Annotated in this window: 54 protein-coding genes (1 of these 54 only partly in view); 35 read left to right on the top strand and 19 right to left on the bottom strand. The window is 65.3% G+C overall.

Annotated features, from left to right (window positions below):
* The 5 genes from rplI to WEG36_11245 all read left to right on the top strand — a co-directional run.
* Positions 1-12: the 3' end of a 50S ribosomal protein L9 gene (gene rplI / locus WEG36_11265; GenBank protein MEX1258186.1), read on the top strand. Its footprint begins 444 nt before the window's first position; the window shows 12 of its 456 coding nt (coding positions 445-456); its start codon lies off the left edge, out of view; the stop codon is at positions 10-12.
* Positions 13-46: 34 nt separating this feature from the next.
* On the top strand, positions 47-418 hold the full coding sequence (gene rsfS, locus WEG36_11260) for a ribosome silencing factor (protein MEX1258185.1): 372 nt from the start codon (positions 47-49) through the stop codon (positions 416-418).
* A gap of 98 nt (positions 419-516) precedes the next feature.
* Complete coding sequence (locus WEG36_11255; GenBank protein ID MEX1258184.1) at positions 517-1,458, top strand: hypothetical protein; 942 nt, start codon at positions 517-519, stop codon at positions 1,456-1,458.
* Positions 1,455-4,979, top strand: coding sequence for a chromosome segregation protein SMC (gene smc / locus WEG36_11250; protein MEX1258183.1), 3,525 nt, complete (start codon positions 1,455-1,457; stop codon positions 4,977-4,979). The genes WEG36_11255 and smc overlap by 4 nt, the downstream gene beginning before the upstream one ends.
* 47 nt (positions 4,980-5,026) lie before the next feature.
* A complete protein-coding gene (locus tag WEG36_11245) occupies positions 5,027-5,791 on the top strand; it encodes a ribonuclease Z (protein ID MEX1258182.1) in 765 nt (254 codons plus the stop codon).
* Between the two features lie 19 nt (positions 5,792-5,810).
* Here WEG36_11245 and WEG36_11240 read toward each other — a convergent pair whose 3' ends face one another.
* Positions 5,811-6,866 (bottom strand): adenosine deaminase family protein, encoded by a 1,056-nt coding sequence (locus WEG36_11240; protein ID MEX1258181.1) that lies wholly within the window; start codon positions 6,864-6,866, stop codon positions 5,811-5,813.
* Between the two features lie 101 nt (positions 6,867-6,967).
* On the opposite strand from WEG36_11240, the gene WEG36_11235 reads away from it, so the two are divergent.
* From WEG36_11235 to dnaJ, 10 genes are all read left to right on the top strand, one after another.
* The gene (locus WEG36_11235) at positions 6,968-7,348 is read left to right on the top strand and encodes a YraN family protein (GenBank protein ID MEX1258180.1); all 381 of its coding nucleotides are present in this window, start codon (positions 6,968-6,970) and stop codon (positions 7,346-7,348) included.
* A 243-nt stretch (positions 7,349-7,591) separates the two neighbouring features.
* Entirely contained in the window at positions 7,592-9,103 is a 1,512-nt protein-coding gene (dnaX, locus tag WEG36_11230; GenBank protein MEX1258179.1) for a DNA polymerase III subunit gamma/tau, read from the top strand.
* A gap of 120 nt (positions 9,104-9,223) precedes the next feature.
* Positions 9,224-9,538 carry a YbaB/EbfC family nucleoid-associated protein gene (locus WEG36_11225; GenBank protein MEX1258178.1) on the top strand — a complete coding sequence of 105 codons (315 nt, stop codon included), beginning with the start codon at positions 9,224-9,226 and terminating at the stop codon, positions 9,536-9,538.
* Between the two features lie 14 nt (positions 9,539-9,552).
* On the top strand, positions 9,553-10,146 hold the full coding sequence (gene recR / locus WEG36_11220) for a recombination mediator RecR (GenBank protein MEX1258177.1): 594 nt from the start codon (positions 9,553-9,555) through the stop codon (positions 10,144-10,146).
* 46 nt (positions 10,147-10,192) lie between these two features.
* Entirely contained in the window at positions 10,193-10,519 is a 327-nt protein-coding gene (locus WEG36_11215) for a hypothetical protein (protein MEX1258176.1), read from the top strand.
* Positions 10,520-10,691: 172 nt separating this feature from the next.
* On the top strand, positions 10,692-11,270 hold the full coding sequence (locus WEG36_11210) for an ADP-ribosylation factor-like protein (GenBank protein ID MEX1258175.1): 579 nt from the start codon (positions 10,692-10,694) through the stop codon (positions 11,268-11,270).
* A 21-nt stretch (positions 11,271-11,291) separates the two neighbouring features.
* Complete coding sequence (locus WEG36_11205; protein MEX1258174.1) at positions 11,292-11,951, top strand: CDP-alcohol phosphatidyltransferase family protein; 660 nt, start codon at positions 11,292-11,294, stop codon at positions 11,949-11,951.
* A gap of 44 nt (positions 11,952-11,995) precedes the next feature.
* Positions 11,996-12,469, top strand: coding sequence for a nicotinamide-nucleotide amidohydrolase family protein (locus WEG36_11200; GenBank protein ID MEX1258173.1), 474 nt, complete (start codon positions 11,996-11,998; stop codon positions 12,467-12,469).
* A gap of 106 nt (positions 12,470-12,575) precedes the next feature.
* Positions 12,576-13,115 carry a nucleotide exchange factor GrpE gene (locus tag WEG36_11195; protein ID MEX1258172.1) on the top strand — a complete coding sequence of 180 codons (540 nt, stop codon included), beginning with the start codon at positions 12,576-12,578 and terminating at the stop codon, positions 13,113-13,115.
* Positions 13,116-13,152: 37 nt separating this feature from the next.
* Positions 13,153-14,274, top strand: coding sequence for a molecular chaperone DnaJ (dnaJ, locus tag WEG36_11190; protein MEX1258171.1), 1,122 nt, complete (start codon positions 13,153-13,155; stop codon positions 14,272-14,274).
* Positions 14,275-14,337: 63 nt separating this feature from the next.
* On the opposite strand, the gene mnmA is transcribed toward dnaJ, so the two are convergent.
* Both mnmA and WEG36_11180 read right to left on the bottom strand, forming a co-directional pair.
* On the bottom strand, positions 14,338-15,468 hold the full coding sequence (mnmA, locus tag WEG36_11185; protein MEX1258170.1) for a tRNA 2-thiouridine(34) synthase MnmA: 1,131 nt from the start codon (positions 15,466-15,468) through the stop codon (positions 14,338-14,340).
* 1 nt (position 15,469) lies between these two features.
* Positions 15,470-16,633 carry a cysteine desulfurase family protein gene (locus WEG36_11180; protein ID MEX1258169.1) on the bottom strand — a complete coding sequence of 388 codons (1,164 nt, stop codon included), beginning with the start codon at positions 16,631-16,633 and terminating at the stop codon, positions 15,470-15,472.
* An 80-nt stretch (positions 16,634-16,713) separates the two neighbouring features.
* Here WEG36_11180 and WEG36_11175 point away from each other — a divergent pair, with 80 nt between their 5' ends.
* Positions 16,714-17,049: a hypothetical protein gene (locus WEG36_11175; protein MEX1258168.1), complete on the top strand. Its 336-nt coding sequence runs from the start codon at positions 16,714-16,716 to the stop codon at positions 17,047-17,049.
* Positions 17,050-17,085: 36 nt separating this feature from the next.
* Here the strand turns inward: WEG36_11175 and bshB1 are convergent, their stop codons facing one another.
* From bshB1 to WEG36_11150, 5 genes are all read right to left on the bottom strand, one after another.
* Positions 17,086-17,808, bottom strand: coding sequence for a bacillithiol biosynthesis deacetylase BshB1 (bshB1, locus tag WEG36_11170; protein MEX1258167.1), 723 nt, complete (start codon positions 17,806-17,808; stop codon positions 17,086-17,088).
* Between the two features lie 10 nt (positions 17,809-17,818).
* On the bottom strand, positions 17,819-19,132 hold the full coding sequence (locus WEG36_11165; protein ID MEX1258166.1) for an ABC transporter permease: 1,314 nt from the start codon (positions 19,130-19,132) through the stop codon (positions 17,819-17,821).
* Positions 19,125-20,366 carry an ABC transporter permease gene (locus WEG36_11160; protein ID MEX1258165.1) on the bottom strand — a complete coding sequence of 414 codons (1,242 nt, stop codon included), beginning with the start codon at positions 20,364-20,366 and terminating at the stop codon, positions 19,125-19,127. Before WEG36_11160 ends, WEG36_11165 begins: the two co-directional genes overlap by 8 nt.
* A gap of 25 nt (positions 20,367-20,391) precedes the next feature.
* Complete coding sequence (locus WEG36_11155) at positions 20,392-21,666, bottom strand: efflux RND transporter periplasmic adaptor subunit (GenBank protein ID MEX1258164.1); 1,275 nt, start codon at positions 21,664-21,666, stop codon at positions 20,392-20,394.
* Between the two features lie 226 nt (positions 21,667-21,892).
* Positions 21,893-22,591: a DUF6134 family protein gene (locus WEG36_11150; protein ID MEX1258163.1), complete on the bottom strand. Its 699-nt coding sequence runs from the start codon at positions 22,589-22,591 to the stop codon at positions 21,893-21,895.
* Positions 22,592-22,795: 204 nt separating this feature from the next.
* Here WEG36_11150 and WEG36_11145 point away from each other — a divergent pair, with 204 nt between their 5' ends.
* From WEG36_11145 to WEG36_11135, 3 genes are all read left to right on the top strand, one after another.
* A complete protein-coding gene (locus WEG36_11145; protein ID MEX1258162.1) occupies positions 22,796-26,881 on the top strand; it encodes an ATP-binding protein in 4,086 nt (1,361 codons plus the stop codon).
* Between the two features lie 2 nt (positions 26,882-26,883).
* Entirely contained in the window at positions 26,884-27,579 is a 696-nt protein-coding gene (locus WEG36_11140; GenBank protein MEX1258161.1) for a hypothetical protein, read from the top strand.
* Positions 27,580-27,706: 127 nt separating this feature from the next.
* Positions 27,707-29,209 (top strand): pyridoxal-dependent decarboxylase, encoded by a 1,503-nt coding sequence (locus WEG36_11135; protein ID MEX1258160.1) that lies wholly within the window; start codon positions 27,707-27,709, stop codon positions 29,207-29,209.
* On the opposite strand, the gene WEG36_11130 is transcribed toward WEG36_11135, so the two are convergent.
* The 3 genes from WEG36_11130 to WEG36_11120 are packed head-to-tail and all read right to left on the bottom strand — an operon-like array spanning position 29,196 to position 32,028.
* Entirely contained in the window at positions 29,196-30,584 is a 1,389-nt protein-coding gene (locus WEG36_11130; protein ID MEX1258159.1) for an NAD(P)(+) transhydrogenase (Re/Si-specific) subunit beta, read from the bottom strand. The two genes, WEG36_11135 and WEG36_11130, sit on opposite strands and share 14 nt — an antisense overlap.
* A gap of 16 nt (positions 30,585-30,600) precedes the next feature.
* Positions 30,601-30,879, bottom strand: coding sequence for an NAD(P) transhydrogenase subunit alpha (locus WEG36_11125; GenBank protein ID MEX1258158.1), 279 nt, complete (start codon positions 30,877-30,879; stop codon positions 30,601-30,603).
* A 3-nt stretch (positions 30,880-30,882) separates the two neighbouring features.
* On the bottom strand, positions 30,883-32,028 hold the full coding sequence (locus tag WEG36_11120; protein ID MEX1258157.1) for an NAD(P) transhydrogenase subunit alpha: 1,146 nt from the start codon (positions 32,026-32,028) through the stop codon (positions 30,883-30,885).
* Positions 32,029-32,292: 264 nt separating this feature from the next.
* On the opposite strand from WEG36_11120, the gene WEG36_11115 reads away from it, so the two are divergent.
* The gene (locus tag WEG36_11115; protein MEX1258156.1) at positions 32,293-33,351 is read left to right on the top strand and encodes a YifB family Mg chelatase-like AAA ATPase; all 1,059 of its coding nucleotides are present in this window, start codon (positions 32,293-32,295) and stop codon (positions 33,349-33,351) included.
* On the opposite strand, the gene WEG36_11110 is transcribed toward WEG36_11115, so the two are convergent.
* From WEG36_11110 to WEG36_11090, 5 genes are all read right to left on the bottom strand, one after another.
* A complete protein-coding gene (locus WEG36_11110) occupies positions 33,323-34,852 on the bottom strand; it encodes a recombinase family protein (GenBank protein MEX1258155.1) in 1,530 nt (509 codons plus the stop codon). The genes WEG36_11115 and WEG36_11110 overlap by 29 nt on opposite strands.
* Positions 34,849-37,824, bottom strand: coding sequence for a type IV secretion system DNA-binding domain-containing protein (locus WEG36_11105; GenBank protein MEX1258154.1), 2,976 nt, complete (start codon positions 37,822-37,824; stop codon positions 34,849-34,851). Before WEG36_11105 ends, WEG36_11110 begins: the two co-directional genes overlap by 4 nt.
* A 3-nt stretch (positions 37,825-37,827) precedes the next feature.
* Positions 37,828-38,325 (bottom strand): hypothetical protein, encoded by a 498-nt coding sequence (locus tag WEG36_11100; protein MEX1258153.1) that lies wholly within the window; start codon positions 38,323-38,325, stop codon positions 37,828-37,830.
* A 104-nt stretch (positions 38,326-38,429) separates the two neighbouring features.
* Entirely contained in the window at positions 38,430-39,641 is a 1,212-nt protein-coding gene (locus WEG36_11095) for a DUF87 domain-containing protein (GenBank protein MEX1258152.1), read from the bottom strand.
* A gap of 919 nt (positions 39,642-40,560) precedes the next feature.
* Positions 40,561-40,818 (bottom strand): hypothetical protein, encoded by a 258-nt coding sequence (locus WEG36_11090; GenBank protein MEX1258151.1) that lies wholly within the window; start codon positions 40,816-40,818, stop codon positions 40,561-40,563.
* 150 nt (positions 40,819-40,968) lie between these two features.
* Between WEG36_11090 and WEG36_11085 the strand changes: the two genes are divergently transcribed.
* Together WEG36_11085 and WEG36_11080 are read left to right on the top strand one after the other, a co-directional pair.
* Positions 40,969-41,379: a hypothetical protein gene (locus WEG36_11085; GenBank protein MEX1258150.1), complete on the top strand. Its 411-nt coding sequence runs from the start codon at positions 40,969-40,971 to the stop codon at positions 41,377-41,379.
* A gap of 76 nt (positions 41,380-41,455) precedes the next feature.
* Positions 41,456-41,671: a hypothetical protein gene (locus WEG36_11080; GenBank protein MEX1258149.1), complete on the top strand. Its 216-nt coding sequence runs from the start codon at positions 41,456-41,458 to the stop codon at positions 41,669-41,671.
* Positions 41,672-41,811: 140 nt separating this feature from the next.
* Here WEG36_11080 and WEG36_11075 read toward each other — a convergent pair whose 3' ends face one another.
* Both WEG36_11075 and WEG36_11070 read right to left on the bottom strand, forming a co-directional pair.
* The gene (locus tag WEG36_11075; protein MEX1258148.1) at positions 41,812-42,033 is read right to left on the bottom strand and encodes a hypothetical protein; all 222 of its coding nucleotides are present in this window, start codon (positions 42,031-42,033) and stop codon (positions 41,812-41,814) included.
* A gap of 44 nt (positions 42,034-42,077) precedes the next feature.
* Positions 42,078-42,446, bottom strand: a complete 369-nt coding sequence (locus tag WEG36_11070) for a JAB domain-containing protein (GenBank protein ID MEX1258147.1) — start codon at positions 42,444-42,446, stop codon at positions 42,078-42,080.
* Between the two features lie 576 nt (positions 42,447-43,022).
* Between WEG36_11070 and WEG36_11065 the strand changes: the two genes are divergently transcribed.
* The 11 genes from WEG36_11065 (at position 43,023) to WEG36_11015 (ending at position 52,884) form a co-directional block, all read left to right on the top strand.
* Entirely contained in the window at positions 43,023-44,027 is a 1,005-nt protein-coding gene (locus WEG36_11065; protein ID MEX1258146.1) for a YafY family protein, read from the top strand.
* Entirely contained in the window at positions 44,024-45,340 is a 1,317-nt protein-coding gene (locus WEG36_11060; GenBank protein ID MEX1258145.1) for a radical SAM protein, read from the top strand. Before WEG36_11065 ends, WEG36_11060 begins: the two co-directional genes overlap by 4 nt.
* A complete protein-coding gene (locus tag WEG36_11055; protein MEX1258144.1) occupies positions 45,327-46,397 on the top strand; it encodes a radical SAM protein in 1,071 nt (356 codons plus the stop codon). The genes WEG36_11060 and WEG36_11055 overlap by 14 nt, the downstream gene beginning before the upstream one ends.
* Positions 46,394-47,248: an SDR family oxidoreductase gene (locus WEG36_11050; protein MEX1258143.1), complete on the top strand. Its 855-nt coding sequence runs from the start codon at positions 46,394-46,396 to the stop codon at positions 47,246-47,248. Before WEG36_11055 ends, WEG36_11050 begins: the two co-directional genes overlap by 4 nt.
* 4 nt (positions 47,249-47,252) lie before the next feature.
* Positions 47,253-48,287 (top strand): hypothetical protein, encoded by a 1,035-nt coding sequence (locus WEG36_11045; protein ID MEX1258142.1) that lies wholly within the window; start codon positions 47,253-47,255, stop codon positions 48,285-48,287.
* A gap of 55 nt (positions 48,288-48,342) precedes the next feature.
* A complete protein-coding gene (locus WEG36_11040) occupies positions 48,343-48,729 on the top strand; it encodes a VOC family protein (protein MEX1258141.1) in 387 nt (128 codons plus the stop codon).
* A 15-nt stretch (positions 48,730-48,744) separates the two neighbouring features.
* On the top strand, positions 48,745-49,653 hold the full coding sequence (locus tag WEG36_11035; protein MEX1258140.1) for a HemK/PrmC family methyltransferase: 909 nt from the start codon (positions 48,745-48,747) through the stop codon (positions 49,651-49,653).
* 14 nt (positions 49,654-49,667) lie between these two features.
* Positions 49,668-50,876 carry an amino acid--tRNA ligase-related protein gene (locus WEG36_11030; protein MEX1258139.1) on the top strand — a complete coding sequence of 403 codons (1,209 nt, stop codon included), beginning with the start codon at positions 49,668-49,670 and terminating at the stop codon, positions 50,874-50,876.
* 89 nt (positions 50,877-50,965) lie between these two features.
* Positions 50,966-52,108, top strand: a complete 1,143-nt coding sequence (locus tag WEG36_11025) for an IS5 family transposase (protein MEX1258138.1) — start codon at positions 50,966-50,968, stop codon at positions 52,106-52,108.
* Positions 52,090-52,395, top strand: coding sequence for an amino acid--tRNA ligase-related protein (locus WEG36_11020; protein ID MEX1258137.1), 306 nt, complete (start codon positions 52,090-52,092; stop codon positions 52,393-52,395). Before WEG36_11025 ends, WEG36_11020 begins: the two co-directional genes overlap by 19 nt.
* Before the next feature lie 129 nt (positions 52,396-52,524).
* Complete coding sequence (locus tag WEG36_11015) at positions 52,525-52,884, top strand: hypothetical protein (GenBank protein ID MEX1258136.1); 360 nt, start codon at positions 52,525-52,527, stop codon at positions 52,882-52,884.
* Between the two features lie 21 nt (positions 52,885-52,905).
* Here the strand turns inward: WEG36_11015 and WEG36_11010 are convergent, their stop codons facing one another.
* On the bottom strand, positions 52,906-53,487 hold the full coding sequence (locus WEG36_11010) for a hypothetical protein (protein ID MEX1258135.1): 582 nt from the start codon (positions 53,485-53,487) through the stop codon (positions 52,906-52,908).
* 1,116 nt (positions 53,488-54,603) lie between these two features.
* On the opposite strand from WEG36_11010, the gene WEG36_11005 reads away from it, so the two are divergent.
* Positions 54,604-56,544 carry an ATP-dependent helicase gene (locus tag WEG36_11005; GenBank protein MEX1258134.1) on the top strand — a complete coding sequence of 647 codons (1,941 nt, stop codon included), beginning with the start codon at positions 54,604-54,606 and terminating at the stop codon, positions 56,542-56,544.
* A 243-nt stretch (positions 56,545-56,787) separates the two neighbouring features.
* Positions 56,788-57,414 (top strand): hypothetical protein, encoded by a 627-nt coding sequence (locus tag WEG36_11000; protein ID MEX1258133.1) that lies wholly within the window; start codon positions 56,788-56,790, stop codon positions 57,412-57,414.
* Positions 57,415-57,461 lie beyond the last annotated feature (47 nt).

Below are 57,461 nucleotides of genomic sequence, written 5' to 3'. Positions count from 1 at the left end.
GAAGAGGATTGAGCCGCTCCGGACGTCCCGGAGGCGCTCGGGAACGATGAGCGCCAAGAGGAAAAACGACGCCGATCCGACCGGCCTGGTCGAGCGGGTGGCCGAGTTGGCACTGGACCGCAAGGCGGCGGACGTCATTTCCCTGGACCTCCGGGGAATCTCCAGTGCGGCAGACTTCTTCCTGATCGTTACCGGGATGTCGGACGTCCACGTCCGGGCGATCGCCGAACACATCGTGGACGAGCTCCGGAAGGAAGGCGTCCGTCCCGGGCACATCGAAGGGGTGTCCGCCGGGCGATGGGTCCTTCTCGATTACATTGATGTCGTCGTGCACGTCTTCCATCCCTCCGCACGTGAATTCTACCAGCTCGAAGAGCTGTGGGGGGACGCGCCGCGGCGCGAGTTCTCCGGGGGCTGAAGCCCGCCCGGGGCCGCGTTGCAGGGAGGGGGACGGCTCCGTAGAATCACACGCGCACCCCCGGCCACCCGCGACTTTCCGGCGCCTTCGATCGTCTGATGACCGCCCGTTCTCACAATGTCTTCGCCGTGGACCCGAAAGACCCCCGTGTCCCGGAGGCTCTCCGCCAACCTCCGCTCGACCATGGTGAGGTGGTCCTTCTCCTCGCTGACGAGGGTGCAAGGGCCATGGGGTGGTCCGGAAAATTCGCGGTCGCTCTCGCGGGAGGATGGGCCGACGCGGGCCATCGCGTCCTCCTCGCGGATGCCATCCTGGACGAACCGACGTTGCACGCTCGACTCGGCTTGGGGAACGCCGAGGGGGTCGTGGACCTGATTCACTATGGTGCGTCACGGAGGCGCATTGCCCGCTCGGTAGCGGGGGCCGCCTTTCGCTTCGCCTCCGGCGGGACTCCAGTGGCCGATGCGTCGGACTCCTACCGAAGCCCGCGCTGGACCTCACTCGCCGGTTTGCTCCAGAGCCCGGGGGAAGTCGTGCTCCTCTACTTGGCGGCCGAGGCTCCCGGGATCGAGGAGCTGACTTCTAGCGGAAATCGCGTCTTCCGGCTCACCACCGACCCCGGCAAGGCGCCGACCGAGGGGGAGGCCATCATCATCGTCGCTGGGGCCGTGGACGCGACGAAACCCGCTCCATCGGCGAAGAGAGCCGGGGAGGCGGCAGCGCCCCCGGACAAGATCGAATCGTTGCCCGCGATCCCTCCCGCACCGCTGCGGGAATCGCCGCCCGCCGAGAAGGCGGTCCGGGAAGCCCGGACCCCGATCGCGCCGGGCAAGCCGGGAATCGTGTCCCGTGCCCCGGCCAAGTCCGAGTCGAAGATCCCGATTTCCATATGGCTCCTCGTCGTGTTGCTGATCGCGGTCGTCCTTCTTGTGATCACCGCACGGATGGGGTTGGTGGAGATTCCGGGACTCACTCCCGCCTCCCTGTCGCTTCTCGGCACCTTGTTCCTTCCGTCCGTGAGCGGGCCGCCCCCCGAATGAAGCTCCACGCCCTTCGCCTTCACGGCTTCAAATCCTTCGCCGATCGCACGGAGATCGTTTTCCACGACGGCATCACGGCCATCGTCGGACCGAACGGCTGCGGAAAGTCGAACATCTCGGACGCGATTCGCTGGGTCCTCGGGGAGCAGCGCCCGACCGCCATCCGCGGCGCGAAGATGGAGGAGGCCATCTTCCAGGGAACGGTGAACCGCCGTCCCGTGAACCGGGGATCGGTCGCGATGGAGGTGACGAACGAAGACGGTGCGCTTCCGGTGCCCTTCAAGGAAGTGGAAATCGCGCGAACGATGTACCGCGACGGGGGAAGCGACTATCTCCTCAATCGCTCCGCCTGCCGTCTCCGGGACATCCAGGACCTCTGCCGCGACACGGGGCTCGGCGCGAACGCTTACGCCGTGATCGAAAACCGGATGATCGACGCGATCCTCTCGGACCGGGCCGAAGAAAGGCGCGGGCTCTTCGAAGAGGCGGCGGGGATCGGGAAATACAAGGACCGGAGGCGGGCTGCCACTCGGCGGCTCGAGCGCGCGGAGCTGGATCTGCAGCGCCTGGAGGACCTGATCGCCGAGGTGCAGAGCAAGGTGCGTTCGCTCGCCCGCCAGAAAGGGAAGGCGGAACGATTCCGGGAGCTCCGCACCCGGCGCCTCGACGTCGAAGTCGCAGTCGTGCGGGGGCAGCTCACGGCGCTGGAAGAGCGGCTGGCGGAGGTGCGGAAGGAGCTTTCCGGAGGTGTCGTGCGGGACGAAGGTCTCAGGGCCGGAATCGCCGCCGCGGAGGGCCGCCTCGAGGCACTGCGAGTGGACCAGGTGACGGTTGAACGGGCGCGCCGGGAAGCGGGGGCTCGGGTGGACGAGGTGAGAGGGGCGCTCGTGCGCTGGGAGCGCGAGCTCGCGGTCGCGGAGGAAAGGGCGGCGTTCTCGGACCGGCGCCTGATCCAGATCGAGACCGAACGTGTCGAGGCGTCCGCGCGCGCGGAACGGGCGGCACGTTCGGAAGAGGAGCTGGGAGAAAGGAGGGCGGCGATCGGGATCGAGCTCGAGCGACTCGTCGAAGCCATCGCCGTCCAGGTCGAGCGCGGCCGGACGGTCCGGGACGCGCTCACCCAGGCACGGGGCGCTCTGGCCGAGGTCGAAAACCGAGAGCGGGAGGTTGCCCTTCGCATGGCGCGCCTCCACGGAGACGCGGCCGCGGCGGAGACCCGCGGAACGGAACTCGAGCGCCGAATCGAGCACCTCGACCACGAGTTGGCGGAGGCGCGGGACACGCTCTCCGAAGTCGCTTCGCAGGGCGATCTCTTCACCGATCGAGTCGCGGGCCTCGAGCGGGCGACGGAGCGAGCGACCCAGGCGCTAGAGGAGGCCCTCGCCGCCGTCGGGCTGTCGCGAGAGGAGCTGCAGGCGGCCCGGGCGGAAGAGCTGGCGGCGCAAGATCGTCATGGCTCGCTGGCCGCGCGTTCGGAAGCGCTCTCTGGCCTCGAGAGGGACCAGGAGGGAGCGGACGGAGCCGTTCCGGCCGTGCTTGCGCGCAATCTCGACGGCGTCGCGGGGACTCTGGCCGAAGCTCTCCGGGTCCCCGCCGAGCTCGCCCGAACGGTGGACGCCGTGCTCGGAATTCACCTGCGCGCCCTCGTCGTGCGCGACTCCCGGGTTGCGACGGAGCTTGCGCGGTGGTTCGCGGAGGAGTGGAAGGGAGGAGGAGGGCTCATCCTCCTTCCGCTGGACCGGGTGCCCGAGGTCCCCGGAACCGGGGGGCTCCTCGAGAGGCTGACCGTCCAGGGACCCGGAGCGCCCTGGGCCCGAGCGCTCCTGGACGGAGTCGAGCTGGCCGGCTCGGCGGGTGGCCGTAAGTCCGCCGTTTCCGGCGCTCGAGGAGACCGGGTTTCACCGGACGGAGCCTGGTTCGAGCGGGGCGGGATCTTTCGGATCGGAAATCCGTTGGGCGCGACCGGCCTCCTCGAAAAGAAGGAGGGGCTGAAGAAACTCGCGAAGGATGTCCGGAACGCGGCTAAAGCGCTCGAGGCGGCCCGGGGGGCGCGTGCGGAGCGAGAGGGACGGCTCGCCGCGCTCGAAGGGGCCCTCGAAATGGCCCGGGAGAAACTCCGCGGGGCGGAGGATGCATTTCGGATCGCGCGCTCCCAGGAAGAGGCGCGTTCCGAACGAAACGACCGGGCCGCCCGCATCGTCGAGGAGCTCGATGAACAACTCTCCCTGACAAAGCGGGCTCGCGAACGGGCCACCGAGCAGGTCCGGGAGGCGATCGGGGAGCGGGAGGGGCTCCTCGAGGAAGAGAACGGACTACGGACCAAACGGGGCGAAGCGCGGGAGCGGCTCGATGCGGCGCAGGACCGCTGGGAAGAGATGCGCGTCGAAGAGTCTCGCCTCACGGTGGACCGTGCCCGCGTCGAGGGCGAAATTTCCCGGTTGGACGAGCGGCTCGAGCACTTCGCCGCCGACAAGCAGGGGGCGATCGCCCGAAGGGAGGCCCTGGACACGGAAGAAGCCGAGCTCCAAGCCGAGCGGGCCAGAGTGGCAGCGCTCCGCGAAGAGGGCAAGACCGAGATGGAGCGCCTCTTCGCCCTTCGCTCCGAGGCGGACCGGGAGTTCGAGGAGAAGGACACCGCACTGACCGATCTGCATGCGGCCATCAGTGAGGCGGAAGCGAAGGCGCGGCAGACGCGAGCCGCGGAGCGCGAGGGGTCGGAGCGGCGGCACGCCCTCGAGCTCGAAGATCAGGACCTTCAGGGACGCACGGCTCGCCTTCACGACCGGCTCGAGGCCGAGTGGGGGCGACCCTTCTCGCGATTGGTCGAGGAGGCCCGCGAAATCGAGGGGGACGAAGAGGAGCTGCGACTCGAGCTGCGCGACATCGTCGAGGCGCTGGAGCGGTTGGGTCCGGTGAACATGCTCGCGGTGGAGGAGCACGAGGAGGAAAGCGAACGCCTCACCTTCCTGACCGAGCAGCGCGACGATCTCGTGCAGGCGCGAAACGACCTCCGCGCGGCGATCCGTGAAATCAACCAGACGGCCACCCGGCTCTTTTCGGACACCTTCGAGGCGATCCGCGGAAATTTTCGGGAAACCTTTCTTCGCCTCTTCCAGGGCGGGGAGTGCGATCTCTGGCTCTCCAACCCGGACGATCCCCTCGAATCCGACGTCGAGATCCACGCCGCGCCCCGCGGGAAAAAGACGCAGCGGATCGAGCTCCTCTCGGGAGGGGAGCGGGCGCTCACGGCGCTTTCGCTCCTCTTCGGCATCTACCTCGTGAAGCCGTCGCCCTTCTGCGTCCTCGACGAGGTGGACGCTCCCCTGGACGAGTCGAATATCGGGCGCTTCATCCGGCTCCTCCAGGAGTTCAAGGCGAAGACCCAGTTTGTGGTGATCACGCACAACCCTCGAACGATCGAAGCCGCGGATTGGATCTACGGAGTGACGATGGAAGAGCCGGGCATCAGCACGATCGTCGGGGTGCGCCTCGACGAGGCCCTCGAGGTGGCCGGGGCCTGACGACCGGTCGCGGTGGAGGGGGTCGGGGTCTCGAAGGGGAGGGAACCGTGCGGCTGACGATCGTGGGCTCCGGGACCCTCCTCCCGGACGATGGGCACCGTTCGGCCGGACACCTCCTCGATTGGGAGGAGGGGAAGCTCCTCCTGGACTGCGGTTCGGGCGTCCTACACGGGCTCGCCCGCGACGGCCTCGACTGGCGGGGCATCACGCACGTCGCGCTTTCACACTTCCACACGGACCATGTCGGGGATCTGGCGCCCCTGCTCTGGGCCTGGACGCATGGCGTGCCTACGGCGGAAGCCCTTCCGAGGACCGTGCTCGGCCCCCCTGGGCTCCGCGCCTTCCTGGATGCGCTCGCCGCCGCCTACGGATCGTTCGTCCACGAGCCGGGTGGGATTCTGACCGTCGTCGAGCTGGAGCGCGAGGGAAGCTGGGAGGACGTCGCCATGGGGCTAAGGGTCCGGACGTATCCCGCGCGTCACACGCCCGAGGCCGTGGTCCTTCGTGTGGAGGTCGGAGGCCGTGACGTTGGGTACACGGGGGATACCGGCCCCGGTCCCGCACTCGGGGCCTTCTTCCGGGGGGTGGATGTGCTCGTGAGCGAGTGCGCCGTGGCGGACGGATCCAACGTGACGATCCACCTCTCCCCCTTCGAGGTCGCGGCGCTCGCGCGTGAGGCGGCGCCGGGCCGGCTGATCCTCACCCACCTCTATCCGGGTGTGCCGCGCGAGTCTCTCGCGGAGGTCCTGGTCGCCCTGGGGGTGAGCGCGCCAGTGACGGTCGTGGACGACGGTTTCGCGTTCGAACTCTGACGGTCCCGGGGCGCTGCCCTCAACCCTCACCGGCCAGCGCCTCCAGCTCCGCGACGTGGGGGGCGACGACGGCGCGGTCGCAGAGCGCGACCCGGAAGCCGTTCAGCGCGACTCGAGCGAGTTCCCTTCTCGAAAATCCCATCCGCGCCGCGAGCGCGACGTATTCGTCGGTGAGGCAGTTGCCGAAGGAGATGGGGTCGTCCGAGCTCACCGTGCAGGTGACCCCCGCATCGAAGAGCGCTCGAAGAGGGTGCGACTCGAGGCTCGCCGCGACGCCGAGCTTCACGTTGCTGGTCGGGCAGACGTCGAGGGCGATCCCCTCGTTCCGGAGGCGTTCGACGAGCCGAGGGTCCTCGACCGCGCGCACCCCGTGCTCGATGCGCCGGACTCCGAGCTCGTCGAGGACCTGACGAACGCTCTCGGGTCCGCCGAACTCACCGGCGTGGGCCTTCGTGTGTTTCCCCGCTTCCCGCGCCTGCCGCCAGAGCCTCGCGGACCAGCGTTCGAGAGTGAGTGTCTCGGGGCCATGCAGGTCGAGGCCGTCGAGGGCGCTCCACCCGACACATGCGTCGAGGAAGTCCCGAGTCCTCTCGTTGTAACCGTTTCGGTGGATTCCCAAGAAGATCCGCACCGTCAGCTCCGAGGGTACCGCGTCCCGGATGGCCTGCGCCGTGGCTTCCCCGTCCACGCCTCCGAATTCGACGACTCCCGATGCGAAGCTGCACTCCACGTACTTCACGTTTTGCTCTAGATGATGTTGGAAAATTGCTTGTGCAGCTTGATGATAGCGCTCAGGGGTTACAAACCACGCGAAGACGTAGCCGAGGAGCTCTTCTTCGAAATGCGAGAAGGAAGCGAAGCGAAAATCCTCGCGCCAGGAGGCCGGGACATCGCGAAATCGCAAGGGATCCAACCGGCGGAGGAAGTCCCAGGGAAGGGCTCCCTCCAAGTGGAGGTGCGTCTCGGTCTTGGGAAGGGCTCGGATGAAGTCGAGCGTTTCTCTCGCGGCGGACTCGGACATCGGCGGGAGGATAGGGGAGACCCTCGACGGGAGCAAGCGGCCGGCGTGGCCCATTTCGCCATTCTTCCGCCCCCTCGATCCTCGCAACGTGGATGCGGCGCGGGGGGGATCGTGGGGCGCGTAAGTGGCGCGCTCGGGTGGAAGGGAGGGAGCGGATGGGGGTGGGACACGAGCGGGGTCGCGAGGGCGAGGAGCTGGCCGCCCGCTTCTTCCTTGCGCGCGGGTGGCGAATTCTGGACCGGAACTGGCGGTCGGGTCACGCGGAGCTGGACCTCGTGATCCACCGCGACGGCGTCGTGTCTTTCGTCGAGGTAAAGACACGGGCGACGCCGGGGTGCGGCGACCCGCTCGAGGCGGTGACCTGGAAAAAGCGGCGGGAAATCGCTCGGGTCGCAGGTGCTTGGCTCGCCACCCGCGGCCGCACCCTCGAGGGGCCTTTCGGCGTGCGCTTCGACGCGGTGGCGGTGGATGTCACCCCGGGACGAACCCCGGCAGTCCGGCACGTCGCTGACGCATGGCGGATCGGCGATCCGTAACGGGCCGTGCGAGAGCACCCTCAGGTTGACGTCCCCCAGGGCCTCGCCTAGGTTGAGACTGTGCCCCAGGTTCGCAGACCGAAAGCCCGCGAAATCCGTCAGGACCTCGCCGGTAGCAGCGGTAAGTGTGGTGATCGGTGCTGCGGTCGACCTGGGGCATTTGTTTCCCCCTCCCGCTTCCGCAGCGCCCCTCCGAATCGCTGCCTCGGCGGGAGCGACTCGATGTAATCCTCGGCCAGGTTCGTGTCGCACACCGCTCTCGCTCGTAAATACCGCCCTCGGCGCTTCGCCGAAGTCGCCGCGCAGGAGCACGTCTCCGAGACGCTCCGCCGCGCCGTGGTGACCGATCGCGTGGGGCATGCCTACCTCTTTTGCGGTCCCCGGGGGGTGGGAAAAACTACTCTCGCGCGTGTGCTCGCGATGTCGCTGAATTGTGCGCACCGCGCAGCGGACGGAGAGCCGTGCGGGAAGTGCGGGGACTGCGAGCGGATCTGGAGCGGCACCACGTCGCTCGACGTGGTCGAAATCGACGCGGCGTCGAACCGCGGCGTGGACGATGCGCGCGACCTCCGCGAGCGGGCGATGTATGCCCCTTCCGAAGAGGGTCGGTTCAAGGTCTACATCGTAGATGAGGCGCACATGCTGACCCGGGAGGCGTGGAACGCCCTCCTCAAGATCCTCGAGGAACCTCCTCCGCGCGTCATCTTCATCTTTGCGACGACCGAGCCGCAGAAGATCGGACAGTCGGCTGCCCCGATCCTCTCCCGCTGCCAGCGCTTTGATTTCCGCCGGGTCGGCGTCGCGGAGATCGTGGCGCGCCTCGAGGAGATCGTGGAGCGGGAGGGGCTCCGTGCAACCGATGACGCACTCCGGGTCATCGCGCGGAAAGCGGACGGCGGGATGCGGGACGGGCTCTCGATCCTCGACCAGGTCCTCGCGCTCTCCGAGGGAGAGGTTTCAGGCGAGGCCGTGCGCAGAGTCCTCGGTGTCGTCGCCGACGACCGCTACCTCGAGTTCTTCGACCTTCTCGAGCGGGGCGACCGCGGCGCGATCTTCCGCCTCGTGGAGGAGCTGCTCGACCAGGGGTACGATCTGATCGAGTTTTATTACGGGCTCATGGATGCGGTTCGGACCCTCCTTCGTATCCGTGTTGGAGGCGATGCGGGGGACATTCCCGAGGAACGCCGGAGCGGATGGGAGGAGCATGCACGTTTCTTCGAGCCTGCCGACCTCATCCGAATGCTCGGGATGGCCGCGGAGCTGGAAACGGGCGGGAGCCTTCGGCGGAGCGCTCAGCCACGCGTCTTGATCGAGCTCCTCCTACTTCGTTTTTCCTATCTGGACCGGACGGTGGAGCTGGAGGAGCTCCTCGGTGCTCTTGGTGGAGCGCCGGAGGGTGATGGGTCGGCCTTTCGCCCCGCGCCCCGCAGAAGCCCCATGGCTCCGGTGGGAGGGGCGCGGTTCGAGCCCGCGCCGGGGCACGTTCCATCGCGGGGCCGCCTCGCCACGCAGCCGAGCCCCAACGCCGGCCAAGCTCCGTCGCCGCCGCCTGCCGCAGCTGTTCCCCCGCCGCCGGAGAGCGGAAAGGCGCTCGCGGAGTCCGGCCTCGAGACGGCTTGGAAACCCGGCGCCACGGAAGAGGAGGCGAGGGTGTCCACCGCCGACGTCCGGGCAGGTCGCCTGGAGGACCTCCTTCGCGCGGAACCGGGCCTACGGCCTGCGGTAAGAGCACTGGACCTCGAGCTCCTGGACTAGCAGCTTGCTAAACGAGGGAGAGGAGTCGCACTTCCTCCACCCCGGCGCTTTCGCGGGAGCCGGAACGTACCTCGCCCGCGGGGTTCCTCCACCGTTCACCGGGATAAACCGAGCATGAACATGCAGAAGCTTCTGCAGATGGGGCAGCAGATGCAGTCTCAGATGTCCCAGATTCAGGAGAACCTCGACAAGCGGGAGATCTCAGCCTCCTCGGGGGGTGGGATGGTCACGGTCACCGTGGACGGAAAAGGGGAAATTCGGCGGATCCGCATCGATCCCACTGTGGTGGACCCCGCCGACGTCGAGATGCTCGAGGACCTCGTGCTCGCCGCCGTTTCGGAGGCACAGGGGAAGGCGCGCGGGAGCTACGAAGAGGAGATGAGGAAGCTGGCGGGCGGGCTTCCCTTTCCTCTCAAGATTCCTGGGCTTCCCTGACGGCTCGACCGGTCGTGTCGGCCATTGACGATGTCACGCGGGAGCTCGGACGGTTGCCGGGCATCGGGCCCCGTACCGCGAATCGGCTCGCTTACCACCTCCTTCGGGCATCGCCGGACGAAGCCCGCCGGCTTTCTCGCGCCATCTTGGCGCTTGTCGAGCGCATCCGTCCCTGCACGATCTGCGGGAACTTCACCGAGGGGGAACGGTGCGAAATTTGCAAGGATCCCGAGAGGGACGGGTCGGTGATCTGTGTCGTGGAAGGGGCGTTCGAGCTCCGTTCCATTGACCGCACCGGGGAGTATCGCGGGCTTTTTCACGTGCTCGGGGGTAGGCTTTCCCCCCTGGACGGGATCGGGCCGGAGGAGCTCCGGCTGGCTCCCCTGATTCGCCGGATCCAGGAGTCGGAAGGTGGTGTGAGAGAAGTCATTCTCGCGACGAACCCATCCGTTGAAGGGGAAGCCACGGCAGTCTACCTTGAGGGATTGATTCGCCCCCTCGGGCCGCGGGTGACCCGCCTCGCGCGGGGGATTCCGGTCGGGGGGGATCTGGAATACGTGGACGGCTCCACCCTCGCGGAAGCGCTTTCGGGGCGCCGGGAGATGTGACAGCGGCAAAGGGTTCCGAACCCCTGGAAAAGGATTTCGGTCGGCGATGGAGGAAGGAACCAAGAAGTTTCTGAAGGTGGGCGCCATTACGGCACTTGCCGTGGGGGTCGCGGGGGCGGTCGCCGCCATGTTCGTTCGCGACCAGATCAGCCGGCAAAAGCGGAATCTTTTTAACCCCCTGGTCCTGAGACGGATGGCGGCTCTGGAGCACGTGGCGCGCCAGCGCCCATCCGTGGACCACATCAATCTCCTCCGCGACTACATCGCGTGGGAGCCGCGCCAGCTCCTCCGCAATCGGGCGAAGACGATCGTGGAACGGATGGAAGTCGAAGCGCTCGAGCCGCCAGCCGCGTTCGAAGGCGCGGTGAACTGAGCCATCCCGCACTCATTGTCGTCCGACTTCGCGCCTTGCTCACCCGCTTCCTCACGCCGACTTTAGCTCACCTCGAATCCGCAGGGATTCGTGCGAAGAGCCGTCGGCCAGAGTGTTTCCGTAAGGTCCGATCTCGTTCGGTGGCGATCTCTAAAGGGGAGTCGGCAGCCCGATGTCCATGATCAACTACGCCTCCCGTGAGATCAACTGCAAGGTGGTGTATTACGGGACGGGGCTCGGCGGGAAGACGACGAATCTGGAGAACATCTATTCCCGTGTGAATCCGGAGACGCGCGGGAAGATGATCTCCCTCGCGACCGAAACCGACCGGACACTTTTTTTCGACTTCCTTCCCATCGATCTCGGATCCATCCGGGGGTTCAAAACACGCTTCCACCTTTACACGGTTCCGGGACAGGTCTACTACAACGCGAGCCGGAAGCTCATCCTGAAGGGTGTGGACGGGATCATCTTCGTCGCCGACTCGCAGCCGCATCGCACCGAGGCGAACATCGAGGCAATGCACAACCTCTACGAAAATCTCGAGGCATACGGATACGACCTTTCCTCCATTCCATTCGTCATCCAATACAACAAGCGGGACCTCCCCGACACGACGCCCGTCGAGCAGCTCAGGGCCGGGCTGAATCCGGGCGGCGTAGCCGACTTCGAGGCGGTGGCCCTTGAGGGGACGGGAGTTTTCGAGACGTTGCAGGCGGTGAGCAAGATGGTCGTGAAGACCTTGAGCTGAGGTGCAGAGCTTTCCTCAATCATGGCGCCCCTCCGCCTGAATCTTCCCAACAGCATCACCGTCGCAAGAATCGGCGCCTGTCCTTTGCTCGCGGCTCTCGTTTTCTCGCGAAGCGCCCTCGTCCTCTTTGTCGCATTCGTAGTTTTTCTGGCCGCCGCGCTGAGCGATCTCTGGGACGGGTATCTCGCGCGGAAGCATGGGTGGATCACCGACACCGGGAAGCTCCTCGATCCCCTCGCCGACAAGCTGCTTCTCGCGGCGACCTTCGTTCCCTTCTACGTCGTTTCGCATCGGCCCGACCCCGCGACCGACCTCCCCTGGTGGGGATCGCTCCCCCTCTGGGTCGTGCTCATCATCTTCGGCCGCGAGGCGACGGTCAGCCTCGTGCGCTGGTGGGCGGCCCGACGCGGGTTCGTCCTCGCGGCCGGGCGCTCAGGCAAGCTCAAGACGTTAACGCAGAATATTTTCTCGGGAGCCCTCATCCTCTGGTACGCGCTCGTGAGACTCGCCGCCGACCGGGGCTGGGAGGGGAGTGCCTTCTGGTCATTCTGGCGCCGGCTTCACGGGAGCTTCGTGGGACTCTCCCTGGGCCTCGCCCTGTTTCTGACGGTTTATTCGATGGGCGTTTATTACTGGCAAAATAGAGACCTCCTCCACGGGGGAAGGGCTCCGGCGCCGTGAGCGGGCCGGGGCCGGGCGATGGAGCCGCGCGCCCGGTGACCCCCATGGAGACGCTCGCCCGTGCGGCGGGAGAGGCGCTCCTCAGCCGCGGTTGGTCCGTCGCCGCGGCGGAGAGCTGCACTGCTGGGCTCGTCCTGACGGCGCTCACCGACGTGCCCGGGAGCTCTCGTTATGTCCTGGGAGGCGTCGTCGCCTACGCCGATCGCGTCAAGCGGGAGCTCCTCGGAGTCCCGGCGGCACTCCTCGCCGAAGAGGGTGCTGTTTCAGAGGGGGCCGCCCGGGCGATGGCCGAGGGAGTCGCGCGCGTCACTGGGGCGGAAGTAGGGATCGCGATCACCGGGATCGCCGGGCCGGCTGGAGGAACGCTCACGAAGCCCGTCGGCACGGTCTGGTTTGCCGTCACCACCCCGGGGGGCCCGGCCTGGGCCGGCCGCGCCCACTTCGAGGGGGACCGGGCTGCGGTCCGTGAGCAAGCCGCGCGTCACGCCCTCGAGCTTCTCGCGGCCCTGATCTCGTAAGGGAAACGGGACGAACCCCTGCGGACCCAGGGGGTAACCCAGCGGTTGGCCGGCCCACGCCGGCCGGCAACCCACGAGGCCGGAACACGATCGAATGGACGCGAGAATGAACGATCCCACGAAAAATGATGGCAACGCCGCTCCTCCCCTCGACGGAGAGGGGGAGGTCGAGACTGAGGCGTCCGGCGGGGGAGAGACCGCCGAGCTCCGGCGTGAGCTCGAGCACCAAAAGGATCGCTACCTCCGTCTCGCGGCCGAGTTCGACAATTTCCGTCGCCGCTCCATCGCGCAGATGGGAGATTCCGAAATCCGCGCGCAGGCGAAGCTCATCGGCACCCTTCTGCAGGCGTTGGACGATATGGGGCGCGTGACTTCCCTCGATCCGGAAGCGGCGACGGTCGAATCGGTTCTGGAGGGAGTGGCTCTCGTGGAGCGAAAGCTCTACCAGCTCCTCCACGAGGCGGGATTGGAGGAGGTGAACCCGGAGGGCGCGCCCTTCGATCCCAACGTGATGGAGGCGATGATACGGGTGCCGACCGATTCGGCCGAGGAGGACGACACGGTCGACCAGGTCTTCCAGCGCGGCTTCCGGTTTCGCGGCCATCTCGTGCGTCCCGCCCGCGTGAGCGTGCGGAAACTGGAGTGAGCTCCGCGCCCGCGGCCTGCCCATCACGCACCCGTCCATGAGCACGACGTCCAAGGACTTTTACCAAATTCTTGGGGTCTCCGACAAGGCGACGCCCGACGAAATCAAGAAGGCCTACCGCAAGCTCGCCAAGCAATACCATCCCGACGCGAATTCCGGAGACCCGGCCGCCGCGGAGCGCTTCAAAGAGATCGGCGAGGCGCACGCGGTGCTCTCGCACGAAGAGAAGCGCCGGAAGTACGACGAGATGCGCAGGTTCGGCGCCTTCGACTTCCGCGGCCGTGGCGGGGCGGATGCGACCGCCTCCCGCCCAGGCGGAGCCCCGTTCGGGGGCGGCGACTTCTCCTTCGAGGACCTCGGCGGCCTCGGCGACATCTTCAGCTCGATCTTCGACCGCGCGCGAAGGGGTGGGGGAGCCGAACGCACGCGGGGACCTCGCCGCGGGGAAGATGTCGAGTACCTCGTGGACATCTCGTTCGAGATCGCCGTGAAGGGGGGGCGGATCTCGATCAGCGTCCCGATCACCGAGGAGTGCGCCCTGTGTTCCGGGTCGGGCGCCGCGCCCGGGACCGCGGTCAAGCGATGCGAAGAGTGCGGCGGCTCCGGGATCGTCTCCTTCGGCCAGGGGGGCTTCGCCGTCAATCGGCCCTGCCCGGCTTGCATGGGGCGCGGCAAGATTCCCGAAACGCCGTGCCCGTCCTGCGGAGGCGCGGGAGTAGTGCGCCAGAGCCGGAAGCTCCAGGTCTCCGTGCCGGAAGGGGTCGAGACCGGATCCAAGCTCCGGCTTTCCGGTCAGGGCGAAAGGGGGGCGGCCGGGGGCGAACCGGGCGACCTCATCCTGGTCTTCCAGGTAAAACCCCATTCCTTCTTCCGTCGCGAGGGATCGGACATCCACGTCACAATTCCGATCAACGTCGCGCAGGCGATTCTCGGCTCGAAGGTGAAGGTACGGACGATCGACGGCACCTTCGTCGTCCTGAAGATTCCACCGGGAACCCAGAGTGGAACCAAGTTCCGGATTCGAGGCCAGGGGGTCGCCGGGAAGGGGCGGCGCGGGGATCAGTATGTGGAAGTGAAGGTCGAAACGCCGGAATCCGTTTCCGAGGAAGGGAAGGAACGGCTACGGGAGTTCGCCGAGGTCTCGCGGCTCAAGTACTGAGCGGGCCGCATCGGACGCCGGGGGTGCTCGCTGCACCACTCCGGCGGCGCTTTGGGCGGCCCTTCAGGCGGGAATCGCGCCCGGCAAGACTGCACGAGCGATCCTCCCCCCACCGAGGAGCCGCTCCCCGCGGAAGACCGCCGCCGATTGCCCCGGTGTCACCGCCCTCTGGGGCTCCCGGAAGTGGATTTCCAGCCCCGCGGCCGTCTCGGCGATCACGCCTGCCACGGCGGGCGCTCGGTGTCGGATTTGCACCCCGACTTCCTCCCCGCGGACGGGCGATCCCCTTGTGAGCCAGTTCAGCTCCTCGGCCCACATCCCACTGGAATAAAGCTCCTCGCGCGGCCCCACGACGACTTCGCGGGTCTCCGGCCGAACCTCCAAAACAAAATGGGGCTCTGCGAAGCCCCCCCCAAGTCCCTTTCGCTGCCCGACCGTGTAACCCGCGTAACCGTCGTGCCTCCCCACGACCTCCCCTGAGGAGGTGACCAGGTCGCCCGGCAGGAGTGCCGGATGCTCCGTCGGAAGCCTGCGGGAGAGAAGGTCGCGGTAGTCGCCGGCGGGGACGAAACAGATCTCCTGAGACTCGGGCTTTTCCGCCGTCCTGAGCCCGAGCGCGCGCGCGTGCGCTCGGACCTCGGGCTTCGTGAGCGAGCCGAGAGGGAAGTGGAGGAGCGGTAGGAGGTCCGGGGGGAGGCCCCAGAGGAAATAAGCCTGGTCCTTTTCAGCATCCGTTCCGCGGATCAGCTGCGATTCGCCCCCCGCGCCGTCGTGCGTGATCCGCACGTAGTGCCCGGTTGCGATCCCATCGCACCCGAGCGCCTTTCCGCGTCGAATCAGGTCACGAAACTTCGTGTTCGAATTGCACCGGACGCAGGGGTTCGGGGTGCGCCCGCGGGCGTATTCGGAAACGAAATCGTCCACCACGTCCCGAGTGAACTCTTCCTCGACGTCGAAGACGTAGTGGGGAATGCCGAGGCGGTCGGCCACCGCGCGGGCGTCGAGAATTCCGTCGAGGCCGCAGCAGGTCTTCGATGGCCCGGGATTCTCCCCGTAGCAAAACGTCTTCATCGTGGCGCCGATCACTTCGTAGCCGCCCTCGACGAGGAGCGCGGCCGCGACGGAGGAGTCCACCCCCCCCGACATCGCGACGAGGATGCGGGCGCTCCGGTCTGGCCTCTTGGATGCCTTCATTTCAGGCTCGCCCTCCCACCTCGGCCATCCGTGCCACGACTTCCACGATGCGTGGGGTGGCCGCCTCGATGTCCCTCTCCGTCGTCGTCCACCCGAGGGAGAGGCGAAGGGGCGCGAATCCCGCCGCGTCTGCCCCGTAGAGCGCCGCGAGGACCGGACTCACTTCCGTGCTTCCGCTTCGGCAGGCCGAGCCCGCTGAGGCACCGACTCCTTCGAGGTCGAGGGCGGCCGGGAGCACGTCCCGGAAAAGCCCGGGAACCCCGACCCCGAGGATGTGCGGTGCCCGGGGCGCATCTTTCCCATGCACGCGGATTCCTGGAATGTTCTCGACGAGTCCCTCTTCCAGGCGGTCGCGGAGAGCGGTGAGTCGGGCGGCCTCGGTCTCGAGCTGTCCGACGGCGACCTCCAACGCCACGGCGAACCCTACGGCCCCGGCGACATCCTCCGTCCCCGGTCGCAGGCCGCCCTCCTGTCCCCCCCCGAAGAGAACTGGACGGATCTCCGTGTCCCGCCGTACCGCGAGGAGGCCGGTGCTCCGGGGCCCGCCGAGCTTGTGCCCTGAGAGGGAGAGGAGCGACACCGGGACCCGTTGGAGGTCCATCCCCACCCGTCCGGCGGCCTGCGCTGCGTCCACGTGCAAGGGAATCCCCGCCTCGCGACACCTCTCCGCCACGTGGGCGACCGGAAGAACCATCCCCGTCTCTTGGTTGACCCACTGCACCGAGACGAGGGAGAGGACGCCGTCCGTGAGCGCTTCCCGCGGAGGGAGGGAGAGGGTGGCGTCGGGGCGCACGGACAGGATGTCCACCCGGCATCCCTGGGCCGCGAGCGACTCGAGCGGTTCGCGGACCGCTGAGTGCTCGACCGCCGAGCGAGCGAATCCGGGTGTGGGATGACCCGATGCCCTGGCCCATGCGGCCCGTCCCAGGATCGCGAGGTTGTTGGCCTCGGTCCCCCCTCGCGTAAAATGGAGTTCGTCGGGACGGACCCCGAGGAGCACCGCACACCTCTCCCGCGCCCCCTCGAGGGTGGCCCTCGCCAACCTCCCCCACCGATGGACGGAGGAGGCGTTGCCGACGAGTCCGGCGCGGAGGGGCTCCATCGCCTCTCGCACCTCGGGACGCAGCGGGGTCGCGGCGGCGTGATCCAGGTAAACCGGGTCCAACCAGGCTCCTCGAGGTCGGGTTTTCCGCACGGCGGTGCGCACCGTAACTTAGCCTGAGCCACCTTCGACCGCCGAGGCCCTTGGACGAATCACTCCCTCCCTTTCCCCCGGGCTGTCCGCGGAGCTTCCGGACCACGGTGCATGGGACCGTCTTCGCGGACCGCGACCGGCACCTCGACCGGATCTGTGAAGGGGACGCCCTGACTTTGGTACCCGATCCCCCGGTCCAGGAGCAACCCGAGGTCTGGGTTCATCTCCGCTCGGGGGAGCCGGTGGGACACCTTCCGCAGGAGATCGGAAGGTGGCTCGCGCCCTGGATGTTGGGAGGGGGCGCGGCCCGAGCTCGGGCGGTGCGCGTGTCGGGGAGCGAGACGCCAAGCTGGCGCCGGCTTCTCATCGAGGTTTCCTGCCGCTGAAGCTCGATCGCCAAGCCATCGGAGCTCCCGGCGTCCTCAGAACGTCGACACCGCGAGTTTCCCCAGGGAATCGGCGGCGAGCGTTTCCCGCGTCCAGAAGGGCTCCCCGTAACCCGCGCGAATCCGGGCTCCCCAATAAGCGAGGTGAGCCTGCACCTGGTCCGCGAAAGGGCGGTTTCCGCCGAGCATCTCGCCCGCCGACTTCGCGCCCTCGAACTGCGAGGCGTAACAGGCGAGGGCGCGAAGCTTCCGCTCCAACTGCTCGGTCACGTCCACGACGAAGGAGGGGCTCGGCGTGTCCTCCCGGTAGAGGGTGGCGTGTACGATCTTCCTCGGCCGAAACGGCTCCCCTGTTGCGCCGAAATTCTTGAGGCCCGCCAGGAACGAAGCGGAGAGTACGAGTCGGGCGGCCGCGACATGATCCGGGTGACGCCCTTCCATCCAATGAGTGACGACGACGGAAGGCTTGAGCTCGCGCAGGATGCTCGCGAGTTGGCGGCGGGCTTCACCCGAATCATCTAGTCCGGTGTCGGGGAAGCCGGCGTTTCGGCGGAAAGCAACTCGGAGAACCTCCGCCGCCTCCCGCGCCTCGCGGGCGCGGATGTCCACGGATCCCCGGCTCCCCATCTCGCCGGCGGTCAGGTCGAGGATGCCTACACGCTCCCCCCGGTCCACGGAGCGCGCGAGGCTCCCGCCGGCGAGGAGCTCCGCATCGTCGGGATGTGCAAAAACGGCGAGAAGATCGAGAGGTTCTGACACCCGAGCCTTCCTACTCGAAACGCAAGGCGACCACCGGATCCATTCTAGCGGCCCGGGCAGCGGGCGCGAGACCGAAGAGCATCCCCGTGAGCGCCGCCATCAGGAGCGAGACGGCGATGGCCCAGAGTGGAACCTCCGCGGGGACGGGGGTCACTGCCTGCACCGCCCACGCGAGCCCACTCCCGAGGATGAGACCGATCGCGCCCCCGATGATCGTGAGCACGCTGGCTTCGACGAGGAACTGCCAGAGGATCTCGCGTGGGGTCGCGCCGAGCGACTTCCGCACTCCGATTTCCCGGGTGCGTTCGGTCACGGAGATCAGCATGATACCGACTACACCGACCCCGCCCACAAGGAGTCCCACCGAAGAGAGGGCGAGCATCACGATGAAAAAGACGCCGGTCAGCTGATCGAAAAACTCGAGAATCTGAGTAGAACGGAGGATGGCGAAGTCGTTTTCTTCCCCGGGTGAGAGCCCACGCATGCTTCGAAACATTCCGATGAGCTGGTCCTCGGCGACCTCGAGTTCCACATCCGGGCGTGGGACGACGATCATCTGCCCTCCATCTTCGGAGACGCCCATCCGGCGGAGGGCGGTCGTAAAGGGAAGGACGGCGATGTGTGCGGTCTGGCTCTCGAAGAGAGACTCCGCGGTCTGGAAGACGCCGACGACCGTTAGAGGAACCGCCCCGCGATTCCCCGCGCGGGCCCGGATACGGAGCCCGATGGGGTCCTGGTCCCCGAAAAGGTTCGTGGCGAGCTGCTGGGAAATGGCCACGACGGAACGACCTTCCACCACCTCCGTCTCCACGAAGTTCCGCCCGAGCACGAAGGTCACCGGGCGATAGTCCGTCCACTGGGCGGACTCCGCTGCCCCCTGGACTCCCGTCACCTCCGTTCCGCCGAATTCGACGGTGATCCCGCCGGCGGCGCCGGGGTCCTGCAGGCCGATCGTGAGGACGGCGCTTTCGATGGCGGGGAGGGTCCCGGCGCGCCGGGCCTCCTCCTGCGAGATCGGAGGACGGCCCCACCAGGGAGGACGCCCCCCGTCTCCAAAAAGCTGGACATCGGTCGGGTCGAATCGCATCACGAAGAGATTCCGCGGTCCCGCCGACTCGACCCCGTCCTGCACCGCGCCCCGGATCCCCGTGATCAGTCCGGCCATGAGGACGACGACGGCGACCCCGACCCCGACCCCGAGCATCGTGAGCCCCGACCGGACCCGGTTCGCGCCGATCGACTCGATCGCGATTCGCACCCCTTCCGTGACGCTCCCGAAGGCGCGGAGGAGCCCGACCCGCGCACGCGATTGTCCGTCACTCATGGCGCAACGCGACCACGGGGTCGAGTTGGGACGCCCGAATCGCGGGGTAGACCCCCGCGATGATCCCAACCGACATACCGATAAAAACTCCGAGTGCAAGCCACTGAGGGGCCACGGCTGCGGGGAGGGGTGTCAGGGTGCGGACAACCCAAGTCAGAAGAATCCCCACGACGACGCCGATGAACGCCCCGGCGGCCGACAGCGTCGTGGCTTCGACCAGAAACTGGTTGATGATGTCCTTCCTCTGGGCACCGAGGGCCTTCCGCACTCCGATCTCTCGCGTCCGCTCCATCACGGAGACGAGCATGATGTTCATGATGACGATCCCTCCTACGACCAGCGAGATGCCGACCAGTCCAGGGAGGGCGAGGAAAAGAATCGTGGAGATGCGGTCCCAGAACGCCAGGGAGTCTTCCGCGGTGTCGAGGGCGAAGTTGTTGTTCTCGCCGGGGCGGAGGCGCCGCTCCACGCGCATGGCCGCCTCCGTGTCCATCATCGCGACGGGGAGGTCCGCCGGATCGAGCGCCTGGATCACGATGGAGCCCACGGCGCCCCGTTGCGTGAATTGCCGCGTCGCCGCCGAGCGAACCGGGACGACCACTCGATTGTCGAGCGACTGTCCGAACATCGTCCCCTGGGACTCCAAGATCCCGACCACGCGGTACGGAAAATCCCGAACGCGGATGCGTTGCCCGAGGGCATCGGAATCGGGGAAGAGCGCGTCGGCAACGGCCGTCCCGAGGATGGCGACCGGAAGCGAGCGGCTGACTTCTTGTCCCGAGAAAGGGCGCCCGCGCTCCACGAGGAGGTTGCGGATCTCCAGCATCTCCGCGGACATCGCGGAGATCTGGGAGTTGCTCACGCCGCGCCCGTCCCAACTCCGGACCTCGACCTGGCTATTCGCCTCGACTCCCACGAGCGCGGGGACGGTGAGGGCCTCGCGGATGACCTCCGCCTCATCCACGGTCACGCGGGGACGCCGGCTCCACTCACGGCGTTGTGCCGCGTTCGTGTTGACCTGGACGTTGGGCGTCCGGCGCACCGTGACCGTGTTGATGCCGAAGATCTGTTGGGACACGGTCTCGGTCATGTACCGGTCCATCCCCTCGACGACGCTCACCACGACGACGAGAAACATGATCCCGATCACGACGCCAAGGAGGCTGAAGGCGCTCTTCAGCTTCTCCTGGCGGATCTGGAGGAGGGCGAGTCGGACGCCCTCTCGGAAATGCATCGGGGTGCCGGCTCCGGAGGAAAGGTCAGAGCGGCTCGGTGGACCCACTCGTGATCTGCACCGAATCGCCGTCCCGGAGGGCGCGGATCGTCTGGTACGGGCCCGCCACCACCTGGTCCCCCGGAGAGAGCCCCGAGAGGATCTCGAAGTATTCCTGCCCCGTGATTCCGAGGGTGACGGGAGTCCAGACCGCCCGGCCGTCATGCACGACGTAGACCCCCTCCGAGCGCACTTCCGCGGGGCGCGTGGCCGGCCCCGGCGTGGTCGCCTCGGCCTCGTTCACCACTGTGGGCGCGGCCTGGGCAGGTGGAACCGTGGAAGGCTCGAGAATCACCGAGATGATGGGCGCAGCGAGGACCTGCTTCCGCTGATCCACGATGATGTCCGCGGTGGCGGAGAGGTCTGGGCGGAGGTTCGTGGGTCGGTCGAGTAGAGTGAGGACGACCTCGAAGGTGACGCTCCCTTGCGCTGTGGCCGAACCTCCGGAGCCACTTTGGATGGATGAATTCCCGATGGTGGAGACGCGTGCCCCGAATCTTTGTTCGGGAAACGCGTCGAGCTCCACGACGGCCGAATCGCCGACGGAGATCATCGGCACGTCCGTCTCGTCCACGACCATGACCGCTTCGATCGCGGAGAGGTCGCCGATCGTGAGGAGAAGGCTGCCTGGATTGTTCATCGTCCCGACCACCGCGGTTTCGCCCTCCTCGATGTTCAGGCGGATCACACGGCCGCTGATCGGCGCCCGAATCGTCGTGCGAGACTGTTGCTCCTCGGCCTCTTCGAGCGCCGCGCGCGCCTGCTCGACGCCGTGGAGGGACGAATTCAACATCGCTTCTTGGACCTCGGCGCGGGTCTCGGCGGCCTCGAGCTCCTGCGCCGTGACGACGCCTCCCGCGCGGAGGTCGGTCAGCCGGGCGAGCTCGCGCTCCGCCTGGAGGAGATTCGCGCGCTGCTGTGCGACCTGCGATTCGGTCTGACTGAGGGACGCCCGCGCTCGCGCCACAGCCGCTTCGACCTGGCGCGGGTCGATCGTGAGGAGAAGCTGGTCCTGCTCCACCTCGTCTCCCTCGGCGACATTCAGCTGGACCACGCGGCCCATGACGTCCGAAGAGATGTTGACCTGCCGGCGGGCCCGCACATGCCCGGTTGCGGTGATCGTAGAGAGGATGTCCTGTTCGCCGATCGTCTCCACGCGAACTGGAGTCCCCCGGTCGGACTGTAGAAACTCCGCGACCGTGACCGCCGCGAGAACGAGGACGACCACCACTCCGATCGCGATTTTTCTTCCACGCGTCATTCTTGTCGCCTTCTGCTAGGCTCGCCCTCGGGCGGCTGGCGGCCCGCCATGGCCGCCCCCCTTCCCACCGGGCTCGCTCACTGTTTCGAAAAGGTGCCACGGGACCCGGGGCAGGGTCGCGCGGCTCATGGGGAGACCTTCCTTACGAGACGGTCTCGACCTCTCGTACGTTAGGGGGTGCGGGATTTCTTCAAAGCGAGGAATCCGGGCGAGGGGAGCCACTCCCTCAGGGCGCCATCTCGCGTGTCGCGCTGTACCCCTGGGCCGGGTGGTCCACGCGGAGAACGCGCCCTTCCGCGTCCACCCAGAGCTCCCGGGTTTCCTGATTGCCCGTGAGTCGGAGGTGACGCGCAGCGATGGTCTGGCCACCGATGCTCAGCGACTCCTGACCGACCTCGGTCACCTGAAGCTCGAATTGGCGCCCCTCGCGGGGGACGATGACGGGAACGGTTCCCCCACCCGAGCGGAGACGAGCAGCGAGAAAGTAGTACTGGTGCGCCACGCCGGTATCGAGAACGAGGGTCCCGGGGGCGGCCCGCGACTCCCGTTGCTGCTCTCCTCGCTCCGAAAGGATTCGAGTGAGGTACCGCCGGTCGCCCAATTCGACGTAGATCTCCTGCTGCTGCTGGCCGGAGATCTTGATCTGGTAAGCGGCGACGGCCATCTCCGTTCCCCCGCTCTGAAGGAGCGGGCGGAGGTCGAGGCGACCCTCCGGCATCGTGATGTCAATCTCCCCCCTAGCGTAGACCTGGGCCTCGGGGCCGGAGCCGGCGCGGCTGATCTCGAAGGTCTCCGTGCCCGCCGGCCGCCCGTCCACGGCGAGCCGGAAGCTCCCTTGATCCAGGACGACGGATTGTGCGGATGCGCCTTGGGCGCCCCAAAGGAGGACCGCGCTGACGGCGCTCGAGGTTAAGAACCTTCGCATGTTGGTCCCCTCAAGGTTTAGGGGGCTTCGGTTTTTCGAGCCGGCACAACCCAATAATACCCCTTTGGGCGGCTGCTCGGTCCCCTCGGACACAGATTTCACTCCAGGACCCGGCGGAGGGGCCGCGGGAAACAGCCCCTGGCGGCGCTCCCCTCTGCACCCTTGCGAGTGTACACTCGGTACCATGAGGAGACGTAATCCCCCGTGTCCGGAGAGGTTGCCCAGGTGACGTTCCGACGCCTGGCAGGGACGTTCGCCCTGAACGCCGCGGTCGTGGGCCTCGCCGCTTGGATCGGAACCGGTGAGGTCATCTGGATCGGCGCCGCTGCCCCCGCCGCGGCCCTCGGGCTTCTCCTGGAACGGTCCAGCGGAGCCGTCCGCGTGTGTTCCGGCGCCCTCCTCCTGCTCGGGGTGCTCGCGGCCTTCGAGTCCGAACGGGAGCTCGGTCGGCTGGCCGCCGAATGGACCGAGCGCTCCGCCGCATGGGAAGGGCGGATCCAGGATCGGCTCGCCACCGAACTCGATGAGCTCCTCCAGGAGGGGGAGAGTGTGGTGGACCGCCTGGCCGAGCGGTGGTCCTCCGGCCTCCTGGATGGGCCCGGACTTCCCGGCGACCTCCGAAGCTCGGCCGTGGATGCGTTGGCCCTATTTGGCCCCTCCGGAGAGCTTCTCGCCTGGGAAGGCGCCCATCAGGGACCCCTTCCAGAAGAGGTGCGGCGCGGGTCCGCCCGGTACCTCTTTCGGGAGGGAGCGCTCTTCCGATATCTCTACGTGACCGCCCCCGTACCGTCGGGGCTGGGCACCGCGGTGGCCGGATTCCTCCTCCGTTCGGAGCTCCCGCCCCTTCTCTCCCCGCCCGCGAACGACTTCGAGTCCCGATTCGAGTCGAGCACGGGCGCCTCGATCGAGATCACCCGAGCCGACCGCGCGCTCGGCGAGAGCATTTGGGACCTCCGCTGGGATGGGGAGAGCCTCTTCAGCGTCACGCTCCTTCCCCCTTCCGAGGCCAACGAACGGGCGGATCGGGAGCTCCTTTGGGGGCGCATGGTCGCCCTGCTCCTGGCGGGGGGATGGCTCCTGGCGGTCTTCGGGGCCCGAGGAAATCCGCTCGGGGGAGGATTGGGTGTTGTCTCCCTTCTCTTCACCTTACTCCTTCTCCCGCTGGGCCGGCTGACGGGAGGGGGGCAACTCCTTTCCCCGGCGGACTTCCTCCTTCCCGGTCCGGTCCCCCTGACTTTCGGGGCCCTGGTGGCGTTTGGGGCCGCCGGCGCGCTGGGTGCCGGGCTTCTCCCCTGGGAGCGCCTCCCGAGGATTCCCCTCCCAGTCGTGGCCGCCCTCGCCGCACTCCTGGCGGGAGGAGCGCTTTTTGCCCTGGAGCGCGGGGCGTCGGGAGGGTTTCTCGCAGGGAGCGAGCTGGCCTGGGTCCTCTTCCAGGGCACGGCGGCCGCCTTCGTCACTTTCGCCTTCAGCGCCGCGCTCCTCGGACGCGCCGCCGATGACGACCGGTCCCAACCCTACCTCCTCCTCGGCGCAGCCGTCCTTGCGGTGGTCCTCGCCCTCGGCTGGAGCTGGCTGGCGCATCACAGCCTGACCACCCCGCGGTGGCTCGTGTTTCTCTGGATCGTCCCGCTCGTTGGGATCGTACGCGGGCTTCCGGAGGGGCCCCGATGGACGAAGGCGCTTCTGCGCTGGGGCGCGCTCGCGGCGCTCGCCGTTTCCGTGGTCCTTCCCTGGGCATGGAGCCTCCGGGTGGAGGCGAGGATCGCGGCCGCGGAGGATCGTCTGGACCGGCTCGGGACCCGGGCCGACCCCTTCCTCGAATTTCTCCTCCTGCGGGCGGCCGAGGAGGCGAGGGACCTCGCGGAGGCGGGGCGGGATCCGGTCGAAGTGCTCTACGGCACCTGGACAGCGAGCGGTCTCGCCTGGGAGGGGGTTCCCCTCTGGATCACCTTCTGGTCGTCGGGAGGGGTGTCGCAGGAAGAGCTCCGCATCGGAGTGTCGGACCCACGCCCCGCGCTTCCGGCCGGGTTTCTAGAGAGCGCCCGAGTCGGGGACGAGGTCGTCATCCGGCGTTTCGACCTAGCGGATGCCCACTACCTCGGCGTTGCGCCTCTTCCCCGCGGGGCCGCGGTTTCCATCGTCATTCCCCCACGCCGGGCCCTCGAGGGGGCGTCCCCCCTCGGGCCCCTCTTCTCACCGGCCCGCGCACAAGCCGATCCCCTGGTCCTCGTTCCCATCCTTCCTGGAGAGGCGCCCGGCGCCACGGAGGGGATCGAGTGGATTTCGACGGAGCAGGGGTGGCAGGGGGAGACCTTCCTGGCCTATCCGGACGAGGCGTATCACGCGCACTACATCGTGGAGCTGCCGGGCTGGATGCTCCGGATCGCGCGCGGGACTCTGCTCCTTTTCCTGAACCTCGCCGTGCTGGCCCTGGTCTGGACGCTGGGGCGCTGGGTGGGCGAAGGGAGTTTGGGCCGCATCGGACCCGCGTTCGGTGCGCTTTCGTCGTTTCGCGGACGCGTGACTCTCGCGCTCTTCGCCTTTTTCCTCGTCCCCACCGTCCTCTTCGGAACTCTCGCCTACCGCACGCTGGCCGGCGCCTCGGGACGCACGGCCGAGGCGCTCGCGGTACGCGCGGCCGAGGACGCCACCTCGTGGTACGCCGAGGTTGGGGGGGCCATGGACGTATTGGCGCGCCGAGTCGGATCGGACCTTCTTCTTTACGAAAACGGCGAGCTCGCGAGCGGGTCCCTTCCCGAGTTGGTCCGACTGGGGCTCTACGAGGGGTGGCTACCTCCGGAGATCCACGCCCAGCTGGCCCGGGGCGAAGATGTCATGACGATCGCGCCTTCCTCCCTCGGCGGGCTCGACTATGTCGTCGCCTACCGGAGGATGCCGGGAGGGCGCGTCCTCGCGGCTCCCGCTCCCCTCGAAGCCGGCGCGACCGCACTCCGCCAGCGAGACGTGACCGATCTCATCGGTCTTGCCGTCCTCCTCGGCGGCCTCCTCTCCGTCCTCCTCTCCCTGCGCGTCGGACGCGCGCTCGCCCGTCCCATTCAGACCCTCCAGATCGCTTCGGAGCGAGTCGGGGCGGGAAACATGAACGTGCATCTTCCCGAGCGGCCGGGGGACGAGTTCGGGTCCGTGTTCGGCGCCTTCAACCGGATGGTGGATCGCCTGGCGCAGACGCGGCGCGCTCTGCTGCGCACGTCGCGCCGGACCCGCGCGATCGTCGAAGAGGTCGCGACGGGAGTCGTCGCGTTGAACCGCCAGGGGCGCGTAACGCTCGTGAACCCCAGAGCGGAGGAGCTTCTCGGCGTCACGCTCGAGCTCGGAACCCTCCTCCCACGGGGCGAAGGTGCCGGCGGTCGCGTGGGGGCGCTGGCCCAGTGGGTGGAGAGCTATTTCCGTGACGGGCTCCGCGAGGCGGGAACGGAGCTCTCCATCGGCGCGCGGCGCATTCGGGTGCGGGCGCGGCGCATTTCCCGCCGCGGGCCGCTCGGAGGCGCCGTGATCTCCCTCGAAGACGTGACCGACGAGCTGCGCACCGAGCGAATCCTCGCCTGGGGAGAGATGGCGCAGCAGGTCGCGCACGAGGTCAAGAATCCGCTCACGCCGATCAAGCTCGGGGTCCAGCACATCCGGAGAGCCTGGGAGGGGAAAGAAGCTGACTTTCCGCAGATTCTAGACCGGAACGTCAATGCGATCCTGGGCGAAATCGATCGGCTCGCCTCCGTGGCGACCTCCTTTTCGCGTTTCGCCGCGCCTTCTCCCGCGGGGGAAGCCCCTCTCGACTCGGTCCGCGTGACCGGCGTCGTTGGGGAGGTCCTGGACCTTTACCGGGCCGGAGGCGGACCGGTGACCTTCGAGTTCCGCGGAGGGGAAAGCGTCCCCGCAGTCCGTGCCCGGGAAGGGGAGCTCAAGGAGGTCTTGGTGAATCTCCTCGAGAACGCCCGTGCCGCGCTTCCGGGCGGGGGGAGAGTGGAGGTCGAGGCGGAAGAAAAGGGGAACGAGATCGAGCTTCGGGTGCGCGACACCGGCACGGGAATTCCCCCGGAGCTCATGCCGCGGATCTTCGAGCCGCACTTTTCGACGCGGGCGACCGGGTCGGGGCTCGGGCTCGCGATCGTACGGCGGCTCGTGGACTCCTGGGGAGGGCGGGTTCAGGCGGAAAGCGAGGCGGGCGCCGGGACCCTGATCACCCTGAGGCTCCAACGGTGGAGCGGAACCGGCTCGTCGGGCCGTCCCCCCGACCCTTCCGGGGGTGGCGCGACACCCCCGGATTCGTAAAGTTGCAGCGAAGCCCGGACACGCGGCTCCTGCCAATGGTCATGACTCGATTTAACCCCTTGCCCGCGCAGGAAGGGGGCGTCAGAGAACGTCCTCGGTCTCACCCTATCCCGGATTCCCCGACCACCGGCCCGGCGGATCTGAGCCGGTGGCTCGACGAGCACCGCCAGGCCATCGCGGAGCGCTGGATCCTGGAAGTCTGCTCGCGGGGGGAAGACCTCGCCCCGGAAGTGCGTGCCCTCCTCGAGGAGTTCGTAGAGCTCGTGACCTCGCTGCTGTCCCCGGGGCTGGGGGCATACCGCGAGCAGGTCGAACGGCTTTTCCAGGAAGCGGCAGCCCTGTACGGAAACTTCGGCGCGCGCCGCGGTCAGGCCGCCGGGGAAGCGGTCGAGGAGTTCCAGGTTCTACGGGAAGTCGTTCTCCGTTACCTCTACCTGGACCCCCCGGGGGGACGGCTCGAAGCGGTCGGGCTCAGGGAGTTGCTCCAGCTGAACCGGCTCGTGGATGTCGGGGTCGCGTACGCCAGCGTCGGGCACACGGATACGCTGTTTTTCAACCTCTTCCAGGGGACCGGGGTGACCGGATCACTCACGCCGCCCATCCTCACCGAAATCGGCACTCAGGTGAAGGCGATTCGCGATGAGTTGGACCGCCTCCTCGAGCATGCCGCGGGCGATGCAGGCTCGGGGGCTGGATAGGGGGTCCCGCGCGGGTCGGTCACCTCCGGAACACCGGAGGGGGTCTCTCGGTAGTCCTCCCGAATCAATCGAGCCGCGATCTCCGCCGGAGCCCCCGGGCACCGGCGTTCTTTTGTTAGGAGGGGCGATGAAGGAAGACTCTCCGCGCGACGCGGGGGAGCCGGTGGGCGACATGCCTCCGGAGGAGTTCCGGGAGTGGGGGCGGGAGATGGTGGATTGGATCGCCCGCTACCTCGCCGAGGTGGAGGAATACCCGGTGCTCGCGAGGGTCCGCCCCGGCGAGATCCGGTCGGCACTTCCCGCCGCCGCGCCCGAGTCGGGCGAGCCCTTCGACGAGATCTTCCAGGACTTCCAAGAGGTCATCCTCCCGGGGGTGACACACTGGAATCACCCCTCCTTCCATGGATTCTTCGCCGTCACGGGGTCGGGCCCCGGGATTTTGGGCGAATTGCTCGCCGCCGCCCTCAACGTGAATGCGATGGTCTGGCGGAGCTCGCCGGCGGGGACCGAGCTCGAGCGCCTCGTCGTGGATTGGCTCCGGGCCTTGGTCGGGCTCCCCGATGCATTCTTCGGTGTGATCCTGGACACCGCCTCAACGAGCTCGCTAACCGCCCTCACGGCCGCTCGTCACCGTGCCTATCCGGGGGTGCGCGAGACCGGGCTCTTCGGTGCGAAGCGGGGGCGCATCTACGCCTCGGAGGAGGCGCATTCCTCGATTGACAAGGCGACGATCGTCCTGGGATTCGGTCACGATGGGATTCGAAAGATTCCCGTGGACGCCGAATTCAGGATGCGCCCGGACGCTTTGCGCGCCGCCATTCTCGAGGACCTCGAGGGGGGAATCCTTCCGGTCGCCGTCGTGGCGACCGTGGGGACCACCTCGACCGCCTCGCCCGATCCGGTCGCCGCGATCGCGGAGGTCGCGGAGGAGTTCGGGCTCTGGCTGCATGTGGACGCGGCTTATGCCGGCGCCGCCGCGATCGTCCCCGAGATACGCGGGCACTTCGCCGGATGGGAGCGTGCGAACTCCGTCGTCTTTAATCCCCACAAGTGGCTTTTCACTCCGGTGGACTGCTCGGTCCTCCTCACCCGGAATCCCGACGAGGTCCGCGGCTCGCTCGCACTCACCCCGGTCTACCTCCAAACGCGCGATGGGCCGGAGGCGACGAACCTCATGGACTACGGGATGGCGCTCGGGCGCCGCTTTCGCGCGCTCAAGCTCTGGTTCGTCCTCCGTTATTTCGGCGCGGAGGGCGTGCGGGAGAGGATCCGCCACCACGTGCGCCTCGCGCAGAGCTTAGCGGCGTGGGTGGACGAGGATCCGGAGTGGGAGCGGATCGCTCCCGTCGTCTTTTCCACGATCGTCTTCCGGCATGCCCCCCGAGGTCTCTCCGGCGAGGAAGAGGACGCGCTGAACCTCGAGATCATGGAGCGAGTCAATGCTTCGGGAGAAGTTTTCCTCTCTCAGACGCGCCTCCGTGGGCGGATCGCGCTTCGCCTCTCGATCGGAAATCTGCGGACGCGGGAGCGTCACCTGCTCAGGACCTGGGAACTACTGCGGGAAGCCGCCGGCGGCGGCGTGGCGCTCGCGGCGATCGGCGCTGGAAGGGCGGGGACTACACCTCCTTGACCTCCTTGCAGAGCTCCGCGAGCCCCTCACGGGCGTCGGAGAAGAGCATCATCGTGTTGTCGAGGTAAAAGAGCGGGTTGTCGATGCCGGCAAAGCCCGAGCTCAGGCTCCGCTTGATGACGATGACGTTCTGCGCCTTGTCCACATCGAGGATCGGCATTCCCGCGATCGCGCTCGAGGGGTCGCGGGCGAGCGGGTTCACGACGTCGTTCGCGCCCACGACGACGACGACGTCGGTTCGCGGGAACTCGGGGTTCACGTCGTCCATGTCCACGAGGAGGTCGTAAGGGACGTCGGCCTCCGCGAGGAGGACGTTCATGTGCCCCGGCATCCGCCCCGCCACCGGGTGGATCGCATACCGCACTTTTACGCCGCGTTCGATTAGCAGATCGGCGAGCTTCCGCGCTTCGTGCTGCGCCTGGGCCACCGCGAGCCCATACCCCGGGACGATCACGACCGACGAGGCGTAAGCGAGGAGGAGCGCCGCCTCTTCGGGGGTCGTCCGCCGTACCGGACGATCACCCTCTTCGCCCGCCGCGATCGCCGTCCCGCCTCCGCCGAAAGCCCCGAACGCCACGTTGACGAGTGAGCGATTCATCGCGCGGCACATGAGTCTCGTGAGGATGAGCCCCGCCGCGCCCACGAGCGCTCCCGCGAGGACGAGGAGCGGGTTCCCGAGGACGAAGCCCGCCGCCGAAGCAGCGAGCCCCGAATAGGAGTTCAGGAGCGAAACGACCACCGGCATGTCAGCCCCCCCGATGGGGAGGACGAGGAGGATCCCGAGGAGGAGCGAGACCCCCGTCAGGATCCCGAGGATGGCGAGATCGGCCCCCTCCACGACGAGGACTCCCGCCGCCGCCAGGGTCCCGAGGAAGAGGAGGAAGTTGAAGGTGCGTTGAAGGGGAAAGGTGACCGGACGCCCGGTCACGATCCCCTGGAGCTTTCCGAAGGCGATGAAACTTCCCGAAAACGTCACGGCCCCGACGAGGATCCCCGCGGCTGCCGCGATCCCGGCGCCGGCGCCGACCGTGGAGGCTGCACCCGATCGGAGGAGCTCGGCCGCGGCGACGAGGGCGGAGGCACCGCCCCCGAGCCCATTGAAGGCCCCCACCATCTGGGGCATCGCCGTCATCTTGACCCACCGCGCGAGGAAGACCCCGATCACGGTGCCGAGGAGGAGCCCGCCGGCGATGACTTCCCAGGAGACGATGCTGCGGTCGAGGAGTGTGCCGATCACCGCGAGGAGCATCGCGGTGGCCGCGAGGGCATTTCCTTCCCGAGCCGTCGCGGGGGAGCCCAGCCTCTTGAGTCCCCGGATGAAGAGGACCGCCGAGACGACGTAGACGAGGTCGAGGACGAAGGGGGGCAAGTTGATTCGAGTCCGGTGCGGGTCAGTGCTTCCGGAACATCCGAAGCATCCGGTCGGTCACGAGGAACCCGCCCACCACGTTGATCGTGGCCATCACGATCGCGATTCCCGCGAGGATGACGGCGAGCCGACCTCCGTCTCCGCCCGCGACGAGGAGCGCCCCGATCAGGGTGATCCCCGAAACCGCGTTCGCGCCGGACATGAGCGGAGTGTGGAGCGTCGGTGGGACGCGCGTGATGAGCTCGAAGCCCACGAGTGTCGCGAGGACGAAGACGTAGACACCAAGCAGCCATTCACCCATCGGTCACTTTCCTCCTTCCGGTGTGCGGACCTTCCCCTCGTGGGTCACGAGGATCGGGTTCACGATTTCGTCCGCGGGATCCAGCGTGAGAACGCCATCCTTCACGATGTGCTTCAGAAGGGCGAGGAGATTGCTTCCGTACATCTCGCTCGCGTGTTGCGCGACGCCGGAGGGAAGGTCCACCGGCGCGAGGATCGTCACCCCCTCGTGGACGACGGTCTCCCCGGGACGGGAGAGCTCGCAGTTACCTCCCGTTTCCGCCGCGACGTCCACGACGACGGACCCGGCGCGCATCTCCTCCACCATCCCGCGCGTCACGAGGAGCGGCGCGGGGCGCCCGGGGATCTGGGCGGTGGTGATCACCACGTCGGCCTTCGGAATGTGGCGTCCAAGGAAAGCCAGCTGGCGGTCCTTCTCGTTCGCTTCGAGCGCGCGCGCGTACCCGCCGGCCGCCTCGGCCCCTTCGGGGAGCGCCTCGTCTTCCGCGAGAAAGGTGGCCCCGAGGCTTCGGACTTGCTCCGCGGCGGCGGCGCGGATGTCGTAGCCCTGGACCGACGCGCCGAGCCGCCTCGCGGTGGCGATCGCCTGGAGCCCGGCGACCCCTGCGCCGAGCACGATCACCTTCGCGGGGCGGACCGTTCCGGCCGCGGTCGTGAGCATCGGAAAGAATCGCGGGAGGTGCGAGGCGGCGAGGAGGACTGCGTGATAACCCGCGGCGGTTGCCTGCGAGGAGAGCGCGTCCATCCGCTGCGCACGGGTCGTTCGCGGAATCCGTTCCATGGCTACCGCGGAGGTGCCGCGTGCGGCCAGCGCCTCGAGGAGGCCGGGAGCCGCGCCCGGAGAGAGAAAGCTCAGGAGGACGGACTCGCCCGGCAGGGGTGCGACTTCGTCTTCACCCCCATCGGAGGGGAGGGCGGGGGGGCGCACCTTCAGGACGCACCGCGCACCGGAGAGGGCCGACGCACGGTCGGGTGCCACGGTCGCGCCCGCGCTCCGATACTCCTCGTCGCTCCATCCGGCGCGGGTGCCGGCCCCCGACTCCACGGTGAGCTCGCACCCGAGCGCCAGGAGGCCGGCGACCTGCGAGGGCGCGAGCGCGGCGCGGCGCTCCAGCGGGTGTCTCTCCCGGAGAAGGACGATCTTCGTCACTCTCGCTGCGACACCGCTCTGATGGTCAGGCGCACGGACGACTCCAAGTGGTTGGATCGGAAGCGGAAACCAAGATGGCATCCCGCCTCGGAGGGAGAAAGGGAGTTCGGAGGGTGCGTCGAGGGAGGAGTGTGGTGGGGGGCAGCCGCGGGTCCCCGAAGAGGCCGTCGCTCCCATGGCCGCGCCCGCTGGAATCGCCCTGATTCGCGAGGGGCCGGCGCGCGGGGCGTTGGGCCCGGGGGAAAAGGTGAACGAAGGGGCACGATGCTCGCGGAAGTGCTCTCCGGAACGCTCGTCGGGATCGAGTGCGTCCTGGTCAGGGTGGAGGTCAGCGTAGCCGACGGGCTCCCGTCCATTTCGGTCGTGGGTCTCGCCCAGAACGCGGTGCGGGAAGGGAAGGATCGGGTGCGAGCGGCGCTCCAGGCGGCCGGGTATGCGCTCCCGCCGCGGCGAATCACCGTGAACCTCGCGCCGGCCGATCTCAAGAAGGAGGGGACCGGACTGGACCTCCCTCTCGCCCTCGGGTTTCTCGCCGGAGCGGGTCATGTGCCGGCCGCGGCGCTCGCCGGTCGGGCCTTCCTGGGAGAGCTCGGCTTGAACGGCGAGGTCCGTGGGGTGCGGGGCGCCTTAGCGGTGGCCGCGGCGTGCCGGGAAGGGGGCGTGGAAACCCTCGTCGTGCCGCGGGAAAACGCCGGAGAGGCGGCGGCTGGGGCCGGGGCGATGGCGGTCGTGGGCGCCGCATCGCTCGGCGAAGTCGTCGCCCTGCTGCGTGGGGAGGCGGGCGGGACACGCGTGCGTGTGGACGTGAAGCGTCTTCTCGCCGGATCGCCGGGCGAGGGCGAGGAGATGTGCGAAGTTCGCGGACATGCCGCGGTCAAGCGTGCGCTGGAGGTCGCCGCCGCCGGGGGGCACAATCTCCTTCTGATGGGCCCACCGGGCGCCGGAAAGACGATGTTGGCCCGCCGGATGGCCGGAATCCTTCCCCCTCTCACCCCCGAGGAGGCGCTTGAAGTGACGACCGTGTTTTCCGTTGCGGGGCTCCTGCCGCCCGGAGAGGCGCTGGTGTTTCACCGTCCATTCCGGGCGCCGCACCATACGATCTCGACCGCGGGTCTCGCCGGCGGGGGTTCGCCGGCCAGGCCGGGCGAGGTGAGCCTCGCCCATCACGGAGTCCTCTTCCTGGACGAGCTTCCGGAATTCTCGAGATCGGCCCTGGAAACGCTCCGGCAGCCTCTGGAGGATGGATGGATCTCGATCGTGCGGGTCCGCGACCGCGTCCGATTCCCCGCGCGATTCACCCTCGTTGCGGCCATGAATCCCTGAGGCCGTGAGCCCCTGATGCCACGGTTAGGGGGGCGGCGGGGGAGTAGAGGAGGTCGATCGAAACCGTATCTCCCCCAATGGTTATCCGCTCCACCACGTCCTCGACGATCCGTCGCTTCTCCTCGGGAGAGAGGGAATCCCAGCGACCGTACAGGTCCCGTGCCTCCGAGACGATCTCTTCCCGGGACAGGTACTGGACCGCCAGGAAGTCGGCTTCTCCCTCTACGCGGGGGATCTCTTCGCCAAGTTGGGCGAGACGGTTTTCGAGCGGCTGGTACCTCTCGCCGAAGCCCTGCGAGCTGATCGTCCCGTCGAGATAAAGACGGTACGTCTTGTCCATCTCGGAACGGATCTTCGTTTCCTCCTCCTTCAGCGTCGTGATGAGTTCCCGTTTTCCTTTGAGCGTGGAGTCGGCCGTCTCGAAGTAGGACCGGACCTCGTCGGGAGAGAGGAGAAATCCGTGCAACTGTTCCCTGAAGACGGCCTCCAGATCCTCCACCGGGATCCTGTTCTTGCACTCCCGGCAGATGTACTTGGGCGAATTGGACGGCACGGACATCTTCCCGCCGCACTCGCAGATGGTGAGACCGGCGAAGAGATGGGTCACTTTCCGAACCGGCTTCCGGTTCTCCCTCCACCCTTGGATGGTGCCGTTACAGAGATTCCAAAGCTCCTCGGACACCACCGCCTCCACCTCGGTGTGGATCCACTCCTCCGGAGGCTTGAGGATCCAATGCTTCCCGTCTCCCACGCTCTGGGTGTAGTTCGAGCGTCTCACTCCCTTGGCCGTCGGGTCCTCGATCAGCCGTCGAATGGTGGTGCCGGTGAACTGGCTTCCGTTGCGGGTCCGGTAGCCGGCGTCGTTCATGAACCGGGCGACGGTCTTGAGGCGTCGGTGTTGGGCGAATAGCTCGTAGATGTGCTTTCGGACCGGGGCCTCCGCGGGATCTGGCCGGAGCTTCCCGTCCTCCCACCGGTAGCCGAAGGGAGCCGCGCCACCAAGAGGCTTCCCCATCTGTGCTCGCACGCGCACGGACGCCTTCACCCGATCCGCGATCTCTTCCCGCTCCCACTGGGCCATGGCCGCGATGAGGGTATAGAAAAACCGGCCAGCGGGAGTGGAGGTGTCGATGGATTCCGCGAGGGAGACGAGATCCGCCCGGTGGGTCTCAAAGTATTCCGAGAAGTCGAGGAGCTCCCGGGTGTTCCGGGCCAGGCGGGCGAGCTTTGAGAAGATGAGTCCTGTGATCCGGCCGGTGGCCACGTCTTCGAGCATGGCCTTCGCCTCGGGATGGTCCTTCACGGACTTCCCGGAGACCCCGGAGAGGTCGTAGAGGCGGACCACCTCCCAGTCCTTCGATTCGGCGTACATCCTGGCCCGGCGCTCGTGGTGCTCGGGGCTCTCGCCTTTGGCCTGGTCTTCGGTGGAGACCCGGATCCAGATGCCCACCGGCTTTCGTTCGGTCCGTGCGACCGGACCCTTCTTCGCCTCTCTGATCATGACGCCTCCTCCCTCACGCGCTTCACGCTTCTGAGCATCACCTCGGCCACGGCCTTCCGACGATTCTCCTCGTTCCCCTCGCCGGAGACCCGGTGCCGGACCTTCACGGCGTATCCGCGCACGGTGCTTTCCCTCATGTCCGGTTCCTGGGCCTTGAGGAAGGCCAGGAACTCTTCTGGGGAGAGGACGCTCACCCGGGCGAGCTCTTCCGAGCGAAGCTCGTCGGAGATCTTGGCGTAGAGCTCCCCGAGGAAGTGTCGGTCGAGTGATATGGCGGCGACATGGCTGAACGGGCCAGCAAGGCACTTCTGGACGTTCCGGATCTCCTGCTCGATGGTGCTCGTGCCGGCGATCTCGCACGCGATCCGGAGATCTCCACGGGTGAGAGCAACGTCCACCCGTCTCCCGTCCGGAAGCTGCTTCTCGATGTCTGAGCGGAACCCCTCGGCCCGACCCCACTCGGTCACGAGTCCCTGGATGTACTTGTGGACGGCTCCGCCGCGTCCCGGTAGAGCGGATGGATCCATGATGCTTGAGACCGGACCTTCAGGTGCCTCAGGATCGCGCGCGGGGCGCCTTGTGGGCGCGATGGGCTTCGGAGGTGGTTCCGAGGACGGGCGAGCCGTTCCGCGCTTCCCATGGCGCTCCAGGCTCGCCCTCCGGACCTCTTCGCGCCGCCGCTCAAGCCTCTCGGCCGGAACTGCTTCGAGAGGTTCCGTCCGGAGGCGGAAGGACTGGTCCTTCCGCCCCACCCGGCAAAGTGCCTCGCCCCTTCCGAGGCTTGTGAGATCCTCGGAGGTGAACTCTCCCATTCCCTTCTCGAGCTTTCGCGCGTCCTCATCCGAGACCCGGAAGACCACTCGCGTATAGGCATTGGTGAGGACCGCCCTCTCCACCTCGGGCATCTCTCGATGCAGCTGATACAGGTCCTGGTGGGCTACGGTGAGACCGAGCCTGTACTTTCGGACGCCCGAGAAGAGAGACGCCATGGAGGGAGTGGCCAGATGGTGGAATTCGTCGAGGTAGAGGTGGAAGGGCCTTCGGGATCGCATCTCGGTGTCCTGACGAGAAAGCCCTACCTGGTGGAACTTGGATACGAGAAGGGACCCTAAGAGCGCCGCGTTCTCCTGGCCGATCGCTCCCTGGGAGAGCTTGGCCAGGAAGATCGCGCCCTCGTCGATCATCGCCCGGAAGTTGAGCGGCTTCTCCTCCTCGCATACGACTTCTCGCACGAGCCGGGAGCGGAGGAGAGTGTCGAGGCGAGTGAGGATCGGTCCCTGGGGCTTCTTCCCCACGAGAAGTGGGAACTCCTGGGTCCAGAACGAGGTGATGTGGTCGTCCTGGACGGTGGAGAGAAAGGCGGCCCGGTACGTCTCGTCGAGGAGGAAAAGGCGCAGATCCTTAAGGGTGCCGCCCCGGTTCGATTCTAGGAAGGCCAGAACTGCATTTGCCAGGACCGCGTTCATCTGGTCTCCCCAGGATGTGGAGAGTCTCCGGAACACGGCCACTAAGTCAGAGGCGAGGATGTCCTTCTCGGCATCCGAGTGCGCGCCGAGGATGTTCCACCCGGCGGAGGCCTCCGGATCGGCCGGGTCCAATAGGATTACGTCCTTGACCCGCTCCTCGGGAATCCGCCCCAGCACGTCCTCGATCAGGTCCCCGTGGGGATCGAGGACTCCGACCCCTTCCCCGACTTCGATGTCCTGAAGAATCATCCGCTCGAGGAGCGTGGACTTCCCGGTACCAGTTCCCCCGATCAGGTAGGTGTGCTGGAGCCGCGCCTCAGGCGGGAGATGAACAGGAACCTCCTCTCCGCGATGCCGGGACCAGCCGAGGACCGTACCCGTTCCTTCACGGACCTCTCGCGGAAGGACGATCTCGGGTTCGGGCACACGGATGAGAGCCGGACTCCGCGTCTCCGATCCCGGCAGGCGGAAGAGTGAGGAGAGCTCCGCCAGGGAGAGGATCATCCCGCTTCGCCGGGTAGTGCGCTCCAGGATGTCTTCGATCAGGGCGTTCGAATCGCCCCCGGCGAGAGGTACGAGCTCGTTCCGGTCCGGCGTTCCGTACTGTGCGAGGGCTCCGGTTGCGGCCCGAAGAAGTCTCCAGACGCCATCCTCGGCACCGGAACGGGCCGCCACCCGCAGAACCACGGCGTAAAGGGGATCGGAGCATTTCTCCCGTGCGAGCTCCGTGATCTCAGGAGCGTCCACGAAGAACGGCTCGCCATCTGGAGCGGTCACGGACGCGATCACGCTCGGCGCCCACGGAGATCGGACTTCCTCCGACAGAATTTGTACGAGCGCCACCTCTCCATTTCCCGCTCCCGAAAGAGCGCCCAGGAGAGGAGTGAGCGGATCCGGGCGCGCCTGGAACGTCCGGAGCGGAATCATGAACTCGCGGGCGAGTCCGAACTCCAGGGCGAACGCCGGTGCCCCGGATTCGCCATCCCAGCACTGACGGAGGGGCGCGACTGTCCGAAGGACCGCACCCGGAAAGAAGGCTCGGGCCTGGCTCCGAAGCTGCCCTAGATCCTCACCCGATACGGCGAGCCGGAGCGAGACTCGACCGCCGCCTCCCAAAAGCTCCAGGCTCAGGGGCCCCGTTCCCGCGGATATCGCACGGAGCCAAGCCTCGGAGGTGGCGGGATCGATCTTCGCTTCGGGCGGGACGAGGATCTCGATCTGGGATAGGGGGCCGGTTCGCCGGCGGGGCGAAGACGGTTCCGGCCTTTCCAGTTCCTCCCTGGCGGCATGTTCTTCAGACGGACGACCGATCAGTCCCTCCCATAGTGAGGAGAGGAACGTGGGTTTCCTGGCGTCATCCCGAATCGTGCCGGGTGGCGCGAAATGGCCGAGGAAAGGCGCGAACGGGGGCTCCAGGGCCACCGGCTCCTTGTATGAGCGCCAGCCCCTTCCAGCGAGCTCCCAGGCGTAGAAGTTCGCTGTGAGCGCCTCGACCGTGCTCCGCATGGGTCAGCGCTGGAAGTATTCGCGCTGGATCGGACGGCGCTCAAGCTCCGTGAGGGCCCGGAGGCCCCGGGCGGTAGTGAGGCCGTCGAGGACCTCGATCACCGCACCGTGGATCGCAGTCTGGAACATGAGGGCGGTGTCGATCTGGTAGTACGTGACCGGCTTCAAGAATCGCCGAATCCAGACTCCCACGAACGGAATCATGAGGACGAGCGCGAGTAGGCCGGAGGGTTTCTCTCCGAGCCACCAGGAGATGAAGAAGCCGTCTCCGAAGGGCGCGCCACAGATGTCGAAGATGTACTCACGCCGACGGGCTCTGAGGTACTCGCGCTTGGCGGAAAAAACACCGCCTTCCTTCCAGTCCACGCGACCAAGCTTGGTATCGGGAAGCTCGCGCCTCCCCACGGCGTTCTCGACCGAGGAGTAAAACTCCATCGGCGAGGCCTGAAGGCCCTCGATGAGCTGATACCAGTGCGAGAAGACGATCGGCGCCGCGGCCATGGACACCTCCCTTGGATATGGGGCGGAAGGCAAACGAGGGAGAATGCGTCCGGACTGACAGGGAGGCAAGTATTATAAGACGTAATCTGTATGGTCCGGGAAATTCAGGAAGCCGCCGCGCTGATGCCCGCCGGGATCTCGTCCAGGGATCCGAGCGTCTCGGCGGAGAATGGCTTCGATGTCTCACCCTCGATCATGAGTTTGAGGTAAACGGAGTACCTGGGGAGGCTCGTGAGATCCGTCGCGTTGAAGGTGGGCGCGAACTCGCGGCCAAGGTATTCGGCGTCCGCCGCTCCTACGCGGAACGAAACCATGGTTCCCACGTTCCCGAAAACGGCATCCCGAACCTCCGTATCCAACTGTCCGAGGTATTGGTGAGCGAGGACCATCCCCACCCGGTACTTCCTGAGTTCTGAGAGCATGTTGGCGAGGGTGAGGGTGGTGAAGGTCTGAAACTCGTCGAGGTAGACGATAAAGTCCCGCCGATTCTCCGCCGGTTGGTTGCTCCGAGACAGCCCGGCCAAAGCGATTTGGGAGAGGAGGAAGGCTCCGATGATCGTAGCCGGCCCCTCGCCGATTTTGCCCTTGTCCAGATTCACGAGGAGGACGCCCCCTCGGTCCGTGAGCTCGCGCAGACGAACGACCCGTCCCGGCTCGACGAAGATCCGGCGGACGAGGGGATTGGTGAGAAGCGCTCCGATCTTATTCTGGAGCGGAGCGATCACCATGGACCTGAAGCCCGGCGTGTACTTCTCGTACTCGTTCGTCCAGAACTCCTTCACGGCGGGGTTCTCGATCTCCTGCACCACGGACTTCCGGTATTCCCGATCAGTGAGAAGGCCGGGAACGTCTCCGAGGGTGCTTCCCGACGTCTCGAGGAGGGTGAAGACGATGTTCCTAAGGATGTGCTCAAGCCGCGGGCCCCAGTCGTCCGGCCAGATCTTTCGGAAGGTTTCGATGAGCCCCGAGGCCGCGAGAGGCCGCATTGCCGCCGAGACGTTCGCGAACGGATTGAAGTGCCAGTCGATGGCGGGGTCGGGAATGTCGAGGACCGTGACTCCTCCGGATCTCTCAGCGGGTATCGCGCTACGGATCTCGGAGAAGAGGTCTCCGTGCGGATCGAAAAGCGCGAATCCCTCTCCCCGGGCGAGATCCTGGAGAGCCATGGTGCGGAGGAGGGTGGACTTCCCCGTCCCGGTTTTCCCGATCACGTAGAAGTGGGAGAAGCGGTCTTCCTGTCGGATGCCGAATGGGGTGTCCGAGTTCCGGTGGTTGGTGCGGGCGAAGTAGGTGATGTGGTCCGGGAAGGATGCCATCGGCTCATGATGCCCGATGGCACCTCCCGTACCCAAGGAGGTCCCACCCGCCGATCGGGAGGAAAAGGTCCGGGAAGGTGGGCCTCGATCGGGGCCAGTGGACTCCTAAGGGCTCTCCTCCCTTCTCATGAGTTTCTCCTCGACTTGTCGTTGATCACGCTCGGACGAGCATCCGGAAGGGTGCATGGAGAGAACTCCACTATCTTCGCAAGTGTGGTCTGGTCAAAACGAGAGTCGATATGCCGTCCGCACATTGCAGAGCCGCTGGTATAGGCCAGTCACGCAAGATTGGATCGGGACAACGTCTGGTAGGCGCGCGACTCCCGGGGGAAATTCAGCCGCCCGTGAGGCGCTGTTGGATCGCGGCATTTATCTCCGCTTCAAGGACTCCGGTAGATAGGCAGGTCCTCTGGTCTAGGACTCGTTGAGTAAGACCACCCTCAAAGCGGTCTGCACGGAATGTTGTGTTGATGCGAATTTCAGGCTGCGGTCCGGTGTTCGTGATCAGTACGTTTATGCGAGTCTCATAGTTGCGGAAGGAGTTGGCAACGCCCGCACTTCCGCAATCAGCATACTGAGCTGCTTCTGTCAAACCCGTCCATTCCGTGGCGATCGTGCCTGAATTGCGGTCCGTGGAAGAGGCTGGAAGATTTAAGGCAGCTAGTGACTGTACCGTTGCAGTGAATACCTCTTCCGTGGTCGCACTGGGCACCGGAAACGAGTTTACAATGTCTCTTTGCTGCGGAGCACTCGCACAGCCGACGATAACGGCGGGTAGGACCAACATCGATATTGCCGATTGACTACGCATAGCGCCTCCGACATTCATGAGTGGACATCTGCAGCCAGTGACGTTGGTGACCTTCCCAGGAAAGGTCGTCCGTGACGACGGCCTGCGGAGCTTGAGAGTCAGCACGATTCACCGAGGTTGGCCCATCTTCTCGGCTATCTTCGTGGCGATCATCTCGGCGTGCTCAGCCATCACCTCCTTCCGGAGGTGCCATCCTGCGTGGCCCACCGCGACGGCCCAGAAGAACGGAGCGATGAAGGCTCCCACGAGGGAGACGAGAAGGATCACAGCGGTCCCGTAGATGAGGCTGTTGAGAACAAACGCGCCCCAGCTCTTCCGCATGACGAAGTAGAGGGGCGAGACGAACATGATGGCGAGGTACTTCATCTCGTTCGTTTCTCCATGATGGACGAGGGACCCCGGAACCGCTGTCCACGCCGTTGCGTCGGAAAGCTTTTCGGAGGTATGCTTCCCAGTGTACCGAACCAATATTCGCACAAGATTCGCACAACCTAGGAACCGAGCCGGCGGGTGTCAATGCCGGCTAGATCCGATGTTGGCATCGCAGGAATCCGGAGGCTCGCCAAGAAGCGGGTCGAGGAGACCTCGCTACGAGCTGTGGCAGCCGAAGTTGGCATGAGCTACAGCGGGCTTCGGAGTTTCCTTGAGGGGAGGGAACCGTATCGCGGGACGCGGATGAAGCTCATGGCCTGGCATGCGCGAGTTCAACACCCCACCGCGGAGTCCATCAGCACCGAGGCCGTGGAGGAGGCCCTCGCCCTGCTCGGCCGGTATCTCGCATCGCTTCAGGACTCCAAGATCCGCGGCACGGTGTCCGCCGAGCTCATGAGAGCGGTCCTGATTGGCCTTGAGGGCCCGGTTCTGGCGGAGGTGTCCGACGCAATCCGTAAGGTGCTGAAGGAACACCTAGGCCCTCGACGACGTTGAGGACTCCGTTGGATAGGTGCGGCGCCGTCCCATACAGACATGGGCTATACGGGGAGGGGAACCACATCCTTCCTGGATGGACCGCCACCACACGTTTCCCGGGAAGTACGTCGCTTTGGTACAGGGGCTTCCGCGCGGGCAAGAACTCCTTGATGCGCTGATCGAGGACTTGGAAGGTCCGGGAGGGGTTCCCGTGGAGGATCTCGTGTCCTGGTGGAAGCTCGTGCTCATCGCCTACGCGGGGACTCCCACCAATGACGTCGCTAATTGGATTCTGAAGGGTGAAGCGTAGAGCGACTTCTTGCCTCGGGGGGCCTCACCCCTTCCTTTCGGGAACTGATGGGCGTCTCCGGACGGTGCTACGATGACCAGCGTTTCGACGAGAACGCGCAAATGAAAAGGACCCAGCCCGGCGGGTTGGGTCCTTCAGGATCAGTACTCCTCCGGGAGGAGGATGGTCGTGACCGACCGATCCCATTCCGTGATGATCCAGAACTTCACCTCGGTGGAGGTGCGATATGAGGAGAGAAGGCGTCCACCACAACGGAGAGCGCGGTCGTTGGATTCGCGGTCTTCGGGATCCAAGTCTCCCCAATCAGCTACGGCGTGGCGGGAGAGGGATTCAAGTACGTCGACTGGAGGGAGGGAGCACATGGCTCCTGGGGTGATGAGCGTCCGTCCGAGCGATACCTGGGCTCTCACTTCACGCCTTCCTGCGTGAGCGAGTACCACTTGGACTCGTTCACGATCAGGAAGTCCAGGACTCGGATGCCCATGATCTTCCCGGCCTCGGTGAGCTGCCGGTAGACCGCTCGGTCTTCCGGAGAAGGTTCGAGTTCTCCGGAGGGATGGTTGTGTCCGATGACGATGCAGTCGGAGTTCGCGAGCACCGCCGACTTGAACACCTCGCGGGGGTGGACCAGAGCGGAGGAAAGGCAGCCAATGGAGATCGTTTCGATCGCCACCGGCCGATGCTTCGTGGAAAGATGAACCACCACGAAGTGCTCCCTGTCCTTTCGTCCGATGAACGAGGTAATGAGCCGGGCCGCCGCTTCGGGACCGGTCACGCGGTCTCCGTGCTCGGCCACGGAGGGTGGGAGCTCGGTGGAGTAGAGGACTACCCTTGGTGGTGGACTTACCCTCGGGGCCGGCGCCCTTACGAGTTTCTTCTTGCTGGCTGGCATTTCGGTGTCTCCTTCCGGGGATCATCCCGGTGAATACGAAACGCCGTCCGTGGGCTCTCGAATGAGCGGGCCTAGGTACGGCGTTCGCAGGAAAGAACGGGTCCGTCCACGGTCATCCGTGGACGCCCGATGCCAGCGTATCAGGGGTTAGATAGGAGGCAACGGAGGACGTTTCCGACGGTAGAGGCGGCTTCCTCTCCCCCTGCGGCCTTGTCCCTGTTATCTCCGTACGGCTCGCCTCATGCGGCTACTACCGTTGCGCTTAGCCCCAACGGAGGGCGCCGCGGTGACCGTTGAACACGCAGCACCGGTGAGAGCGTTACGATCGTTCGTGCAAGTCAGACGCTTCTCTGAACAGCGTTTGTACCGGTGCCCGGCGCCATTCCTATTGTCCGGGAGAGCCACGTACCAGCGCCCTTCATCCTTGACACCATGTCAGTATCTTGTCAGTATTAACTCGTGACGACACTGGATCGCTCAACCCGGCGGGCGTCGATCATCCTCATGCTCCGAGCTTCGGAGTCTCTGACCGCCGAGGCTCTGGCGACTGGCCTCGAGGTCACCGTGCGCACAGTCTACCGGGATATCGATGCCCTCATCGATGCCGGTGTCCCCATACGCGGGGTGCCGGGACCCTCGGGGGGCTACGAGCTAGTCGAACACTACCCGGTCGACCCTTTTGTCTACGTTCAAGCCGACCTGCCTCAGTCCGTTGCCGAAGGATCGTCAGAGGTGAACCGAGCAATTACAACGGCCACTGAACTTCTCTCCCGGTCCATGCCAGGGCCCCAGGGGGAACTGGTTCGCCGAATCAAGGACCGCTTTCTCTTCGACACTTCTGCTTGGCTTTGGCGCGACTCGAGCAGCCCAAGCTTCGGAACTATCAAACAGGCGGTCCTGAACGACCGCACGATGGATCTCCTCCATATTGATCGGGCCGGGACGGAAGCGTCGAGCGAGGTGGTCGATCCCTACGGTCTCGTGTGGCGACAAGGCCATTGGTACCTCGTGGCGTTTTCGCACAAGTCAGGGGAGTTCGCGCGATATCGCATCTCGCGAATCCTGGCCGCGAAGTCCACCGGAAAACAGTACGCGCGCATCCCGGGCTTCGATCTGACTGCTATGTGGGCGGATCTCCTCGACAGCTTCGGGCGTGGTGACCGCATGGTTCGGCTTCGGATCGACTCGCCGGCTACCCACGACTTCGAGTCGTTTGGTTGGAAGCAGGACCAGGTGATCCACAGGCACGACGACCACTGGATTGTCGAGATGCCGGTGGACTCGGACGAGTGGCTCATTCCGTTGGTCCTGAGCTACGGGGGGTTGGTTCGCGTCCTCGAGCCAGACTTGCTGCGAGCACGCGTCGTAAAGGCTCTCGAGTCTGCTTTGACCACGCATCGTTCGCCGCCGCAACGGGCCTCACGGCAGGACGCGCCTCCTCGTTGCAAGGACTTGGACGAGTGATTGAACGCGTCGTGTTCTTCCAACCGCGCACCTTCGCCGCGCGAAACTACCTCAACAGCTCGGGTGACGAGCAGGTCTGGACGCCCTGGTTCGCGTTGATGCTGGCGCCAGGAGCACAGGAATCCGGTCTTCGCGTAGAACTCCTGGACGCCCGTGTCTCGGACGACTGGCGGGAAAGGGTGCGCGGCCTGGGGAAGACCGACCTGCTCGCGGTAAGCGTGATGACCGGACACGCGATCACCGACGCGCTGGCCGCCACTCACGAAGCGATCGACGCCGGAGCTCGGGTAGTCTGGGGCGGCCCACACGTGACGCTCTTTCCGTCCGAAACGCTTCGAGAAGCACCAATCAATGCGGTGATTCCCGGGTTCGGCGCTGCGGCATTCGGGGGCCTTGCGGCCGCCGCCGCTCGCGGCCCCTGGCCCTACGAGCAGCCCAAGACGATCCAGTCAGGAGTATTCCTTCCCCTCCACAACCGACAGGCTCGGTCCACCACCACGATCTCCGCCCTCGACCTCATCGAGGACTGGGCTCCGTACGTGAACTCGGACGTCGCCATCGCCGAGCGCACCGTGAACCTCATCACGTCTGAGGGATGCGCCAGGGCATGCACGTACTGCTCAGAGCCTCAGACCTCGTCTCGTCAGTGGATCACGCACGAAGTCGAGAGCTCCATCGAGATCGCGAAGGCGATCCGCGACAGAGCTGGTGCCGACGGCTTCAAGCTGCACGACCCGAATTTCTTCCATGATCTCGACCGTGCGTCGCTCTTCGCTCGTCGTTTCGCCGAGGAACTTGGGCTGCCCTGGGCCGCGACCCTACATCCGGCCGATCTGTCCGCCATGCCCGACTCGAAGCTGGCCGAACTAGCCGACCTCGGCCTGGCGCGAGTACTGGTCGGCCTCGAGAGCCCGGATACGAAGATCGTCCGCTTGGCCGGGAAGAGATACGACCCGGCGCATATCCCCGAGTTAGTTGAACGGCTCGCGACCGCCGGTATTCGCGGAATGTTCACCTTCATCGTCGGATGGCCAGGCGCGGACCCCGGGCATTACGAGAGGACGTACGAGTGTGCGCGCGCCGTGCGTGGGACGTGGTCTGAGCACCAGGCGAAGGTGCATTTCCTCGAGCCGTGGCCCGGAACACCGATCTTCACGCTGATACAGCGCGAGGGTTTCGTCGCGCCCCGGACCCTGAACGAGTGGGCTAAGATCGACTATTACCAGGCACGCTACGCATCCATTCACGACCCGGGCCAGGTGGACCGGGTTCGGGAAGTGAACCGGGAGCTATCGCCCTATGTCGACGCGTAGCCCCGATCCGATCTATCTGCGCGCCTCCGTGGCGAACCAGTGCAATCAAAACTGCTGCTACTGCCCGAAGAAAGAGGGGATGGAAAACCGCGTTCCCGCTGCCCTAGCCGGCCAGAAGCTCACCTCGGAGGAGTACGTTCAGAACCTTGAGCACATCGCGAGGAACGGAATCCGTGGCGTCTCAATCACTGGGGGCGAGCCGACTCTTAATAGGGATCTCCCGAGGATCGTCGAAGCCGCTGCGGGGATCTTTGAACGGGTCGAACTGACCAGTAACGGCTTCGCTCTCCTGCGAATGCTTCCCTCACTGGCCCCGAGCCTGGACCTCCTGAAGATCTCGGTCGACACCGCCGACCCGTACGTCAACGCGTCGATCACGAACGGCAAGGTCACAGACCTCCAGCGGGCGATGGACTGCGTCACGGAGGCATGCAGGCTTGGGCTCAACGTCGGCATCAACGCGGTCGTCATGAGGTCGACACTCGGCGGGCTGGATGAGGTAATGACCTTCGCCCGTCGCACCAACGAACTGGGCCACAGCGGTCAGGCGTACGTCAGCCTTCTCGATTTCTACTACTCCCCGGAGCGACGAGAAATCTGGGAACGTGAGTTCGTTCCGATCGGCCACCTGGCGGACGATTTCGAAGAGCGCTTTGGCGCGAGGGGCATCCAGGATCGCTTCGGGTGCACGTTCTTTTGGTTTGATGCGGAGGGTGTCGAGGTACGCTTCAAGGACAGCCTTGGCGCGACGCATCGTGCGCCCAAGTGCCGTAGATGCCCGCACTATTGTCAGGAGGGCATCTACGGCCTGAAGCACTCCGTCGAGGGATGGGTGACCTCTTGCCCCAACGGCGAGCCAAGCCTTGGCGCCCTCCTCGCGCCTGGCCTCCGGCCTGAGGAGGCGGACGCGCTGCTCGCCCCATTGATCCGGGATATCGCAGATGCGGTGTCGGACCGGACCTCATTTTCTCAAATGGTGAAGACGCACGGCCTTCATCCGGATCTTACGTTGGACCGGACTGAGTCGACCACCACAGGACTGCGGGTTCTCCCTTGAGACGGTGCATCGTTATTGGAGCCTCCGGCTTCCTCGGGCGACACCTCCTCGACCTTGGGGACGGATGGCAAACAGTCGGCACCGCTCTATCGCACCCCTCGCCCGGGCTCATCCAGCTTGACCTTACGCGGTTCGATGACCTCAAACGCTGCCTCGACGGCTTACAACCCGACCTCGTCATATATGTCGCCGGCCTCACGTCCGTTGACGAGTGTGAGGCGGATCCGGACTTGGCGGAGCTCCTGAACGCGATAGTTCCGGCTGAGATCGCGGAGCGTCCCGGCTGCCGATTGCTCTATGTATCCACGGACTACGTGTTTGACGGACGTCAGGGGCACTACGCTGAGGATTCCAGTGCATCACCCATCAACGCCTATGGCGCCTCCAAGGCTCGCGGGGAGAAGCACGTCCTCTCAGTGAACGAAAGCCACCTCGTGCTGCGAGTATCCGGACTCTTCGATTCTGAGGGAACACGAGAAGGGTTATTTCCCCGCCGGCATGAACGTCCCGACGACTACGTCGACACCAACCGGATCTCCTCACCCGTGCACGTCGAGGACGTTCGTCGTGCTGTGCATCTCGTAGTGGCCGGGGGTGTCGGAGGTATCTGGCACGCTGGAGGACCGGACGCCCTATCGCGGTATCAATTCCGGCAGATCATCGCACTCCATGATCTCGCGATCGCATCCGCGCGCCCCAAGACCTATATAGCCCACGAGGTTCATCCACGACGGCCCCTGAACACGTCCCTTGCATCGCCGCGCCTGCAGGGGCTCGGTTGGCGAGCAGGACGTGTTTTGGAGTGGTTCCCGCCCCACGCGATCGGCCGGTCGCTCCGTCGTGGAGTGTGATAGAATGACGACCGTGACGACGACATCGAAAAGAGATCCCGGCCCGCGACCTCGGCCGACATCGCAGGCGCCTGTCGCCTACGATGTCGTGACCAGAGGAAAGCTCTTTCCTCGGCCACCGTTTCATTTCGATGGGACCTTCGAGAAGCCCTCTCATTTCCCCACGACACTCACGCGTTGGGCGCCAGGCACTTTTCATCAGAGCATTCGCATCAACGGTCAGCTCATCGGCTTGAAGCTCTCCGACTCGACAAGTGGCGTCCGCCCGAGCATCGCGGTGAGCATGTTCTTCACTCGGGCGCTGACGCGCGACGAGTCTGAACTAGTGTTACAGGAGCTGACTTTTCGATATGCGCTGGCTGAGGATCTTTCCGCTTTTCGAACGCTCGTATATGCACAGAAGATGACCACCAAGACCGTATTCCGTCGCTGGATGGGAACGAGGGCATCGACTCCGTACTCTCTGTATGAGCTGCTGGTCGTAGGCCTGGTTCTTCAGAATACTCACGTGAGACGATCGGTTCAGATGCTGGCCGCGTTGCTAGACGCATTCGGTCAGCGGCTGCTGTTCGACGGGGTAGCGCTTGACGCGCTGTGGCACCCGCAGCAACTGGAGGACGTCGGAGAGGAGGAGTTGAGAGAGCTACGGATCGGGTACCGCGCAAGGGCGCTCAAGCGTTTTTCCTCACAGTTCGCCGCAGGGGCAATTGACGAGCGAGCACTACGCGAGCTGGATGACGATGAGCTCAGAGCCAACCTCCTCACGATTTATGGAGTGGGCCCGGAGACTGCTCGAATCTTGCGATCAGAGGCCTTCCATCGTCCCGCGGCCTTTGACCACCTTGCCCCATGGCAACAGAAGATCTACTCACGTCTGCTCTACGGAGAGGACGGAGTCTCCGCTCGCCGGATCCTACGGGATGTGAGGAGGACCTTTGGCCCCTACGCGGGCCTCGCGACCCATGTCCTTTGGGAAGATCTCTTCTGGCGGCATAGGAAGGCAGCCATTCCGTGGCTCGCCGCGGAGCTACGCTTGTGACAGGCGTCAGGAACTAAGACGATCCGATCAAACCAATCCGCATCGAGGAGGCCAAGTGCTGAAAAGGATTGATGCCGTCGTGCTGTTCGTGAGCGACTTGGATGTGTCCAAGGCATTCTACCGTGACCAACTCGGCCTCAAGCTAAAGATGGAGGCCGAGGGATTCGCTGAGTTCGAGCTCGACAACACGACCATCGGACTCTTGAGCGTTTCGATCGCACAGAGCCTAGTGCCCAAAGATCTCGTCACCACGGGTGGCGCGCAGCAGGTTCGAGGCCAGCTCGCGGCCTTCGTCGATGATGTGCGAAAGACGCACGAGGAACTGGCCGGACGCGGAGTGCCGTTCGTGAAGAAGCCTTCCGATCAACCATGGGGCCAGCGTACTGCGAACTTTGTTGACCCAGACGGTCACCTCTGGGAGATCTCTCAGTGGTTGCGCTAACAACCCTTTGGACGGATGGCTCCGGCTGTGAATGAGCCGCCGTCGGCCTTCTGCCAGACCACCGTTCGTGATGTCTTACGGGAGGTCCAGGTGCGGCTCGAACGAGTGGCCGGGTTCGAAACTCACGCCACGTACGCTCGCCTGCTCGTCTCGGCCGCGCTCGCGGTCGAGCCCGCCGACGTTCACCCTCTCGACGCCGAGGTCTTGTCGACGAAGGGCGCTGTCCTGTTGGAAGACTACTTTTCTCGATCGCCGCTGCCTCCGGTACCGCTGTATCTTGGATACTGCTACGTCGGGGGCGTGCGGCTCGCCGTCTCGGAAGCAACTTTGATCCCGGGCAGCGAGACGGAGCGGATGTTCGACGTCGCGACAGAGCTTGCATCGCGCATCGACGCCCGATTGATCGCAGAAGCCGGAACCGGGTGTGGCAAGATTGCGATTGTGCTGGCCCGCCGCCTCCCAAAGGCGGCGCTCTACGCGACTGACTGCGCGTCCGACGCCTTGGACATCGCCCGGCGGAACATCGCCACCCATGGGCTGGAGGACCGCATCAAATGCTACCATGGAGATTGGCTGGACCCGCTCCGAGCCGATGGGCTCGGGTCATCCATCGATCTCATCGTCAGTAACCCGCCCTACTGCGAAGAGCGAAGTCTCGCCGAGTTGCCGTCAGGATTCGCCACGTTCGCCCCTAGACTCGCGATAAACGGCGGCAAAGATGGTCTCGCGTGTCATCGGGCGATAGTCAGCTCTGGCCTGGAGTTCCTGCGCGCAGACGGGTGGCTGCTGCTGCAAACAGATGAAGGCCAGACGAGCAATGTCGCCGACTGCATCCGCCACGTTGGGGGATTCGGGGAACCGCGTGTCGAGCGCGGATCCAGGGGCACACCGCGTTTTGTTTGCGCGCAGCGGCGCGCGGGGTGACCAGTGGGCCCGACATGCTGAGCCAGGCAGCGATCTCACCTCCGCCCCTTCGACAGGTTGATGAGTTACCGGGCGACGCGGGTGCCCGCGTCCAAGTCGGCGGTCGGATCACTGCTCTCGTCGATGAAGAGAACTTCGAGCTCTCAGACGGCACTGGGTCCGTACTCATACGAAACATCGGTGGCCGATCCGCGGCGCCCCGCGTAGGGGACATTATTGTCGCCACGGGCAAGATCGATCGCAGCTCGGGTGAGATGGCCATCGCCTGCACTCAAATAGAGATCAAGGTCCGTCCAGATCGTCCGCTACCTTCGAGAGAGGATTGGCTTGGTCACTCTCCGCAGCACCGCTACCGACACCGAGAAGTCGACTTCCTGCTAACGCCCGAGTTGCGCGGAAACCTTGTCGTACGCGCCAAGGTCATCCGTGCGCTTCGCCAGGTTCTCGATGCGCGGGGGTTCTTGGAAGTGGAAACACCGATCTTGCTCCGTGCCCCCGACGTGGCCCCTGTATCTCACTTTGTAGCGTCACATTCCACGAGCCAGCTCTATCTCCGTATCTGTCCGGAGTCATACCTCAAGCGCCTCGTGGTAGGGGGCTTCGGTCGCGTGTATGAAATCGGCAAGAGCTTCCGGTACGAAACGGGATCTCACCAAGGCTTGCCAGAGTTCACGCTGATGGAGTGCTACCAAGCATTCGCAGAATATCAGGGGATGGCGGCGCTTACAGAAGAGCTAGTCGCGAGCGCGGCTGAGGCAGCGCTCGGCCATTCGTTGATTCAGGTCGACGGCCGCACAGTTGATCTCCGCAGGCCATGGAAGCGCGTACTGCTGCGAGAGGCTGTGTTAGCCAAGACGGGACTCGACATCCTGAATGCGAACGAGGACAAATTACGTCAGCTGCTGGGAGCCGCGGGGTCGCATCTCTCGGGGGCAACACCGCGTTGGACACTGATCGACAAGGTGATCGAGGCTCACGTTCAGCCTGACCTAACGGAACCGACGTTCCTAATGGATTACCCGGTCGAGACCATCTGTGCGGCAGCTCGGCACCCGGAGGACCCCAGAATAATCGAGCGATTTGAGGCGTATGTCGGTGGCGTGGAGATCGCGCACGCATTCTCGGAACTTACGGATCCGACGGACCAGCGGAACCGAATGGTTGACGTTCTAGATGCCAGAACCAGGGCTGGAGAAGAGCCAGGTCCTCTAGCAGGTCGCTGAAAAAGTCCTGATTCAGCGGTGCCGGATGGAGGGTCGGGAAGGTAAATTTGGAGGTCCTTCCTCGTGGCCTTCATCGTGGAGCGTCTCGGATGCGCGGCAAGCCGGATTACCAGTCGCAGATCTACTACGCGATCGACATCGAGTCCTGGATACCGACGGATCACCCGCTGCGTGCCGTGAAGGCGCGGGCGGACGAGGTGCTGGGCTCGATGCGGCGGGATTTCGACAAGGCGTACGCACGGATGGGCCGGCCCTCGATCCCGCCGGAGATGCTGCTCAAGGCGCTCCTTCTGCAGGCGCTCTACTCGATCCGGTCGGAGCGGCAGCTGGTCGAACAGGTCCAGATGAACCTGCTCTACCGGTGGTTCATCGATCTGTCGCTGGACGGGACCGTATGGAACGCGACGACGTTCACGAAGAACCGGGAGCGCTTCGAGTCGCACGGACTGCTTCGAACCTTCTTCGACCGGGTCGTCGAGTGGGGGTATGCGAAGAACTGGGCCTCGGAGGACCACTTCACGGTAGACGGGACGCTGATCGAGAGCTACGCCTCGATGAAGAGCCTGCGACCCATCGGGTCCGGGGCGGAGCGGGTGAGCGACGACTCGGAGGATGACGATCCGGGGAACCCGACGGTCGACTTTCGCGGGGAGCGGCGCAGGAACGCGACGCACCGTTCGCTGACCGACCCCGAGGCGCGGCTGGCCCGCAAGGGGTCGGGACGGGAGGCGAGGCTGTCGCACTCGGCGCACGTCCTGATGGAGAACCGGTCCGGGCTCGTCGTGGACGTGAGCGTGAGCGAAGCGAACGGAAGGGCCGAACGCGTCGAGGCGCTCCGGATGGTGAAACGGAGTCGCCGTCGTCACGGGCTTCGGATGAAATCGCTCGCGGCCGACAAGGGATACGCGGCAGGCGCCTTCCTTCACGAGTTGGAGAGCGAGGAAGGCGTCGTTCCACTCATCCCGGTCCCGCAGGGACCCATCCGTGGAACGGGGCCGGAGGCCGAGGCTCGCCGCCGTGCCCGACGACGTCAGGGGACGCAGCGCTACCGGGTCGCGCAGCGGATCCGAAAGCGCGTCGAGGAAGTGATCGGCTGGAAGAAGACCGTTGGTGGGCTCCGACGAAGTCGCCACGTCGATCGCTGGAAGATCGAGCAACAGGCCCTCATCGTGAACGCGGCGTACAACCTCCTCCGGATGGTCCGGCTCGAGGCGTGCGCCCAGGCCGCCTGAGGGCTTGTGCAGAGGCCGAAAGCCCCGTTCGCGGGGCTCCCGGAGGCCCCGATCGGGGGCCATCCAGGGCCTGGTCGTGTCGTTCGCCTGCATCTCGATCCGCTGAGAAGGTCCGTCAGACCGTCGCCGACAGTTTTTTCAGCGGCCTGCTAGACGAAGACTTTCTGCATGCGCTGGAGCACGGACTTCCGCCTACGGGTGGACTCGGAATCGGCATCGATCGCATCCTCATGCTCCTCATAAACTCATCCATTCAGGACGTTGTCGCGTTCCCCTTCGTCGACTGACGTCCGACCCGACACGATTGGTCGGATCCATCAGCGATCACTTCGAATCCATGGTATGGTGATCCCATGACTCACGACGATGTCCCTACGACAAGTCCCATCACCCCTTCGGACAATGCGTGGCAGGGAGTGCTGATCGAGCAGAGCCTCGCATCATTAGAGTTGCTGGCCGAACTCAGTATTGTCGGCACGGAGAAAGCGACTCTCGAAGGCGAGGAAGCACGCGGCGAGTTCTCTTTTCATCGAGTCGAGGTCGAGAACCGCAACTTGAGTCGCGTCGCGGCGCTGGCTGTCCGCGACTTGCTGCCCACTTGGTATTTCCATCTTGTTCGAGATGGCGTAATGCACGTCTTCTTCAAGGACAGGTTCTTCGAAGCCCACAGAGACGACTCGAAGTCGTTTAGTGAGATCCGAGCGTATGCGATTGCCGTCGGGATCCACGCCGACCAATTGCCGCTTGAGACCCTCATGATAGATCCGTTCGCGTGACGATCACGCCTGGACGCGGATCTATCGCCTGAGTTGGAGCATGATCTTGGCGATGACCTCGCGAACCGTTAGCCGTGAAGTCTCGATGGTTGTCAGGGAGGTGAAGCGGCGATACTCTGCGTCGATCCGCTCTGGCAGGCTTCCTTTCTCGAATGCAAGCCTGTCAGTGGCGTCGCGCTCCCCGCGCCGCGCGATTCGCGCGCGACGCACGTGCTCGTCCGCGGCCGTCAGATAGAAGACAATGTCGGGCCAGCGGATTCCCAATGAGCCGGGATCAATCTGCAATGTCGCGCCAAGCGCTCGATGATACGCCAGGGTCGAATGAATGTACCTTGCGCAAATCACCGTGTGGGAAGAGAGTGTGGTATTTATTACACGTGACGCGTCCGCCACGCCGGTTAGGTGAAAAAGGAACTGTGTGTTCAGGTCGCAGTCAGTTGCCACATAGCGCTTTAAGCGCCTGAACGGCTGCAAGGGCACACCCCACGCCTCCGCCGGCCTGCCATGGGCCCGCATGTGTTTCGCTAGCGCCCGCCCAACGGTTGTCTTACCAACGCCGTCGATGCCCTCAATCGCTATGAAAAGCGGGGGATGTTCGTTCATGTGGGTACCGGTCCAAAGGAAAGGGTAGTAGGCTTTGGGTAGTGCCTCTCCGTTGAGGCTCCAACCCGACGGGTAAGTTGGTGGCCCGGGCTCAACTCGGTCTCGTATTCAAGATCGGCGTAACAGTCTAGGAGACCACGTGAGCGGCCTGAGCCTCACCTCTGCTAGTGTACTGTAACAGTTGGGTATAAGTCAGGAGAGTCACCGTGAGCCTGGAGAGTGCGCTGGGCGAAGCGAGCGATGCTGACGAGGATCTCGTCGGCGGACTTGACCCAGGCATGGGGCTTACCGGTCTCGTTGTGTGAACACTCGGGACGTTGTTGAACTCTCGGATGGAGGCGACGAGCTCGCGCACGCCGCAATGGATGCCGCGACCGCGCTTCTTGGCGGGGAGGGCCGAGAGGCAGTGCTCGACGAGGTTCATCCACGAGGAAAAGGTCGGAGTGTAGTGGACCTGGAAGTGGGGATGGCGCTCGAGCCAGCGGCGGATGAGGGCGCTCTTGTGGGCGCTGGCGTTGTGGCGGATGACGTGGACCTCAAGATATCCTCGGGCACGCCGCGATCGATCTCGTTGAGGACTTCTCGCTCCGGTGCGGCTGGAGGTCGAAGGCGCGCCAAATGCGACTGATGGTCACGTGACTGAAAGCCGTCGCTTTGGCCATGTTGCGAGTGCTCCGGTGCGTGGCGTCAGGGGAGACGAGATCCATCAGGTTCTCACACCGCCAATCTACGTAGCAACAAGGCCACCTCGCGACACAGCCCAACGCGAGGAATCGAACCGTCGCAAAATGCTAGAAGGTGACCTCAGGGTATACGAGAGCCATCAGGTCCTCGTGTAGCTCATGAACCAGGTCGCCCAACTCCCTAATCTCTCCGTGGAGAAGGAATAGGGTGTCAGCGATCCTTATCTTGAGCTCTTCCCTGGATCGTCCTCTATCGTGCGACAGAGTACAATAATCCATGTTCTCAATGAACTAACTAGTAACACGGCCGCCGGCTGGCCGTGTGGTCATCCTATGCGAAGGGAAGGGAGGTCTGAAGGCGGCCGGATCGGACGAATGGACCGAGGTATCGATTGCCAACTGCGATTTGACCATACTCTCCAATTCCGTGAGAATGGGGCAGTCAGCCAAATCAGGAATTCAAGAAACCATGCCATTCAACCCCACACCCGAACAGCAACGCGTCATAGTCCATCCACAAGACCGGCATGCGTGTGTCTTGGCAGGTCCTGGAACCGGCAAGAGCGCAACATTGGTCGCCCTTCTTACGCGAGTGGTGAGTGAAAACCCGAGGTTGCGCGTAGGGATGCTCACGTTCACGCGGGCAGCTACGCAGGAGCTTGCCAAGAAGGTGTTGGAACATGCCGCCGAGGCTAATGTGCGCCCCTCAACCGTGCATTCGTTTGCGCTTTCTGTGCTTGTGAGGAACCCCGGAGCGGCCGGCTTACCGGATCCACTCCGAATCGCCGACGATTGGGAATACACTGAGGTCGTGTTGCCAAGTCTCGCAAGGCGCATGGCCAGTACGCCAACCGAGGTAACAAAGTTGTTCCGCGAACAGGCGGCCAATTGGGAGTCGTTGGTGGAGGGAGAGGATCCAGAAATCGATCCGGGTGTGCGGGCACGATTCCTAGGTGCGTGGATCGAGCATCGCGAGATCTTCGGTTACACCCTCCTCTCGGAACTTCCGTATGCGTTGAGGAGGCTTCTTCTCGATCATCCCGACGCAGAGGGCCTCGATTGGGACCTGCTGATCGTGGATGAATACCAAGATCTTAACGCCTGCGACCTTGAGGTGGCACGTAGACTTGGCGATCGAGGTTGCGTAGTCATCGGGGTCGGCGACGACGACCAATCAATCTATTCGTTTCGAAAGGCAGCTCCTGAGGGGATTCGACGATTCGCAGCGGACTTCGTTGGTGCTGCGCAGTATAGCCTTTCGATAGGACATCGCCTTGGCAACAACATTCTCGAGTGGGCGACCCGTATTATCGATCGAGACCCCGACCGCCCAGCCAAGCCAAGAATGACGCCCGCGGCTCACTGCGTTCCCGGTGACGTCCACTTGCTAGCGTTCAGTTCGCAGTCGCGCGAGGCTGAAGGAATCGCACGAATCGTACGACATCTCATAAGAGAGCGTGGGGTCGCTCCCAGTGAGATCATGATCCTATTGAGGGCTGATCACAACGGAGCGTTTAGTAACCCGATCAAAGAGAAATTGAGGGGACTGGGAATCGAAGTTCAGGACACTTCGGGCGTCAACGCGATGTTGGCTGAGCCAGGAAACCGCCTCGCGATGGAACTCCTGCGTGTCGCGGCGAATCCTGACGACTCGGTTGCGTGGGGTGCTCTGATTCGGATGGAACAAGGACTCGGTGATCGTTTCTTCGATGGGATTTACGAGATGGCGCGCGCACAACGCCTAATATTCTCGGAGGCGCTACGTCACGCGGCAGCTGACGGTTTTGTGGGAATACGTGAACCCGCGCGGCGAATTGCGAACGATCTCGTAACACATGTACGACGGGGGCTAGAAGAATTGGACGTTCCTCCGATGATGCCAGAAGATGGCTGGGGAAATTGGATTACGGGTCGAGCGGGTGCGGGGATTGTGCCAAACCTATCTGATGATCTAGTGGAGACACTGAGGTCACTCGATGAAGTTGTCGAGGCAGACATTTCACTTTCTCGATACCTGGGGCAAGTCGGGCAGTATGCGCGCGACAGAGCATCATCCTCGTCGGATGGTGTACGTGTCATGACGATGAGCTCTGCCAAGGGACTCACGGTGACCGCCACTGTGGTAGCAGCCCTGGAGGATGAGGTCATTCCGAGGCCGAGTGCCGATCTCGCCGAGGAACGACGACTTCTTTATGTAGCCATGACTCGCTCAACGCACTTCCTGTTTTGCACCTGGGCACGCCAAAGAACGGGACCTACCGCTCGTTCCGGGAAGGCACGAGTTGCGATGCGGCGTAGTCTTACGCGGTTTCTTGCAGGGGATACGGTCGAGACGGAGGACGGGGGGCGGTTTGTGGGCGGACTCCCGAGGTAGGTGTCCATAGGACGCCGAATCTCGGCCCTCGAACGTGACCGGGGTAGACATGGGGACATTGGGGACTTCTGGAGGACCTATGCCTCCCGCCCCCTCTCCTTCACCGATCTTTCAAGGGGCTCGGATGGGTTCATCCGAAGAAGGTTGGCCTGATAAGGTCAATGTGATATGGTGGCGAGTAGATGCATGCTCTCAAGGCAGTCTTGCGAGCGAAAGGGCCCCTATCTTGAGGAGGGTAGCACCATGTCAGCTGGTTCATTGAGTCCCGCCACGCTGCGGTGGATTCAGAAGGAGCTCATCCAGCATGCTTGCACCGGAGGCGTGCCTTGTCGTCCAGCACCTCCGTCGGGTCCGGCCGGGGGCCATCAGACGGAAATCGGTCGGGAAGAGCTGAGGTCTCGTATCGAAGCTCTCGATCTCGACTGCATCAAGTTCAAGCTGATGCACCCTACGGAAGGTCGTGGTCTTTCGAGGGAGGAGGCAGATCATCTCGAGATTCTGTATCGCCGTTTCCTCTTCATGGCAGTCTCGGGCGAAAACCCGTTCATGCCGACCATGGAGATCGACGAGGTGTGGCATGCCCACATTCTCGATACGGCCAAGTATCGAGAAGACTGCGAGGCGGCATTCGGGTTCATTCTCGACCACTTCCCGTACTTCGGACTCCGCGGCGAGGAGGACATGCTGAACATGGTCAGGTTGTTCATGGACAGCTGCCGTCGCTACGAGCAAGAGTACGGGGAGCAGTACGCGGAGATGCCTGACCAGCTCCGCCAACTCATTCCGAACCTCGACGATCCGTTTGATTTCTCGGAGCCGGGATTCCTGTCCCTTCCCGAGAGGCCGGGCCTCGAAGTTTCGCTCGCGTAGGTGGCACAGCACCAAGAGGCGGGGGGGGGGGGGGGGGGGGGGGGGGG

The sequence above is a fragment of the Gemmatimonadota bacterium genome (assembly GCA_040882465.1).
GTDB lineage: Bacteria > Gemmatimonadota > Gemmatimonadetes > Longimicrobiales > Gaopeijiaceae > JBBEBG01.
This window is presented reverse-complemented; position numbering and strand designations above follow the sequence as displayed.

Excerpts from the sequence above, each read along its gene's own strand:
- WEG36_11005 (MEX1258134.1), top strand. The coding sequence starts at position 54,604 with ATGGGGCAGTCAGCCAAATCAGGAATTCAAGAAACCATGCCATTCAAC.
- WEG36_11030 (MEX1258139.1), top strand. The coding sequence starts at position 49,668 with ATGCTGAGCCAGGCAGCGATCTCACCTCCGCCCCTTCGACAGGTTGAT.
- WEG36_11155 (MEX1258164.1), bottom strand. The coding sequence starts at position 21,666 with ATGACGCGTGGAAGAAAAATCGCGATCGGAGTGGTGGTCGTCCTCGTT.
- WEG36_11100 (MEX1258153.1), bottom strand. The coding sequence starts at position 38,325 with ATGGCCGCGGCGCCGATCGTCTTCTCGCACTGGTATCAGCTCATCGAG.
- WEG36_11240 (MEX1258181.1), bottom strand. The coding sequence starts at position 6,866 with ATGGGCCACGCCGGCCGCTTGCTCCCGTCGAGGGTCTCCCCTATCCTC.
- WEG36_11160 (MEX1258165.1), bottom strand. The coding sequence starts at position 20,366 with ATGCATTTCCGAGAGGGCGTCCGACTCGCCCTCCTCCAGATCCGCCAG.
- WEG36_11035 (MEX1258140.1), top strand. The coding sequence starts at position 48,745 with ATGGCTCCGGCTGTGAATGAGCCGCCGTCGGCCTTCTGCCAGACCACC.
- WEG36_11165 (MEX1258166.1), bottom strand. The coding sequence starts at position 19,132 with ATGAGTGACGGACAATCGCGTGCGCGGGTCGGGCTCCTCCGCGCCTTC.
- smc (MEX1258183.1), top strand. The coding sequence starts at position 1,455 with ATGAAGCTCCACGCCCTTCGCCTTCACGGCTTCAAATCCTTCGCCGAT.
- WEG36_11200 (MEX1258173.1), top strand. The coding sequence starts at position 11,996 with ATGGAGACGCTCGCCCGTGCGGCGGGAGAGGCGCTCCTCAGCCGCGGT.
- WEG36_11110 (MEX1258155.1), bottom strand. The coding sequence starts at position 34,852 with ATGATCAGAGAGGCGAAGAAGGGTCCGGTCGCACGGACCGAACGAAAG.
- WEG36_11150 (MEX1258163.1), bottom strand. The coding sequence starts at position 22,591 with ATGCGAAGGTTCTTAACCTCGAGCGCCGTCAGCGCGGTCCTCCTTTGG.
- WEG36_11095 (MEX1258152.1), bottom strand. The coding sequence starts at position 39,641 with ATGGCATCCTTCCCGGACCACATCACCTACTTCGCCCGCACCAACCAC.
- WEG36_11115 (MEX1258156.1), top strand. The coding sequence starts at position 32,293 with ATGCTCGCGGAAGTGCTCTCCGGAACGCTCGTCGGGATCGAGTGCGTC.
- WEG36_11055 (MEX1258144.1), top strand. The coding sequence starts at position 45,327 with ATGTCGACGCGTAGCCCCGATCCGATCTATCTGCGCGCCTCCGTGGCG.
- WEG36_11210 (MEX1258175.1), top strand. The coding sequence starts at position 10,692 with ATGTCCATGATCAACTACGCCTCCCGTGAGATCAACTGCAAGGTGGTG.
- WEG36_11085 (MEX1258150.1), top strand. The coding sequence starts at position 40,969 with ATGCCGGCTAGATCCGATGTTGGCATCGCAGGAATCCGGAGGCTCGCC.
- WEG36_11195 (MEX1258172.1), top strand. The coding sequence starts at position 12,576 with ATGAACGATCCCACGAAAAATGATGGCAACGCCGCTCCTCCCCTCGAC.
- WEG36_11135 (MEX1258160.1), top strand. The coding sequence starts at position 27,707 with ATGAAGGAAGACTCTCCGCGCGACGCGGGGGAGCCGGTGGGCGACATG.
- WEG36_11025 (MEX1258138.1), top strand. The coding sequence starts at position 50,966 with ATGCGCGGCAAGCCGGATTACCAGTCGCAGATCTACTACGCGATCGAC.
- WEG36_11205 (MEX1258174.1), top strand. The coding sequence starts at position 11,292 with ATGGCGCCCCTCCGCCTGAATCTTCCCAACAGCATCACCGTCGCAAGA.
- mnmA (MEX1258170.1), bottom strand. The coding sequence starts at position 15,468 with ATGAAGGCATCCAAGAGGCCAGACCGGAGCGCCCGCATCCTCGTCGCG.
- WEG36_11090 (MEX1258151.1), bottom strand. The coding sequence starts at position 40,818 with ATGAAGTACCTCGCCATCATGTTCGTCTCGCCCCTCTACTTCGTCATG.
- WEG36_11235 (MEX1258180.1), top strand. The coding sequence starts at position 6,968 with ATGGGGGTGGGACACGAGCGGGGTCGCGAGGGCGAGGAGCTGGCCGCC.
- WEG36_11045 (MEX1258142.1), top strand. The coding sequence starts at position 47,253 with ATGACGACCGTGACGACGACATCGAAAAGAGATCCCGGCCCGCGACCT.
- WEG36_11105 (MEX1258154.1), bottom strand. The coding sequence starts at position 37,824 with ATGCGGAGCACGGTCGAGGCGCTCACAGCGAACTTCTACGCCTGGGAG.
- WEG36_11125 (MEX1258158.1), bottom strand. The coding sequence starts at position 30,879 with ATGGGTGAATGGCTGCTTGGTGTCTACGTCTTCGTCCTCGCGACACTC.
- WEG36_11225 (MEX1258178.1), top strand. The coding sequence starts at position 9,224 with ATGCAGAAGCTTCTGCAGATGGGGCAGCAGATGCAGTCTCAGATGTCC.
- WEG36_11075 (MEX1258148.1), bottom strand. The coding sequence starts at position 42,033 with ATGTGCTCCCTCCCTCCAGTCGACGTACTTGAATCCCTCTCCCGCCAC.
- WEG36_11215 (MEX1258176.1), top strand. The coding sequence starts at position 10,193 with ATGGAGGAAGGAACCAAGAAGTTTCTGAAGGTGGGCGCCATTACGGCA.
- WEG36_11000 (MEX1258133.1), top strand. The coding sequence starts at position 56,788 with ATGTCAGCTGGTTCATTGAGTCCCGCCACGCTGCGGTGGATTCAGAAG.
- WEG36_11255 (MEX1258184.1), top strand. The coding sequence starts at position 517 with ATGACCGCCCGTTCTCACAATGTCTTCGCCGTGGACCCGAAAGACCCC.
- rsfS (MEX1258185.1), top strand. The coding sequence starts at position 47 with ATGAGCGCCAAGAGGAAAAACGACGCCGATCCGACCGGCCTGGTCGAG.
- dnaJ (MEX1258171.1), top strand. The coding sequence starts at position 13,153 with ATGAGCACGACGTCCAAGGACTTTTACCAAATTCTTGGGGTCTCCGAC.
- WEG36_11010 (MEX1258135.1), bottom strand. The coding sequence starts at position 53,487 with ATGAACGAACATCCCCCGCTTTTCATAGCGATTGAGGGCATCGACGGC.
- WEG36_11080 (MEX1258149.1), top strand. The coding sequence starts at position 41,456 with ATGGACCGCCACCACACGTTTCCCGGGAAGTACGTCGCTTTGGTACAG.